Origin of the sequence: Sphingobium phenoxybenzoativorans, from assembly GCF_001757355.1 — a bacterium.
GTDB classification, from domain to species: Bacteria; Pseudomonadota; Alphaproteobacteria; order Sphingomonadales; family Sphingomonadaceae; genus Sphingobium; species Sphingobium phenoxybenzoativorans.
Window position 1 is genome coordinate 1 of record NZ_MINO01000029.1, and the last position, 45,198, is coordinate 45,198.

Here is a 45,198-nt window from a genome sequence, read left to right on the forward strand (position 1 = left end):
GGTCGGCATTGCTGATCTCGATGAAGATGCCGACGGTCTTCAAGGCGATCGAAACCGAACTCTCGGCCGGCAACGTCGCGGTTGTTCAACTTGTCAGCACCGCCGAGGCTATCCTCGACAGGCGGCTGGCTGAAATCTCTCCGCAAGAACGCGCTCATCTCGATCTGGAACTCTCGCCCCGAGCGACCATGATCGACTACCTCAAGAACGCCTTCCCGACACAGCAGATGCATGTCTTCGCCACCAGCGACGGTTCGCTCCGATCAGAGCCGATGCGTGATGAAGCGGGCAATATGGTCGAATGCGCCGAAGCCTTGGCCACGCGCGATGCGCTGATCGAGGAACTCTGCGCCATGCCGCCGGTTCCGGCTGCTCTGGACGCGCTGCTCGCGCATTTCGGTACGAGCCAAGTCGCCGAGGTGACCGGCCGATCGCGTCGCATCGTCATCGGCAGCGACGGTTCCCAGAAGCTTGAACGGCGCGGCGCACGCGCCAATCTCTCCGAGACCCAGGCATTCATGGACGGGCTGAAACCCATTCTTGTCTTCTCCGACGCCGGTGGCACCGGTCGTTCCTATCATGCTGACCTGACCTGCAGGACGGCCGACAAGCGCCGCGTCCATTTCCTGCTGGAACCGGGCTGGCGGGCCGATGTCGCGATCCAGGGTCTGGGGCGCACCCATCGCACCAATCAGAGCATGCCGCCCGTGTTCCGGCCGGTGACGACCGACTGCAAGGGCGAGCGACGCTTCATCTCGACCATCGCGCGCCGTCTCGACAGTCTGGGCGCGCTGACACGCGGGCAGCGCCAGACGGGTGGCCAGAACCTGTTCGATCCTGCGGATAATCTGGAAAGCGACTACGCGCGAGAAGCCCTCACTCAATGGTATCATCTTCTCCATGGCAACAAGCTCTCGAGCGTGAACATGGAGCGCTTCCAGGGCATGACCGGCCTCAAGCTCACCGACGAGGACGGCACACTTCTGGAGAAACTGCCGCCGATCCAGCGCTGGCTCAACCGTATCCTCGCGCTCAGGATCGCGACCCAGAACGCGATCTTCGATGAATATATGGGCCTGATCCAGGCGCGCATTGATGCGGCGCGCGAGGCCGGCACATTCGACGTCGGGGTCGAGACCATCCGCGCCGAACAGATCATCACCCGATCCGAGCAGACGCTGCGCACCGATCCGGTGACCGGGGCCGAAACCAGGTTGCTGCGGCTCGAGCTTCATCTGCGCCCGCGCGTCATGCATTGGAAGCGGCTGATGCAGATCTGGGACGGCACGAGCGAAATCGCTTATCTCTGGAACAGCCGGTCCAAGCGCGTCGCTCTCAAGGTGCCGTCCTGGTCGATCACGGACGAGGAAGGGCGCATCGTGTCCATGTGCCAGCTTGTTCGTCCGACCGGTGGAACCCGCATGCAGGAAATCGCGATGTGGGCCAGCCTCTGGAAAGAGATCGACCGCGACAAATTTCAGCAACTCTGGGAAGCCGAAGCGAACGAGGCGGAAGCCAAGGTCGATATCGAAACCGTCAACGTCGCGACCGGGCTTCTCCTGCCGGTATGGCACCGACTTCCACAAGATGATGTCCGCGTCTGGCGGATCGACGATGGTCAGGGAACTTCGATCCTCGGGCGGCTCATCCCTGCGGCGGCGATGGCGGATCTGCAATCAGCGTTTGGTCTCGACGGCACGATCGCGCTAACCGCTGCCGAACTTGGCGCCGCCGCCCAGAAAGGCACGGGTATCGCAATCCCAGGCCTGGGTGGCGCGACAATGGCAACCGCGCTCGTCAACGGGTCACGTCGGCTCGAAATCCGCAATTACCGGCCGGAGGATCGCGAACGGCTTAAGGCGCACGGCGTGTTCAGCGAGGTCATTCAGTACAAGACCCGGCTGTTCATTCCACTCGACCGGTCGAACGAGGTCATCGAGGCGATCCTGGCGATGACGCGGACCTGACCCATCTGAAGTCTGATCGACACTTGAAAGGCGGTCCGGGAACTCTGCGCGCCCGGACCGCATCGATCAACTTGCCGCGAGCGGGGTTTCCGGCGTGGGCTCAGCCGCTGGAGCCGCTTCAGCGTCCGTCTTTTTCGCCCGAATACGCTTCGGCTTTGGTGCCGCATCCGCGCTCACGACAGGCGCCTTGACCGTAGAGCCCGTGGAGACCTTGCGCTTAGGCTTTTCTGTCGCGGGCTTCGGTGCCGCCTCTGCAGCCTTGACCGGCGGGTGACGCTCCTGAGCGGTCTCTGCTGGGAGCGTGTCGGCAACGGAAGACTCTGTTGCCTCGGCAACCAGGGAGGCAGGCTCGCCCGCGGCTACAGGCGCTGGAGAGGCCTTACGCTTAGGCTTCTTGGCCGCAGGCTTCGGTTCGGCCTCCACCGTCTTGGTTCGCGGGCGACGTGCCGGCGCGGCCTTTGCCGGGGGTGTCTCAGAAACAACAGGCTCGGTCGCCTCGGTAACTGGGGGTGAAGACACTTTCTCGGCAACAGGCGAAGGAGAGTTTTTACGTTTGCCGCCGAGGCCCAGCTTCAGTGCGACTTCCCTCCGGGCCGCCGAATATCCGCGCGCAACCAACGGATAGTCCGCCGGAAGGCCATAACGGCCGCGATATTCCGCAGGGGTCAGCCCGTGCGCTGACAGATGTCGTTTCAGGGCCTTGTAGGGCTTGCCATCAATCAGGCTCAATATGTGATCGGCCGAGGCCAGGCTTTCCTCAATGGAGACCATCGGCTTATATTCCGGCACGGGCACCGGCGTCGTCGGTGCAGCCGCTGACGTTTCGGGCGCCGCCACGGGCGTCTCCTGCGCAACATCTTCAGTCGCAGGAGCGGCGGCTGGTATCGCAACAGGCGCGCCGCCCAGGAGGGCCCGCCGTGTCCCCTCCACGAGCGCCGGCAATTCGCCACTCGGCACCGTGTTGTTCGCGAAATAGGCGCTGAGTAACGTCACGGTCAAAGACATGACGCCCGAATCTTCGGCTTCGGCCATGTAACATCCTTCTTCTTGCTGGAAACACAGGTCTTGAACCAGACGCTCTTGCGCAAGCGTAAACGAACTCGTGCCTTCATTCGGTGCTCAAGTCAAAGGGAGGGGAGGAGGGTGGATGTGGGTGGCGCGGCAATTGGGCTGCCCACTATGTTCATGGAGGCCCCATGGCCGACCACTTCATCCAGGGCTCATTCGCCTTCACCTGCTCGATCGCTGAAGTCGCGCTGATCGAAGAAGCATGGCAGCTTGCCGCCGATCTCATGGGGGATTTTAAGCCCGACCCCATCAGTGACGAATTGAAGGCAGTCTTTCCGCCGACCATTGGCGATAAACCGCTGAGCGGGTTTACCGCCATCTTCGATGACGCGAACTTTCCCGACTTCGGCGCCGACATTCGGGTCGCGAATTCCATCGAAGATCCGAAGACCTGCACGGTTACCATCTACAGCACGATCGATTTTCAGCCCTGGCCGATCGCCGGGGTGATCCAGCGTTGCTGCCAATCGTCGCTGGCGATTGCCCCGGTCGGGTTCGACTGGAGCTTCACCTGTACCAAACCCTATCTCGACAGTTTCGGCGGAGGGTGGTGCGCGGTTTTCCCGGACCGGATCGAAATGGAATTCACGCGGGAAGCGCTTTCAAAGGCGCTTGAGGGAGGCATTTCATGACCCACCGTGATCATTGGGAAGACGATCCCGACCATCCCATCGACGACTGGAAAACCGAGGTCGCTAACGACGATACCGTCTTGGCTATTGCGCATGGATCGACGCCCGGTCGGAAATGCTCGCCTCTGACGACAATCCTCGAACGACCAACGCCGCACCGCGTCGTGACGCCGTTCGAATTCGTGCAACCGATCGACTGGGCAACATCGCCTATATCCACCGTGAAGCGAACCGCCCGATGCGGTGCACACTCGCAAATGGCGTGTCCGCGGCGCTCTTCTACGCCGGCATCACAGTCGATGAAATGACGTGTCGCTTCGCGCTCGACGATTGCGAAACAGCCGACCAGGCGCTCGCGATCGTCAGGCGCTACGGGTCGCTCGATCATGGCTATTGCCACGCCGGACCGCCGCCGGGCTGGGATAGTTCAACGGCATCTCCAACAGCGCTTCATCTGCTCTCAAACCTGCTTGGCGCGATCGATCGCCTGGCGGCCACCACGCCCGAGGTCGCGGGCCAGATCGATGAGGTCGCCGTGAAGCGCGCCCGCGCCTTCATCGCGATGGAATTACCATAGGGGCCCCTGAGGCCTGACAACAGCCGGCCGCAGCACCGGCCGCCACAGCTTCAACACGGAGAAAAACCATGATCGACGTTTCGACGCCGGGCGCGTCCACGCGCCTGTACAGCCAGACCCCGTTCGATGAGCGGGGCAACTTCCATTATGAGGGCGACCTCTATCGAACCGGCGACAATCTCTCGACGCTCGCCGCGCGCATCGACGGTCATCTCAAGACCAAATTTCCCGACACGCGCTTCGCGATCAAGACCGAAAAATTCGCAGGCGGCCGCAAGATCATTGCCGAGATACTCGACACGCCAGCGGACCTTACCGGGCGTGACGCGCAGAACGACTTTTTTATCGCGGTGCGCGACCAGATGGAGCGCTTCGGCTATACGCGCTCCAACCTGCTCCAGGATTACCACACCTGCTCCTTCTACTGCGAGGCACGGGTCGGGCAGGCCTATTGGGCAGCATTGGCCGCGCGTCGGGGAGCAAAGAATCCCGTCGAAGCCAAAGTCTCCCTTGCCGCGTTCAAGAAGCAGGTCAGAGCCGGTGACAGCCTGAAGCTCGTCGATGCGCCAGCCGGACACCGTTCGCTCGGAACGACGAGAGCAATCACACAGGTTCGCTCAGGAGATCTCATTCTCGAGGGCCGCTCCTATCTGAGCTTTCCGCGCGCCTCCGCCTTCGCCTGCGACGGGAAGCTCGTGCGGATTTCGAACGGCTCGGAATATGATCCCGATTCACATCTGCTCTATGAGTGGCTGCGCCGGGACGCCGCCTGAGCCATGGCCTTCATCGTCAAGGGACCGGCGGTCTGCAACAAGCCAGGCTGCGGCAAATGCTGGGACGTCGATCCCGTATTGCTTGTCCCATGCCCGGATTGCCACGCGCCCGCAGGCGCTGGCTGCCGGCGCCCCAGCGGCCACAGCGGCCCGTTCGTCGAACTTCATGCCGCTCGCGACCTCCTCGCAGACCGCGAGGGCAAATATGGCCCATGCCCCCTCGGCATCTGCGGCCGTGCAGTCTGTGACCGTCAGTCGAGCCTGCCGCTGTTCGACTGAGCACAAGCCCACGTTTTGTCTCCTCCATTATCTTGAAAGCGAAAGATGCCCGACACTCTATTCCATCAATTTGCCGACAGCGAAGGTTGGAGCGAGGCCACACAAATCGGCCTTCTCCTGCGCTATATCGGCACGCAGGACGATCTGGCCACCTTCGCCGACTTTCTTGCCCACTGCCGCGACAGCGAACCGGGAGGCGTGACCGACCCGGCGGATCGCTTCATGTGGGAGGTCATCGAAAGGCTCGGCAATCCCGGCCTTGCCCTCAATGCGGCGTTCCAGTCCTTTTGCGCCAACGCCTTCGACCTGTTCACCCCACGCCAGGCCGCCGAACGCTGGTGCTGCTGGTCGATCGGATAGCGAGGTGCCCCATGACGATCGACATCATCGTCGGCCTTCCACACCTGGGCAATGGTACAATCCTCAAGCGCGCCGTCGACATGCGGGTGCCAACGCTGATTTCGGCCAACGCGCTCTCGCGCTGGAGCCGGCGCAAAGGTTGGCCGGAATGGCAGGGCTGGAACCTCGGACAACTCGACAATGCTCGCGGACTGGCCAGCCTCTCACTTGATTCCGCCGGGTTTGTCGCCATGGCACGCTATGGTGGTTTCCCCTGGTCGACCGGCGACTATCTCACGCTCGCGGCGAGTTATCCATTCCACTGGTTCGCCAGCATGGACTATTGTGTCGAGCCCGAAATCGCCTGCGACCGCGAGGAAGTGCTCGATCGGATATCGCGCACGATCCGCGCCAATTTCGATTGCCGGTCGGGCGCGCGCGATCTCGGCATCGAGCACCGCTTGATGCCGGTGATCCAGGGGCGGCGGCCCGAGGATTATGAGCGCTGCCTCGACGGCCTCGCACTCGACTATGGTCGTACGCCCCTGATCGGCGTGGGCAGCATGTGCCGCCGCCATGCCTCGGGTCCGGAGGGGCTGATCGCTGTCTTCGATCATCTTGACCGAATTCTGCCGAAGGGGGTCATGTTGCATGGCTTCGGAATCAAGGGCACCGCTCTCTCCCATCTGAAAGGGATCGAGCATCGGATCGCCTCGATCGACAGCCAGGCTTATGGCCAGGCCGCAAGGCACGATGCCTTCGCGCAAGGGATCCCGAAGACCGACACCCTTGTGGCGCAGCACATGCAGGCATGGACGGCCAGCCAGTTCGCGCGCCTTCGCGGGGCTCCGGTGCTCCGCCAGTCCGAATTATTCCTGCCACAGTCGGATCCAACCCCGGCCGACCCCTGGGAGCAGGCAATTGCTCAGGCGCGCGCTGAAATCCGTTCTCTCGTCGAGGACGGCGACATCGGCCACGAGGACGTGACGACGCTCTGGGTCGAGCAATGGGCGGCCGACATCTACCGGGACAGTATCGCACGCTAGCCCTGAACCGAGGCGCCACGCGCCGGGATGGGAGGGAAGGGGGTGGGGAAGGGTTGGCCGGTTCGAAACGGATCGGGCCGTTCCAACCAGGAGATGTCCCATGGCAACGCTTGCCCAGCATATCGACGCGCCCCAGGTCTCGGGCGCCTACAAGGTCGACATATCCCGCGGTCGCAATATCGGACGGGTCTCGTCCGAATGGTATTCGCGTCCCGACGACGAGAAATTCCTGTCCCTCGACGATCTCTATGAGAGCGTTCGACGCCGCGCTGACCGTGCGCGCACACGCATCGTCGAAAGCCGCGACGTCCGCGTCGAGGCGAGCATGGACAATGCCGAGCGCCTCAGCCTCATCGTTCCCGGCGAAGCCGAGCCGATCGCCCCCACCAACTGGTCGTTCGGTCAATTGTCGAGCCTCGTGGGCGCTCCCGCCTCCTATCTGCGCAACCTTCCCGCCGCGCTCGCCGGCATCAATCTCCAGCATGGCCTCCTTAGCCATCGCGGCGAGCAGGTGAAGCTTCTCAAGACCCATGAGGGTCGCGCTGAATTGCGGGCAGTTACCGGACCCGATTACGGCCGGATCTGGGACCATGAGCTGGTCGCGGCTGTCATGAAGATCGCGGGCAACGGCGTTTCCGATACGCGCTGGAAGGTTCCGGGCGTGCTCGACTGGCGCTCGATGCGCTATAACCCCTATGTCGACGTCACGCACGAGACGACGACCCTCTATGCGTCGGATCGCGACGTTTTCCTGTTCCTCGTCGACGACACGCATCCGATCGAGGCAGGGAAATTGCCGAATGGCGATCCCGATCTCTTCTTTCGCGGATTTTATTGCTGGAACTCAGAAGTCGGCTCCAAGACATTGGGAATTGCGACTTTTTATCTGCGCGCGGTTTGCATGAATCGTAATCTTTGGGGCGTCGAAAATTTCGAGGAGATCTCCATCCGCCACTCGAAATTCGCTGCCAACCGCTTCGCCCATGAAGCAGCGCCCGCACTCGAGACCTTCGCCGACTCCTCGGCCATGAGCTTCATCGAAGGCATCAAGACGGCACGCGGCCGTATCGTCGCACGGTCCGACGAGGATCGCGACTCCTTCCTGCGCAAGAACGGCTTCTCCAAGGCGGACACCGCGAAGATCATCCAGTCGGTGATCGCCGAAGAAGGCCATCCGCCCGCCAGCCTGTTCGATTTTGTCCAGGGCATCACCGCGCATGCACGCGCGAAGTCCAACCAGGACACGCGGCTCGAGATCGAGGGCAAGGCGCGCAAGCTCTTTGCCAAGGCGAACTGAGGAGGACGCCGTGCCGAGCTTCACGATCGAAAGCACCTACCGGCTGCCGATTTTCCGGCACCGGACCTATCAGGCGGCAACCGCCGAAGATGCCTGCCGGCTCGCCGTCCAGGACAACGACTGGGAAGGCCAGAAGGAGGACTATGAAAATAGCGGCGCCACTTACCTGACTGGTATCTGGCCCGGTGTGGATAGCGCCTATGCGGCCCCCTCGCTGGCGTTACCTCCCGGTTTCGCCGAAGGTGATAATCCGCCGCTGGCGAACGGGACGAAACCGGTCACGCCAACAGCGGCTCCGCTCATGCCGCGCTGTCGTCATTGCGGCAGCGCGGACATCTGCCGGGACGCGAACGCCATCTGGGACGAGACCACCCAGCAATGGTCGCTGCTCGCGACCTATGACAGCCAAACCTGCGAGCGATGCGGCGCGGACAGCAACAATCTCGCCCTCTGGGTCCCGGTCGCCGAGGCTGGCTCGGCCACGGCTTTCCTGTGGGAAGTGATCCAGGCGCTGGAAACCACGTCCCTTGCCTGGGAAGCCGAATTCCAGCGCTTCTGCACCGAGAGCCATGGCCAGCTGACCGCTGATGAAGCCGCCGCCCGATGGCGCAGCGCCGCAGGCGCCTGACCATCGAGTCCGGCCCAACGGGCCAACCTTCAACACCCGTCCACCCCGAGGCGGCTTCGACCCAGGTCGGAGCCGCCCTTTTCATATCGAAAGGATCCGATCATGCACGCATCCGCCCAGGTCGAAATGCAGACCTTCACCGTCACCGTTGAATTCTCCAGCGGTGGCGAACCCTACGCGACCGAGACCTATACGGTCGAAGCGACCGACTGGTATCGCGCCCAACGCGACGCGATCGAGATGTCGGTCTCCAGCCCCTACGACAATGCGCGCATCCCCGATCTCACGCGTCGCGTGATCGCGCAATAGGCAGCCCGGCTTACTCCCGCCGCCGATCGCGACGCAGCGGGAGGAGTCGCGACCGCAACCGGAGTTGCCGCTCATGATCATCACCAGAAGCCAACGCTGGCGCGATCGGCGCTGCCGCTGGGTGCCCGGCGCCACCGAGATCGATCCCCGGCGCTTCGCCGTCGATATAATCGATACCGTCAAACAGGCAGCACCTTTCGTACGCCAGCATCACTATGCCGCCTCGATGCCTGTCACGCGCCTGTCGGTCGGTCTCTTCCGAAACGGCGCCGGTGGGCAATCCGACCTGGTCGGCGTTTGCGTCTTCGCCCACCCGGTCAACAATGCCAGCGTCCCGAAATCAGCAGGTCTCCCCGATCCGCGCAGCGCCTGCGACCTCGGGCGCCTCGTGCTGCTCGATGACACAGGCGGTAACGCCGAAACCTGGATGCTCTCGCGCGCCTTCAAACTGCTGCGTCGCGAGAAACCGGAGATCGTGTCGGTCATCTCCTATGCCGATCCGATCCGTCGCACCGACGAACAAGGTCAGGTGTTCATGCCCGGCCATGTCGGCACGCTCTATTGCGTGATGGGCAGCCGCTATACCGGACGCTCGTCAGCGCGCATCGATCTCATACTGCCCAACGGCCAGCCGATTTCGAGCCGGGCGATCTCCAAGATCCGCAACGACGAATGCGGTCAGCGCTATGCAGCCGAACAGCTGGTGGCCGCCGGTGCTCGGGCCCGTCGTTCGGGCGAAGATGCCGCCCACTGGCTCGCCGATCTTGAACGTGTCGGTTTTCTGCGCCGCCGGAAGCACCCGGGCAACCACACCTATTTATTTCCTTTGACGAACGCCGCCCGGATCGCCGCCCGCAAGGTGCCAAGCCTGCCTTACCCCGTGCTCGATCGCGCGGCGACCGGGGGTGACGTCACCGTACTGCCGTTATTGGCTCATGCCGCTTGACCGTAATGATATAAAGGACGTGATCCGTCTGGCGGCGCAATGCGCGACTATTATGATTTTCCGACCGCTTAAATGATAAAGCGCCGACGAAGGAGAACCAAATGCCGTTCCGTGAAGGTCATATTTATCCGCTCAGGAATCCAGAACGGTTTATTGCGGCATTGGGCGAGATCATTTGCCATCGCCGGACGCCCCTTCTCGGCATGGCCCTTGAGCTACCACCCAGCGCATTCAATCACGCGCTTCTCGCATATTATGGACCAATCCCGGCGGATGCAGTCACGCACGACGCCTTCATCACGACCGATCAAGGCGAGGTGCACCCGAATATGGATAAGCCGATTTCCATTCGTCTCGATGATGTCGTGCTGGAGGAAGGCCGGCTCCTTCGTCGCGACTGATCTAACGTCCCTTCATCCGTGATTTCCGCACGCTGATGACGATAATATCGTCGGAACAGCCGGGTTGCGCTTCCGACATGCTGTCGCCCGTTAACGGCCGTAACATGACGGCTTCCGGAACGGACCAAACCATTTCTATCTGTTCCCACTCACCAATTCGGCGCGGATCGCGCCGCCGGCGGTACCTAGCCTGCCTTATTCCATTCTCGATCGCGCCACGCCCGCCGGAGACGTGACGGCGCTCCCGCTGCTCGCCCACACAGCCTGACGCACGCGTATCCAGCCGGAGGGAAGGGGGCAGGGATGGGTGCCGGTCAGGGATCGGCGCAACGGAGAACCCCACCATGCCCGACCATGACGCCCGCGCCCTCCTTGTCGAGGCGCTCGATTTCTTCAACGACCATCCCCGCTTCAGCCTGCGACGCGACCGGCGTCGGACGAGCTACGAGCTTGCCGCGCGGATCGACGCTTTCCTTGCGCCGGACACGGCCGTTTACCCCATCGTGGCTGCCGCCCGCGAACGCTGGGCTACTGCCCATATGTTGCGCATCGACCCCGACGAGCAAACGGTCCAGCGTGATGGCGACGGCTATTGGGTGCGGGCATGGGTGCGCGTTGATGCAGCCGGTCTGGACGAAGCCGGTGCCGCGCAGATCGACCGATACGCCAGCGCGTTTACCGCACTGCCAGAGATCACCCGCCAGGTTTTCATGGCCGATCTACTAGGCGACGAAGATTTTACCGCGATCGCGGCGCGCCTCGGCATCACCACGCACGAGGTCGAGCAGCATATCGCCGACGCGCTCGTCGCCATCAGCCGGGCGCTCGACCGGCGCTGATGACACGCTCCGGTCGGACGCCCCGCCGCGCACTCGACACATCCCAAGGAAAGAATCATGACCCAGACGACAAGGCACGATTTTGCGCGCCTGCTGGCCCGCGCTCGCACTGCGATCGCCGACGCAAACCCGGCAGGACATATCCTGTGCGACGAATTGGCACAGGCCGAACGGCTCGTGGAAAACCACGTAGTTCCCTGGTCGGCGGATATCCACGTCGCGTTCATCGACCATCGTCATGGAGGCGATCTCTATGCCGCCTTCACCCGCGAGGCGTTAATGGCAGAGGTCGCCTCATTCTGCCGAGAATGGTGGTCGGAGATACGCGACACGCGCGATCCCGCGACGCTCCCTGATGAAGACGCAGGGTCGATCTACTTCGACGCGCACGAAGAAGAATATCTCTGGACCGAGCGCATCTCGGTCGACGCGCCGCCGATCGGCTCGCCGAAGGCATTACGCGTCGGTCGCCATCTCGTGATCAGCACCAGCCATATCCGTCCCGCCACCGCCGACCTTCTCGACCAATGGGCGCCGATGGTCCCGGAATCGCGCCCGCTTGGTGTCGCCGAGGCCGGCTATGGCTGGTTCGTCCTCACCGATCCGCTCGACGGCCTGGAACGGGAGATGGTCCCAAACGAGCTTTGGGCCGCCATCGAATTCGCGCGCGCGCAGGGCTGCCGCTGGCTTCTTCTCGACCGCGACGCGGATTGCATCGACGGTCTTGAGACCTTCGAGTGGTGAGGGCCCCTGCGATGACCTGCCGCTCCTCCAGGGCCGAGGTTCGCAATCCGGTCCTCGGCCTTCCCGCCGCACGCCTCCTCCAGGCTATGCCAGCCGATACCCGCACCTTGCTCGCAGTGCTGCTGCTCGACCTTGCCGCCGACGCGCGCCACCGTTCGCGATCGAGCTGGGAGAGCCGCAAGGTGTTTGTCGCTGCCTACTGGGCTACCGTTGCCGTCTATGCCGGACATGTCGCCCGGGTCCTCGGCGGGATCCGGCAACGGGGTGCTTCGCGCAAACCCTTTCGCATCGCCCAAAAAGGCTATGCCGAGCTTGCCGCAGCGAGCTGGAAGGAAGCCTCCGACCTCTATTGCGAGCGCCGCGACCGATTGGGTCTGGGCGCCAGCATGTACCCCGAGGCGCTGCTGTTGGTGGCCGAAACGCCTGTGGGGCGAATCAGCTATAACGGCCGGATCTGGATGCCCGGCGACTGGGAGCCCGGCACGGAGCCCCTCTACGACAACAGGTTGCCTGCCGGACACTGACTGGCGCGCAGTCGCGCCGATCCACCGTGAGGAGACACCGCATGGGCGCAGCTCTTGCGCGCGGCTTGCTTGCCGCGCCTGATGATCCTTTGCCTGCGATCGACGATAGGGTCATAGCCGCCGCGCGGCGCGGAGCCTGGTTCGCCTTCAATCTCTCGGGCGGCAAGGATTCCACCGCCTCGGCCCATGCCGGACTCGCGCTGCTCAACGCCCTGGGCCATCCGCGTGATCGCCGGATCGCGATTCACGCTGACCTCGGCCGGGCGGAATGGCGCTCGACCCCGGCGATGGTCGCAGCAATCGCCGACAGGCTTGGGCTGCCCTTGCTGGTGGTCAGCCGATCGGCAGGCGACATGGTGAGCCGCTGGGAGCAACGCTTCCTGTCGGGCAAGCGCCGCTACGAGGCGCTCGAAACCTACAATCTCATCGGACCCTGGTCCTCGGCATCGCTGCGCTTCTGCACGTCCGAGCTGAAAGTCCAGGTGATCGGCCCTGACCTCGCACGCCGCTATCGGGGCGAAACCATCGTTTCGGTCATCGGCCTGCGCCGCGATGAAAGCCCGAGCCGTCGTGCCACGCCGGTCTCCCGTGCCGACGAACGCTTCGCAAAGCCGGGCAACGCCGCCGGCACGCGCATGCTCAGCTGGCATCCGGCCGTCGACTGGAGTGCCAACGATGTGTTCGGCATTCATAAGCGCCACGGGCTGCCGTTGCACGAAGCCTATGTCCAATACCGGACAACCCGGCTGTCCTGTGCTTTCTGCGTGCTTGCATCGGCGCACGACCTAGCTGCCTCCGCTGCCGCCCCTGGCAACTTCGATCTCTACCGCCATCTGGTGGCGATCGAGGCGGACTCGACCTTCTCCTTTCAGCCTCAACGATGGCTCGCCGATGTTTCGCCTCGATGGCTGTCGGCCGCACGTCTTCACGAGGTCGCGCGTGCCAAACTGCGAGCCCAGGAACGCAGGGCGCTCGAAGCGGCCATGCCCCCGCAGTTGCGCTATGTGAAGGGCTGGCCACCCCGCATGCCGAGCATGGCCGAGGCCTCGCTGATCGCGAAGGCCCGCGCGCCGATCCTGGCCCATCACGGCCTTCCTGACCATTTCCCTGACGCTGCCGCGGTCCAGGCCCGGTTCGCAGACCTCCTCGCCGTGAAGTCCGAACGGTCCCGCTAACGAGCCGGAGGGGAGGACTTTTTTTGAAGGGGCGTCGGGCGAATTTCGCTCGGCGATCTCCCTGCTGCCGAACGCGCAGCCCCAAGCCTCCACCATCAAAGGAACAACCAATGGACGTCATCGTCTCTCGGTCCCGCACCCCGGGCACCGCCTCGACCTACCACTATCGCGCCCTCGTGCCGCTCACCGAGGTCGCGGCCCGGCGGCGCCCGCGCTGCGTCGTCATCCAGGCCCAGATCGGCAATGGCCGGGTGCCCTCGACCCGCATCGCCGACGTCGTAGCGCCCGCTACCTGGTATGAACGTGAGTTGGCCACGCCCCTGGGCCTTGCCGCGCGGCTCAACCTGGTCGCGCGGCGAATCGAGGCGCTCATCATCCACACCGTCTTTCCCGAGATGACCGCTCGGTTGCCCCCCCTGATGCTCGCCCTGGACTTCGATCCCGGCGAGGCCAGCTACCGCGTCGCCGTCGCCGATCTGAACGCAGCCTTCGACCGGTTCGCGCCCGGCATCGACACGCTGATGGCAGCCGATCTCGGACTCTACCAGGGCTGCGACCTGCGCGCCGCCTGACATTGAAAGGACCCGTCATGGCTCAATATTCCCAAGCCAGTCTCGAGACCGCCGCCTGCCTCTGGGAGGCAGTTCTGACCTTACGCACCAGGCCGATCACCGATCCCGATGCGATCGGCTTGGCTCCCGCGATCGGCAAGTCGTTCGATGCGCTAGGAACCGCGGCGCTGCGACTAACGGTGATTGGCTGGGCCGATGCCGTCGAGGCTGCCTGGCGCGAGGTCCAGAACGATTATCCACTCTGCTTCGACTGGGATTTCGTTCCCGACTGGATCATCGACCACATCGACTGGACCGATCCGTTCCATCCCGCCGTGATCCAAAGGGGAGGGGGATGAGGGCTCATGTGGCGGGGAATTGGTCTCCGCCAGACAGGAGTCGCATCCCATGTCCTTTCCCGCCATCATCCGGCCCGAGGTCGGCCAGTCGCTCATCACCAAGGTCTCGCGCCTGTTCAACGGCACGCTCGGCGACGTGCTTCAGTTATGTGGAATTACGAGTCACGCGTTTTCTTGAGGTTTTCTGGGCCTTTTGCCGCAGCTCGGCCGGGGTCGGACCGGACGGGGTAGGTTCATCATCGAGACGCGCCAGCAAACGATCGATAGCAATGCGATCGCCATCGGCGGCTTGTTGCTCTTCGGCAGTGACAGGGATTGCCTTCAGGAAGTGATCGACGTTGTCCTTTGCTTCCAGGAGCTGTCCTCGCGACGATGCTTTTGGAATGTAGAAGTCGCATCGCGCGCATGCCATCCGATGCGGGCACCTGTCGAAGAACTCGAAGCTGCACCAACCATGTCCGAGATCATAGTGAAGCCAGGGGACACCCTCCTGCGGATTTTTCATTTGATCGCGGTCGATCAAAACTTTGACCACGCGAGCGTTGCGCTCGAAATACCCTGCGTCGGTATACGCCTTGGCCAGCTTCGTCGGCGTGATCTTCACGTAATGCTGCGTCGAATGCGGCGACCTATGGCCAAGCCACTCCTGAAGTTCCGAGAGCGTCATCGGTTCTTCACTGTTGAACAGCTGGCTGGCAATGGTGGCCCGTGCGCGATGACTGGTGAGTTTGCCCCGAACATCATGATCGGGGATGCCGGCCTTTCTACATAGAATTGGAATCAGTCGGACATTTATGAAGCCGTTGGCCATCGGGATGGCTCGAAATTGGAACAGGAATTGGACAAGGTCGCCAGTTTTAGGATCAGGGTATGCCGGTTGGACCGGACGTATGGCCTGCCATGCTTCAATCGCCTCGCCGACAGCCGGGTCAACAGGCTTGGTATAGCAATTTCCGGTTTTGTGATCGGGAACGTCCAACAAACAGATCGGCGGGCCCTTGCCGGAATCCATGGGCTGCCAGCGGATGCAACCAAGCCGCAACCGACGGATTTCGTTGTTTCTCAGCGCTGCGAACAGCCACACGACCGCTATCGCGCGTATATATTCCACGTCGAAAAGCAGGCCGCTGCTGTTAGCGCGAGGAACATCGGACTTCTCGAGATTGAGGCCGGCCCAAAGCAGACGCGCCCACAGATCATCGGCAATCACTCGGGGCTTGGGGCCGAGTTTAGCGCGGATACTTTGCGGTATCGCAAAACTGCGGCCCGGATCGAAGGAGCGTTCAATCCAACCCCATTCCTGACAATCATAGAAAAAGCCACGGACCTGGCAAATCAAGCCTGCGATCGTGCTTGCTTTCACCGCTTCACCCGCCCGCGGGTGCGGCGCTGCCGGTGCCACATATTGACCGACGCGCAATTTGGCCATCGCTGATACGAATTCTGCCGCAACTGTGCGCGTCCATTGTGCGGGCGATACGATCTCAGGATGATGGGCAGCCAGCCAGCGCCCAACCTTATAGAGTGTGGTTCGATGACCTCGACGGGTTTCGATAGTTGTCGTTTGCGTCCAGCGTTCAATCCAACCGCACCATTCGTCTGCCACACCGATGTGTATGCTTTCTATTTGTTTCGTTCTCGGCGGCGCACGCTCGAGCGGCTGTTCAAGGATGCCTTGATTGGCCAAGACTTTAGAAATCGCGTAATAATAGCGCCGCTCCACGTTTGATCCCTCGGCGCGATAAAATTCCAGAATCTCCGGATTCAAATCTTCGAGGCGCGGGCTTCGATTCACGAGCAGAACCGATGACACGAACAACTTCATGTATTTCGGATCGATACGATAGCCCCACCGGACGAGAGGCGTCGTAAGCCGCTCGATCGCAGATGCCACCGACGCGCTACCAAAAATTCGGTTAGCCAACGATTTCCTGTGTGTTGAGGCCAACGTCGAATAGCTGGTGAACCAGTTGTGGAGATAGGCGATCGCTGCGATGTCCACACGGACGCCAGTAGCTACCTTCCTCTTATTTCTGTCGAAGAAATCGTGCGTTGTGCGGCCGAGCACTTTTGCCCAATGCTGTTCCTTCCAGCCCCAATATGTACGATTCAACAAGAGGCACTCTCTCAGGAGCACCATCATTGCATCGTTTGGGGCCGCCGCCTCCGATCCAATGATAGCGAGCGCGTCTTCGATTGGTTTCATCAGACGTAGGAGCTGCTCCCGCTCCTGCGTGCGATATTCAAAGCGGCTCCATTGGCCCAGCACGCGCTTTTTCAGCCACGCTTGAATGGCTGAACGCTCTCCCACGGTGAGCTTCGGCGATCGATCATATTCGGCCGTTGCGAGTGGATTCGGCCAATGCCGCGTAGCGGGCTCGGGATCGTCCATTGTCTGCGGATTCATTGGCCGCGCTCCGGGCTGCTTTCGACCAACATGCGCGTTCGCCATGCGTGGATCTGCTCCATGGAGCCGGCCAGTTTTCTGGAGAGATCCCTGCCAGAGAGGTGGATATACTGCTGTGTGGATGCGAGGTTCCGGTGTCCGGCGAGCTGGGCGATCTCATGTATGTCCCAACCTACGCGAGCCAGATCGGTCAGACAAAGATGGCGCAATGTGTGGGTCGAAAACTTATCGAGGTCGGCCGCGACCGCGATGCGCCTGATCACCTTTGACCAGGTCCACAGCGTGATGGGCTTTCCGTAATTTCGACGCGATTCAGAAAGGAAGAGCCTGCCGCGATCACGGCCCACCCGACGTCGATGCTCAAGATAGGCGGAAAACAAAACACCGGCGGTTTCCGAGTAGGGAACAATACGGTCTCTGTTGCTCTTGCTGGTTTCGCCCCGGATCAGGATCAGACGATGTGCCGGATCGATGTCGCGCGTCTCAATGGCGCAAAGTTCCTCGCGTCGCAGCGCGGCATCATATGCGATCGCCAGCATGCATCGATTACGGATAGGTTCACCTTTGGCGCACAGGAGAAACCGCTGCCATTCTTCATCCGAAGGGATCCACGGTAAACGCTTGTGCCGCCGGATCAGACCGCGGTCGCGCTTTGAACTGAACGGCCTGTTCGGGACAAACCGGCCACGTCCAACCGGATTGTTCGTACGGATGCCCTCTTCAACGAGGTAGTCGAAGAACAGACGAATGGCTGTAAGCCGCTGTTGCAGCGTGGCGCTGGAAAGGCCGGATGTAGATTGCGTTGCGTCCTGTACCGACATCCTGGCGCCGGGAAGCATCCGCAGATGACCCACGTAGTTGGCAATGTCGGGCCGGGTTGCAGAGATCGCCGCAACCTCGTTGTCCTCGCACCATCGTAGGAACTGCTCGAGACCGCGGCCATAGGCCTCCACGGTATTGAAAGCCAACCCGAGCATGTGCTGAATATCGAGCCACTCTTTCCCCTGGGGATGCCCGAAGGAAAGCGGAAAAAGTTGCCATCGGATATTCACAGCGGTCATGTGAGTACCCCGTCCGGTCCGACCCCGGCCGAGCTGCGGCAAAAGGCCCAGAAAACCTCAAGAAAACGCGTGACTCGTAGGTCTTAGCTTCTCACGCCAAGCCACGAATTCCAAATAACATAACGAACTTTTCCAGAATAGCCGTCGCGCCGGTGCCCGCGCGATCCATGTCGCGGTTTACAATCTCCCAGCCGGCACCGCACTGTCCATCTACGATGACGGCTCCGGGATCGACGATCCGGCCAACCTCCTGAGCCTCGGCGATTCGGGCTGGCAGGAGGATATTCGGACGCGCGAGGATCCCGCCGGCATGGGGGTATTCAGCCTCGCCGGCCGGGATGTGGTTGTCCGCTCATGGTCGAAGGCGGCGGGACGGGGTTGGGCGGTCCATATCCCGGCTGACGGCTGGGAAGGGGGTGTGCCGCTCGCGATCCAGTCGTGCGGGATCGTGCACGGCACCGAGATCCAGATCATGCTGCCGCCCGCCTGGGATGAGCAGCTTGGGTCGGCGCTGCGCCTCGCGGCCCAATATTTCCCGCTCCCCGTTCATTTCGAGGGCGCGCAGCTTCCGCGCGAGGACTTTCTGGCCGGCGCCGACCAGATCGAGGAATGGGAAGGCTGTCGTATCGGCATCTTCCATGACGGTACCATGGAGGCAGTCCATACCCCCCGGATCAATTTCCACGGCGTGACGGTCGCTTCCAGACTTCCCGCCCTGAGCGAAATCGAAAAGCCTCTTAACTGGCGAGTGCGGGTCGATATCGTCGATGCGCCGGCGCTCCAGCTCGTGCTCCCCGCGCGCAAGGAAATGGTCGAGAACGACGCGCTGTGCCGGCTCAGGGAAGCGGCCGAAATCGCGCTTTACCGCGCCATCTGCCGCGAGAAATCTCATCGGCTCTCCTACGAGGCCTGGGCGCGTGCCCGCGACCTTGGGATTGCTCTTCCCGAAGCCGACCGCTGGCTCAATGCCTGGACGCCGAACATTGCCGACACGTCCAACCGATACCAGGGCGCGGCCATTCGATCGGGCCCTATGATCATCATGTCCGACCACGAACCCGACATCGAGCAAGCGCTTGCCCGCGCACTTGCGAACGAAACACCGCTCGGTGGTCCCCTGGTTCACGAGAACCGCGATTTCGAGGACTATCGCTGGTATGACGAATTGCCGCGTCTCCTGTCCTGCAGTTTCACCGTGCAGCGCGATGGCGTCCTTCATCGCTATGCCGACGATATCGCCCTGCCCGAAGAATTTGAGTCCGGACCGGTCGAGAATATCTCCGCCGAAATCCTTCTGCGGTCCGGCGGCCCGTCGCCGGCAGAACCAACCATCTACCGCGTGCCCACGGACATGCTGGTCTGCAACAATGCCTGCTGGACGCTCGACGAGGCGACCATCCTCTTTGACGGCAAGGCCAATGTGCAGCCGCACGCGCTTGCCGACCTGATGCACGCCAGTTTGTTCTGCTATTCTGACGATTGCGGGCACGATAGCTGGGATACGCAATCGCTCGCGTTCGAGCATGAAGCGCGAAATCTCGCCAACCTGTTGCTGCTGGGTGAGGACGAGGCGCTTCTCGCCCAATTGCGCGACGCGGTCTTCGAGCACGTTCAGTGGCTCATTCCCGACAACCGCAGCCTGACCATCTCCGGCGACAGGACGACGATCTCGCTTTCGCTGGATCAAGCGGCCTGAGCCCGTCGCTCCAGCCGTAACCAAACCATCTCGAAGGAGATCCCTGATGCGCCATGCCACACTCTTTGTCTGCTCGACCGCTCATTTGCCTGTCGCCGAGCGTCGTCACATCGATCACCTCATCGCCGTCGCGCCACGCGGGCCGGACGGACGTGTCGAGGTCGGCCATCTCGATCTGGTGATCGAGCCCTATGCCTACGGCTTTTTCGTCCACACCAGCGTCGTCGGGTGCGGCGGTGAGGCGCCCGACATCAGCCAGGAGTTCTGGGCGATCCTGAGTTCGGCATTCGACAGGGATGCCTCCTGGGTCCTGTTCGACCGCGACGAACCCACCTGCTCCGAACTGCCCATCTTCGCGGACCCCAACCAGCCCGAGGAGCACCAGTCATGACGGACCTCTGCTCGATGCAACCCTGTTCGTCCAAACGCGCAGCACTTGCGTCCTTCGATCATGCCTATGCCGTCGCGCTCCGGATGCGGCACGAGACGGGCCGCCCCCAATTCGTGCTGCGCACCGGTGATCCGCTCCAGCCGTTTCGCGTCTCCAGCACGGGGCCACAGCACCGTCAGGCGCTGATGACGCTCGTCGCCTGATCCGGCGCCTGCACGTGCCGGCAACGGCTCTCTTTAACGAGGACAACCACATGAACGATGGAATATTGCGTCAGTCCGCAAATGAGGCCTGCGACGCGCCACCGCCTGCCATCCAATATCTGGACCTCACCGAAGATGAGTTTGTGGACAGGTTCCAGCCAGTGCCCAATCATCTCCTCGCAACGGCGGGGTTCGACTTCGGCCGGGGCGGATGCCTGTTCGAAGCCTCCGGCCCGGACCTCAAATTCATCCGCTCGCAACCTGCGGCAAATGTCTGGACGATGATCGAGGGCGACGACGGTCTCGAGATCACCGATGGCATGCACGCCGTCAATCGCCTCGGCTATCTCCTGACCGAGCAGCCATGTCCCCCCGATACGATGGTGAGTGTGCCACTCGACTTCTAAGCGGCCACTCCTCCCGTCTCTCGGGGCCTCGGGAGCCAATTGATCGTCGCATTCCGGCCGCCCGGCCTCCGGGATCAGGCGCCAACCGTCACGGCGACGTCCCTTATCGGCTCCCGACCTCCTTCCTGGAGATCAGCCATGTACGATCCGAAGCGACCGCCGACCGCGGCGGCGAACGACGACGCTTGCCTTACTGTCCTATCCGGCGTCCCTGTGATTGCCGCATGGGGCATGGGCGTCGACAGCACCGCGATGATCATCGAATGGGTCGCGCGGGGGCTGCCCCTGTCCGCCGTCCTCACAGCCGACACCGGGGTCGAGCGCGAGGAAACCTATGCCTTTCTGCCGATCTTCCAGCGCTGGATGGACCGGCATCATATCGAGCATCATGTCGTCCGCTATGTGCCGAAGCGCTTCAAGCACTGGCCGCCCTATTTCTCGCTCCTGGAGAACTGCCTCACCAACGCGACACTGCCGTCGATCAGCTTCGGCCGCCACAGTTGCAGCCAGAAATGGAAAATACAGCCCCAAGATCAATGGGTTAATTCATGGGCGCCGGCGCAGAAAATATGGGCTGAAGGTGGCAAGGTTGTCAAGCTCATCGGCTACGACAGCTCGCCCGCCGATAGTCGCCGCTATGCCCATCGCGAAGGCCATATCAGCGACCTGTACGACTATCATTATCCGCTGCGCGCCTGGGGTTGGGATCGAGACGCCTGCATCGCGCGGATCCGTGCCGAAGGCCTGCCCGTGCCGATCAAATCGGCTTGCTGGCTTTGTCTCGCGCAGAAAACGGGCGAGTTGATCACCCTTCCAGGCTGGTGCCTCCGCCTGATCATATTGGTGGAGGCTCGCGCCGCTCCGCGCCTTGTGACGGTCGAGGGTCTGTGGCGCAAGTCGACGCGTGAGCGCCCCGGCTCGATGACCCACTTCATCCGCGAACGCGCTCTGCTGCCTGCTTCCGAAATAGACGCGATCATTGCCGGCGCACCGGTTGATCTGATCGACTTCCAACGGGTCGCGGCCCAGATCCCACTCGCCGAACGACCGACGATGCGGGACTGGATCGATCGGTTCAATGCGGGTGTCGAACGGCTCGCGGCATGACGATACCGTCAATCTGTCTGCGACTGTTGTTGACTGCCAAACGGCTTCACCGAAAAACTCTCTTCATGCGACTTATCGATGACCTGGCCGCCGCGAGGCTCTATTATCACCGGCCACTCCCGACATTGCCGGATATCCTGCTGATCGACATCCCACCTCGCTTTTCGGGCGGAGGTCTGGCACTCGGCCGCTACTACCCCGTGATCCTCGAAAGCCTCGCAGAAATGCACGAATTCGAGGCATTTTTGTGCGAGCCGCGGACGACCCCGGTAGCGCCCGCTCTTCTCGACCGGCGCCCGTCTGCCTTGCGCACCCGTGACATCATCTTCGCTCGCTATGAGCCTCAGATACCGAACTGGCCCTGGCTGCTCATCTGCTTCTGGCCACAATCCTACACCGCCATGGTGCTGCCTTCCGCCGACACCTTCGCGCGGGGCAGCTATACCATCGATGCCTATTCCACCGAGGAAGAACTCACAGACGCTGAGCTTAAGCTTCTCGCTACGCTCGGACCCGAGCAAGCGCGCATCGTTCGCTCGGTGGCAACCCGCCTGGGAAATGCCTGAAAGTCACGCATCAGGCCATGCCAATGCACGCACGCATGTCGAAGATGAAGGGCGGCAAAAGGCTTGATTGTACCGAAGGTGGCCGCGTCAGTGGCGATAACCGAGGTCGGCCGCGATTGGCCGCGCCATATCTGCCCGCCGCTTCATCAAATCGGCAAGCCAGGCCAGATGCGCGGCTGCGTCCGCCAACGGCAGTTGGCAAACTTCATCGAATAGCTCATGCTGATAGGCAAGGTCGCGATCCAGAATATCACGCAGGAGAACACGGGCAGGGCTGTCCTCCTCCTCGATGCCCGCATTCGCCTCTCGGGCAGCATCGAGAAACGCCTCGGCCATCTCCTGGGCCTCGTAATAGCCGCCATCCAGACCTTCGCTCGCCGCGAGGCTCGCCAGCCGGCGGCGAACCAGTGGCAGATCAGGATCGACCGCCGCATCGTCCAGCGGCAAGTTATAATCATAGCTGGCGAGATAATCGCGGATCATGGCATGGCTCCTCAGTGTGCCTGAGAACATAAAATGAACAAGATTGCAAGTCTGAACACGCTTATGCCATGCGGAGGTAATGTCTGTTCTGTCTTTTTCATCCCGCTCGCCCCGGACAGTCTCCATTCCGGAGGCACTCGCCCATGACTGACAGCAAGGCGCCGCTGCGATTGCACGGGATACTGCGCCTCAACGAGCGTGGCCCTTTTCTGGAGGTCGAGGAGGGGCCTCTCTGGCGCCTTCAGACAGACTCGGATCTTCGGACGCATCAGGATCGACGGGTTCGGGTCGAGGCCTGGCAGCGCGGAGCAAGCATCCTCGAATTGCTGTGGATCGGTCCGGCCTGATGGCCGGGTAAGGGGGGAACTATGCCTCAAATCAGCCCGAACCTGTAACCGCCTCTGAAATGGCTTACGGACGGCAAGCGAGCAGGACAGCGCCGGGTTCGTTCGCGCGATATGAACAGGCCTCCTTACCCGCCGCCTCTCTGCCGAAACGTCGGCTGGTCACCGGCCATGAAGAGATCCTGCTCCCATCTCTCAAGCTCGGCAGCGTTGAGCGCCTCGAGCCGGCAAAGTCGGTCGACCTCCTCCCGCCCAAGCGCCTGCCGCGCGCTTGCCTCCCGGACGAAATCCTTCAGCATCATATTCTGGAGGAGGAAAAAGCCCCTGATCCGCTTGCCCGTCTTCATCGCACCACGATGCGCCGAGCGCCGCCGAATCGGTCGATCCGCGTCATTGCGATGTGCATCACGAGATCACGTCTGCCATATTCCAAATTTCCGGTTGGCATGGGTATAACATATGGACAGTGATGGTGTAAGATTGAAATATGATGTCTTATACGTCATAAGCGCAGCATGATCACCTCTCAGCAGATGCGCGCGGCGCGAGCCTTGCTCGGCATCGACCAGAAGCGACTGGCGGAACTGGCAAACGTATCGCTTCCCACGATCCAGCGGATGGAAGCGTCGGACGGACAGGTGCGGGGTGTCGTGGAAACGCTGGTCAAGGTCGTCACAGCGCTTGAACGCGCAGGTGTCGAGCTGATCGGCGAGAATGCGACCAGCCAGACCGGGGGACGCGGTGTGCGCTTGCGCCAGGCTGTCGCCGGCCAACAGTGACTGACCAAGGGACAAGGACAGATGACCGATAGCAACCAAGATTATGTCTATGATGAGGAAAGCGGCGAGTGGTTGCCAGCTTCCGAACTTGCCCAGCGCCAGCACGCCGCCGTTCAGCCAGAAGTCCGGGATGCTGTCGGCAACCTTCTCGCCGACGGCGATCAGGTGACACTCATCAAGGATCTGGACGTCAAAGGCGCTGGTCAGACGCTCAAGCGCGGAACGCTCATCAAGGCGATCCGCCTGACCGGTGACGCACAGAAAATCGATTGCAAGTTCGACGGCATCAAAGGCCTCGTGCTGCGCGCCGAGTTCGTTCGCAAGCGCTGATGGCGCGACGCCGGATACCGATGCCCTCTGCGATCGAAATCCGCGCGCTGGCGGATCGCGAAGGACGTCTCGCGCTGCGCGCCACGCCAAATGCTTCGGCCGACGCAATCCTTTTGCCATCGCAAGCCGGGAGCCTGGAACTTCTTGTACGCACAACGGCCACAGCCGAGGGCGGCAAGGCCAATGAAGCGATCCTGCGCCTTCTCGCCCACGCCCTGGGCCAGCCCGTCTCTTCGATCCAGATCGTTCGCGGCGAGACAGGCCGCACCAAAGTCGTGCGCATCGGGCAGCCGCGCGGATGATCGCGGAATGCTGATCCGCCAGGGCGACGCACGCGACAGTCGGCTGGACCGCAAGCTTGCCTTCGCGCTGGCGTGGGTGGCGGGCGGACTCAATGCGGCGGCGTTTCACGAGGTCGGCTTCTTCTCCGCCAACATGACCGGAAATGTGTCCGCCCTCTCCAGCCTGCTCGCGATGGGACAATGGGGGCATGCTCTTGGCTATCTCGCCATAGTCTTGTCCTTCATCATCGGTTCCTTGGTTTCGACGCTCGCAATCGGCTCAGGCCTGCGGCGCGGGATCGGCACCATCTACGCCCGCGTAATCCTGGTCGAAGCCGCTCTTCTTGCCGCGCTCGGTCTTGCGCGGATGGCGCTCGATCGCTCCGCAGGGGTGCCGATGCTGATCATCGGCCTCGCTTTCCTCATGGGGCAGCAGAACGCCATCGTTACCCATATTTCAAACGCGCGGGTGCGCACCACCCATGTATCGGGCATGGCCACTGACATCGGCATCGGACTCGCCAGGATGCTCGATATCCTTCGCGGTAAGGCTGGCCCCGCGGATCGCGGGGAGATTACAACCCGATTGAGCCTTCACACGGGTACGGTGCTGTCCTTCCTGCTCGGCGGAGTCGCGGGGGTGCTGGCGTGGCGCATCGTCGGCGACCTCTGTTTCGTGATTGCAGGCCTGGTTCTCGCAGCCATTGCGGCAACCTCGATGCGACGTGCCGGCCAGATCGTCCCGCAAAATGATCCGCTCGATTGATCACCATTACTTCATCGCTCGTTACTATGGCGAAATGAGGCCGCCGGCCCGAACAGTCACCGAGGGCCGATGAACCTGCTGCCACAATGGACCGAAAAAGCCGAAAAGCGCGGGCTCGACCCGCTCGGCATGCAGAATAGCGGCGTGCTGCTCTATCAGTCACTGCTCCCGGGCATCAGCAACGTCACGCTGCGCATGCGCTACTATGGCTATTATTGCTGGGTGAGCGAAACCTATGCCCGCCGGGGCGCGACCAGCGACTTCGAAGCCTGGCGCATCTGGGTGCGCCGCGCCGAGGCACTCTACGCCCTCGTGTCAGCACGGACGGGTGAGACCGGCGTCGGCGGTATCGAGTGGGCCAATCGCCGCCTCGCGACCTCGGGACGCGTGATCGACTTTGAAGCCGCCGCCTCGACCGATCCCGCGCAGGAACGGTACCTTCGCCAATCGCTCGGGGTCTTCGGGGGCGCCTATTACAGCCAGATGGCTGAAATGAACCTCTTCACCGAAAACCGCCACGGCATCCAGGTCGCCACCAAGGATCTCGGCCGTCGCGCGGCCTCCCTGTTCGCCGATGCCATCGGACCGGACCTCGCCAGACTCCTGCGACAGAAGATCGTCGACGCTAAGGTAAGCCTGCGTGAACTCGACCGGCTTCAACCCATCGCACCTTCGCAGATCGCGGAAGAAAGCGAGGAGCGGACTTTCTACGAAACACTGCTCTTCGCCCGGTCCGATGACGCGAGCAAGTCAGGGCCGAGCCGCGCGGCATCGCTCGACCTCATCCTCGAAACCGCCTTCACGCAAGAGGAGTGGCCAAGCCCCGAACAGGTCCGCTGGCATCTTTTCGATCCACCCGAGCCGGCCCTTCCTCCCAGCCTCGAAACCCAGCGGCTCGCCTGGGAAGCCTATCAATGCCAGGACATGATGCAGGTAGCATGCGCCGCACTGCTCGCATGGGGCATAAAGATCATCAACGCCGAGGCTCAAGGCAAGTCGCTTACTGAGATCCGCGCTGATATCCTCACCCATCTGGAAACGCTGGATGAGCCCCATCCAGACCTGAGTTGGCGCGCGCTGCGACTCGGCCTCGATCCACGTACCTTCGATTATGCCGAGATGTGGGACGAACTCACCGGCGCACGCGGCGCAGCCGCCGACAAGGCCGTCAGCGCACTCCTGCTGATAGCCGCGCTCCATCAGAGGCTCCTTGACCGTCCCGATCTGGCTGCCGCCGCGGCGCAAGGTCTGCCCGAACGCGGGATGGCGCACTCGCTACGGACAGAAATATCATGGCTCGAAGGCAGGGAAGGGGAGCGCATCGCCACGCTCATCGCCGACTATATGATCGAGCGCGTCATCAGACGGCACAGCCATGTCGCCATGCAAAAACTGCGGCGACAGGGCGATTATACGTTCCTGTTCGAACAGCGCGAGGGACGTTTCGTCTATCTCGCCGCCTACCAGCCGGTCGCCACCACGCCGCGGCTGGCATCCGCAATCCAGTTTCTCGCCGACATCCATCTCCTTGATGATGATGGCCTGACGTCGCTTGGTCTGGCGGCGCGGGATGCTGGCCGATGAAGCTCCCCGATCGTCTGGGTCGCCGCAGCGGCCGCCCTTTCCATAGTGCGATCGCCACCAGCTTCGCCCTGGAGTTCGCTGCGGTCGAGGAAATCCTGCTGCCCCAGCTCATGGCCAGCGGCGCCACGAACCTCCTCCTTCTGACTGACGCGCGCATGACCGCGCTCGCGCTTGCGGACGGCTCAACCCTTCCGGCCGCCCTCGGTCGCGACTATGCACTCTACAGCCCGCCAGCCGCCAACGGCATTTTCCATCCAAAAATCATCCTGCAAATTGGCCGGGAAAGCGCCCGGGCGATCGTCAGTTCCGCCAACCTCACCGCATCAGGCCTTGCCGGTAACGCCGAGGTCGCGGTCGAAATCGAATGCAAGAATACGCCAAGCCCCGAGCAGGACATCATTCGCTCTATCTGGCGCTATCTCGACGCACTCGTGCCCGCCGCCCCTTCTCCGGCGCGCGATGCGCTGCGTTGGACACAAGAGCGTGCGACCTGGCTCGGCGGGCCAGCAGGGGATGCCGTGCACGAACTGGATGGAACTGGCATCGCTTTCCTCCATGGGCCCGGCGACACGGGAATCGCAGACCGGTTCGTGTCGCTGATCCAGGGCGCGAAGGTCCAGAGTCTGACGGTAATCAGTCCCTATTGGGACCATGATCTCGCTGCGCTGGCCGATCTCTCGCAGCGCCTCTCCCCGACCCGGATCATCCTCCCGATCAACCGCAGCCATCATGAATTTCCGGTCGATGCACGCTTTGCCAAAAAGGCGACGATCGTCGATCTTCAGTGGCCATCCCGGCGCTTCACGCACGCCAAGATCATCATCGCCTCGACCATTGATCACGACCATATCCTCTTCGGCAGCGCCAACTGTACCAGTGCCGCCCTCGGATCAGCCGGGATGCCAGGCGCCAATGCCGAAGCCTGCATCTATCGCAGGCTTCCCGCCGGCGCAGCGCGGCAAGCGTTGGGCCTCGAACGCTGGATCGATGCCACGCCGATCAAGCTCTCCGACCTGTCACCGCCGATTGTGACATCCCCGATCCCGCTCGATACCATCGAAGCCCGACAGCCCGGCATCTTCGAACTCGACCAGGGCCAGCTCATCTGGACAACCGCGAAAGCGGATGTGGCAGATGGAGACATCGAGCTGCTCGACCGGTCTGCACGCCTGATCGGGACGATCCCGGTGCGATCCTTCGTCCAGATCGATAATCGGCGGCGCGCACCGGTAGAGCCCGCATTGCACAAGTCCCTCTGCTTCGCTCGACTGGTCACCGGCGATATCGTCTCGACCCTCGCGCACATCACGCATCGCGAGATATTGCGCGCCCGACGTCGGGAGGTAGCGACCGGCAGCGTGGCCCGGGCGCTCGCGCCCTTCACCGATGGCGCTGATTTCGATCTCTGGATGCACCAGGCATTCGAGACCCTTGTGCGCGCAGATTTCGAGGCCGTGACCCAGCCGCGCGCCCTGTCGGCCGCCCGGCCGCAAGAGCGCAAAAGCGTGGACGAGCCGGCGGCCCCCGTTTCATTGAGCTATGAGGAGTTCACCCAGGCGCGCTCCGGCGCCGGCCGCTCGGGCGGCGAGGGCGATAACAGTCTTGCCGGCACATATAGCGACACGATTCGCGACTTCCTCAATCTGCTCTCCGGCCGCGGCCCTCAAGCAGATCAATCCGCCGAAGACGACACAGCTTTCGACGACCTCTCGGACGAAAAGGCCGACACCGACCGTGAGGATGACCCGGCCGATGAAAGCGTTGAACATCGCGATACTGGCAAGCCATCGCTCGCGCCCGCGCCGGTCGACGCCCGGCTCTATGAGCGGCATATTCTTGGCTATACCGAAGGACTCAAAGGCGACGAAGAGGCGCTCGGTCCCAGCGACGTGCTGCGGCTGCGCTACTGGATCCTGTTCCTCCTCTACAAGGCCCGATGCCCTGATCTGCCGAAGGGCCTGGATACATCCAGTGCCCTCCTTGGCTGGCCACGCTTCGTCGTGCGTGTCCTTGTCGCCTTTTTCTGCGGCGGCAAGCCCGCAATACGGCGCGTCATGCTCGCACGCGATTTCGAGGCCATGCCGGTCGATTTCATGGAATGCTGGATCACCATATTATGGAGTCTTGAGGCGATCGAGACGCTGTTGGCGAACCAGCGCAAGGACCGCGAATTCCTGAAATATATTCCCGAGCTGCGCCGCCGCGTGATTTCCCTTCTCGGTCTGAGACCCGATGAACTGAATGGCGATATCGCCGCCGCCATTCGTGCGGGACTCGACGAGTCAATCGGGACCAGGCTCGGCCTTGATCCGATCGCTGTTCGGCTCGATGTGCCCCAGCCATAAAGGGAGCCGGCTGTTCTTGAAGTCCCACGCCCCAAGCGGTGCAAACCATTCGGGCACCGCCTTACCATGGAGCTGGATCACCTGATCGCCGTCGACCGTCTGCGCGGCATAATAGCGGCTGAAAATCCGGCTGGCCCAGCCGATCCCGTCAAAGCCCTGGTCCGATGGCTCCTCAGGCTGCGCCACGAACTCGACACCTCCGATCTCGACACCATCCATCCGTGCGATCGGCTCGCCCACGGTCCAATCCCCGAACAGGAAGAGAATCTGCGCCAGCCTGCGATCCCGAGGATCGGTGAGTTCTGTGTCCCCACTATACATGCGCGCGGCGCCGATCATGAACTCCGCCAACCCCTCCGGGCTCAACTTTCTCGGCATTTTCCGGTCGGCGTCGAGCACCAGGCGGAGCGGTGGCCGCGTCATGATGATCACCTCGCCGAGCCTGCCGAACTCATTCGCCATCACAGCCTCCTGCATAGTCACACGCAGGCCGCCATCGGAACGGCGAAAACGCTCCGGTGGAATGATCGTCCAGATGTTCCAGAGCGACCAGAAGATCGCCAGCCTGAGCGGCGTGCCGACCATGTCGGCATAGCACTGCAGCGAGTTGAGATAAGCCGCCGACATGGAGGTGCGCTGCCTGAGCGGCTTATCGCTACGGACATTCTTGACCTCGACCAGCCATTGCGCGCCGTCGTCGAGAACAACCCGGAAATCCGGCGCACGCGATGCCCCGCTGCCATGAACACGGCCGATGTCCTCGGTCTTCAGCATCCGATAGCGTCCAAGGGTCAGAACCGTCGCCTCGAACAGCCGTTCGATCCGTGAGCCATGGATCAGGGCCGCGTCGGACAACGCCATTTCCAGCCTCGGTCGAGCATCGGTCATGAACCTGTCGATTAGCGTCGGATCGTTGAGGGCGACGCCTTCACGCTGCGCAAAGGCTGCCAGCGACGCCAGCAGATCAAACGCCTTCGGCTGGGTTTGCGCAGGCATGCCCTTGGTCATGGCGTGCTCCCGTTCGAACCTGGTGGCTCGACATCGTGCGGGTTCATATAGTGCCGAAATCCGGTCAGATCCTCATCGCTTGGATTGTCCGCCTCAGGGAAAAACCGGATCGTCTCCGCAATGTCGCGACGGGAGACATAGCCGATAATCGAGCCGCCATTGCTCATCTCATAGTCCATCGACCCGGTATGGCGATTGGGAAGGGCCAGCCCCGGAGCAAAGGCGATGGGCTTCTTGTTGCCCTTCTTGCTGACCTCATGCTTGGCGAGCGCAACCCGGATGAACTCCAGCGTGGTGAACCCCATTTCCGTGCGGCGCAGATCGACTCGCATCTGATCCACCAGTTCCGGGCGTTCCTGCGCATCACGCAACTGCTGCGCGCGAAGCTCCCGGTCATAATGACGGTACCCAAGCTCGCGCTCGAGATGGCTCGCCTTCTGGTCGAACCCACCATTTTCGGCCAGTTTGATGACCTCTTCACAGCGCTGCCGCCACGTGCGCAGCAATTCATAGGCAGCGAAGATCCACATCGGCGAAAGCGCCTGCACCATGGCCATGGTCGATCGTGGCGGATCATCCTCCGCCATCTGTTGCAGGACCTGCTCTTCAAGGCCGTTCAGCAGATTATCGACATGGCAAAGCTGGCTCGCCTGCATCACGAGAAACGGGTTCTCGGCAAAGCCGGCCAGCGACTTCAGCGCCTCGAAAAGATCGCTCCGCCCGATGTCGGACACCCGACGATAGCGTGGCTCTTCGTCCTCCGGTTCGAACATCTCCGGCACGCCGTCATAGGCTCCCATAAGGCGGATTCTTCACCGCCAGGGGAAGGGGATCGGCCAAGCCCCAGAACCGCGTGGTGGCCCGGATATAGCGCTCAAGGTCCGCTTGCCGGATGCGCACATGTTCACTTGCCACCGGCGTTCCGGGGAGGAGATCGTGATAGTCGACAGATTCCTCATCCCAGAGGTGCGGGGCAAGCGCGCGCAGCCTTTCGCAGGATCGCCCCTCTCCATGACGCACGACATTGGCAACCACGAACATCTCCGTCAGAGCCTCTCCAAGAGGCTCAAGCATAAGGTCGATACCGGCGCGCTCGGCACAGCCGGCGAGCAGTGCTTCAAAGCCGTTGAGCTTGCCCATATCGGAACCCCCAGCATCCTGTATCGCGCGCGCCCAGCGGCTCATTTGTCGCTCGAACAAACCGGCGAGGGTAAGGACAAACGCCTTGGCCGCCTCATTGGCAGTATAATTGTCGACCTGCGCCGCCGCCCGATCGAGAAACTGATCAAGGCTATCGGTCTCCCCGGTCTCAAGCTCCGCATGGGACGGCAGCTTGTCCATGACGGGCAAGATCACGCGATCGAAGAACCGCCCGAGATTTGCCTGAAAGATCCTGGGTAACTGCTCCGCCGTCGACATCATCGCAATCCTCTTGCGCGCTTCCTCGCGCGTCCCAAAAGGTGAAGCTTTCTCCCATAGTTGCAAGTCATCAAAACCTCGCCGTGGTGACGGACGATGCGATAGAGTTGCGTGCAATCAGACACAGGGGAATGCGTGAAGAGTGCCAAAGGCGATGCCCACCGAAAATCTTCGCGGAAGCCCTATAATGAGCGCACCGACCTTGAGAAACTCCAGTCCCAGTGGACCAAATTGTCGGGGCTCCATGGGCGCGATGAACCATCCGCAGCGATCGTGCGTTGCGCCACGGCTGCGGAAATCGCCGCCAATTATGCGGTACGCACCGAGTGGGGCAAGAAGACCCAGTTCGATGCAGCCATCGTCGACCAGTTCCTCCGTTGGGCAAATAGTCTCCCACTGAAGGTCGAGCGCCTGTTCGTACCCGTTTTCTTCGCGACCCCCCGGACAAGCCCAACGGCACGCGCCCTGATCAGCTCGGCGGGCAAGATCAACACCGTCCGCAACGCCGTCGTCCACCAAGGTTCCTTCAGCAACAAGGAGGAGGCCGAGGCGGTGATCGCGGTGGCCAAGACCTTCATCAACATGATCGTCGGCCTCTCGATCGACGGCTTTGATATCGACGCACAGGCCGCATCGGTCAGGGCTGCGCCCCCTGCCGAGGGAACGCCAGAATGACCGCCGAGAAGCCCAGGCGGCATCATTATGTGCCGCAATTCTACCTCCGTCGCTTTGCCTGCCCGGACGACGCGAACAAGGTTCGCGTGGTCGAACGACATGGCGATATCCTCGCCATCGACCGCAAATCCATCGATCGCATCGGCTATGAGGACTCCCTCCACGACTATGTCGCGGACGGTGTCGAAAGGTCGATCGAAGGCCCGATCAACCATATGATCGAGACGCCTTTCTCCAACAGTGCGACCTGGAGGAAGATCGTCGAGGGTGCCGGCACCAGTCTCGCCGAGACCGACAAGATCCCGATCTATGGGTTCGCCCGTCACCTCCAACGTCGCAACCTTGAGACCTTGCGCTTCATCGAGGCTGAGTCCGCCCGCTTCGCGGATGGCGCGCTCGACGGCAACTTGAGCGAGGACGAACAGGAGATGCACACATGGATCGCGGCGTCCGCGGACAATGCGCACGCCCTGTTTCGCGAGGGCGCGATGGACATGAATATCCCCGAGGACGCCGACGCCATCAACGTGATGGTCTGCCATTCGCCGATCCCTTTGCGGACATCGACGAACCCCACGCTGATGATCTCGGCGCCGGGCCATCAATCCATCTTCGGCGCCTTCTTCAACGACCTGCGAACCTGGTGGCTCACGCTCGATCGATATTGTGGCGCCTTCATCATCGCCGGTGGCCCACCGGGCTTCAGCAATTCCACCCTGCCGCCTGACGCCGCCCGCATGATCAACCAGCAATATCTGGTCCAGCATGGCAACAGCATGACGGTTCGCTACCTCCTCGCCAACGACCCCTATCTTGATGACGACCTTATGTTGGCCGGCTATGGCTTCGAGCGGTCCACGACCCATGGTGCCCGATGGCGCAAGCTCAGCACGGGGCGATGATCCGGCAACCACGATCCGGCGGATTGCACTAGGTCAAGCCTCCGGTTTGTCGTGAAAGCGGGGCATTCCGGGATTGCACTCCGAGCGATAGACGACAGGATAAGCGTCCCGAGGTCGGGCGGATGCCCGCTGAAGCGGGCACCGGGCTCTATCTCCGCTCCGCTCCGACCAAGCCCCCTTTGGGGTCTTGGCGGCTGACGCCGTAACGATCCCTTCCGCGGGGATGCCGGGCAGGGAGGCATTCTTCCCGAAACGCCAGAATGCCCGGCACGTCCATCGCAATGCAGGCTTCGCCTAAGGAATCGCGCTAGTCGCGCGATGCGGATCGTGGAGCCAGCAGACAAGCCATCACCCCCTTCGCCGCCCTCGCAGGATCCGTGCGTTGCAGGACGGGTTTCGTCCGCAAGAATTGCGTCGGGGCAAAGCTACGCTAGGCGAAAAGGGGCCGGCGATGTTTGTCTGTTTTCAACAGAAGCGCCGGCCCCTTTTCGCCAAGCTTCGCTAGAGCCCCTCCCGTGCTTCTTGCGGACAAGAGCCCCGCCCTGCGCCTTCGGACCTGCGAAGGCGGCTCCGGGTGCGATGACTTGTCAGCCGGTCCACGCTCCCTTCCCATTCAAGCAGAACCGTCCGCTGACGCGGCCGGTGCGTCTTTGTGTCTGTTGGCCGCTGCGCGGCTGTTTCTTGCTCAGGCTCACCAGGTACGATGGATTTCTGTCAAGAAATCAATGCCATGGAAGTAATGGAGGGGAGGGAGTAGGGTTCAGATGTGGCCGGGAAAGAGAAACGAGCCACAGCACAGAGAAAGGATGAAGTCATGAAGATCGGTAGCTTCAAGTTCGACGAGCGCGCCAGCGACATTATCGGCAAGATCGCCACCCGCGAAATGCGCTTTCCTTACCTCATCATGCGCCGCGTCGAGGATCGACAGAGCGACAGTGCCCCCGTCTATGAGATTTACGAGACGAACCGCGCTGGCGACGAAATCCAGATCGGCGTGGTCTGGGAACGCCGCATGAAGTCCAATGACGAGGTGTTCCTGTCCGGCATGGTGGACGATCCGAGCTTCCGCGAGCCGCTGCCCATCGCCCTTTTCGGGGACGAGACGAACGGCTTCGATGTCCAGTGGCGGCGCGAACGCGAGCGCGAGGCGCAGGGCGGCAGCTTTGGCGGGCGCAATGGCGGCGGTCAGCGGTCGGGCAGTTTCGGCGGACGGACCGGCGGCGGTTTCTCCGGCGGCAGCACCGCAGGACCGGACGGCGGATATACCGGCGGCGGACGCAGCCTTGACGATGAGGTGCCCTTCTAAGCGGCACCAAAGGCGGGCCGGGGGAGCGCTGGAACGCTTCCCCGGACCCTGAACCGTCACCCGACCAAAGGAACCCATCCCATGAGCAAGCCAACGGCCTTGCGCAGCGTTAGCAGCTTTGCCGACCTGCCGGAACTCTATGCCGAAGCCATCGCCACGCCCGATTTCGTGGCATCCTTCGGCGACCCCTTGCCCCTCACCATCATCGAGCCGGACGAGGAACCGGCCGAACATTTCATGCCCGATCCGCTCGCGGCACAGGCGGAATGCGGCGGCATCATCGCCGCCATCTTCGACCTGCTAGGCGATACCCGACTGGACCCGCTTGCCCCGGAACTCGCATGGGGCTTCGTAAACAGCTTCCATTTCGTCGCAAACAAGCTGGAAGGCCGCGAGGACAGGCTGGCCGATACCATTCGCGATATGGCCCGCCGTCTGGAACCGGGCGAGGTGTTCAACAAGGAACTGGAAGACACCCAGCTTGAATGCCAGTCGGTCGCGGAACAGCGCGCCGCCATGGAAGCCATGCGCGACTATGCGGCGGCAATGTATCGTGCCTATGCCGGTCGCCCATGGTCGCCCGCAAAGGGTTCGCGCGCGTCCCATGTCACCACCGCCAGCCAGATTTCGGCGCTCGACTTCCTGCGCGCAAGGTCCGAACGGAAGCGTGACCGATACGACCCGCAAGGCCCCGTCGTGGTCGTGTCCGGCCCTTCCGACTGGCACGATTGGCGGATTATCTGGGGACGGCTCGACCAGATCAGAACGCGCATTCCTCACATGGTGCTTGTCACCACCGGGCAGCGCCTTGGGGTGGATGCAGCCGCCGCAGCATGGGCCGCACAGCGGGGCGTGGTCTGCATCGCGTTCGGCCTCTATGGGCGCGGCAACGGCAAAGCCTTCCGGCGCAATCGCAACATTGCCGAGCTTATGCCCGTCGAGGCGTTGCTATGCGAAGGGTCGGGCATCCAGTCCAGCCTCTATGACCTGTTCAACCCGGAGAAGGGCCACCGCGTCCCGACCCATGTTTTCATGCGGGCAGATCAGGCGCCCGATGTCCCGATCAAAAAGAAGCGCCGCGTCATAGCGGCCTGATCGCGAAGCCACCAAGAGAAGGGCCGGGGCGGGCAACCGCTCCCGGCCCCTTGTCGTGCCTTTGGCACGAGCGGGGGAAACCCGAACGGTTTTCCCCGCGCCGCTCCTTTTGCCGGGCGTGCCGCCCGCCAACGTCGCTCCCCTTTCCGCTAAAGATGCACAGCCGTTGAGGCGTCATCACCGCCAGCCGGGGGAACAACCGCGCGCTTGCGAGCCGACCCAGCAGACGGTTCCGCCTGGACGCCTTGTGCCGTCAGCCCCTTGAGCGCGGCAATCGCCACGCCGCCGCCGACCCGAATCGCTTGGCTCAGCACGTCGCGAAATTCGCGCTCGCTTAAGCGTTCGACCGGCAATTCCGTCGCCAGCTTCCCATAATGGGCGCGCAATCCACGCCGCACCGTCTCGGCTTCCCGCGCGAGATTTTGCTGATCGGCCTCGATCTTCGCCAGCCGTTCGCGTTCCGTCATCTTGGGCATTCTTAGACTCCTTGCTCAAGGAGGTCTGCCCGCCGCCCTCGACTATCCACCAAGGACCACCGCCATGCAATGCCTTCCCCGCGATCGGAATGCGATCACGCCCGCAAACGCACCCAACCGGGGAGACCCGCCCACGGTCGAGTCGACGGGCGCAGCGGGCAAGCGCGCTGCGGAGGAGGGACGCACGCCGGAGGCGGATGTAATGCACCCCACGCACGGGTGCTGCGGGCGCGAATCGCCTGGATTTCCGCCACTTTTCGTCGGCACAAAGCGGCTGTCGATCTGGCACTGATCGGCTGCCGGTGGCAGCCATGTCCTGTCGCTTCTTACCCTAAGGGATTGATCTGCCTTGGCACTTAGTGGCTGCCAGCGGCAGTTTCGATAAATTGTTGAGATCGCGGTGTAAATCGGCTATAAAGGCTGCGCTTCACCACGTTGCTGGCGTGTCGGACAAGGAGTCCGCCGCTTGGCACGCATCACAATCCGCATTGACGATGACCTCTATGCGCGCCTTTCTGTCCAGGCGCGCAACGCAGGTCTCGGCGCCGCGACCTATTGTCGCGACATCCTCGAACGCTTCGAAGGCAGTGATCCTTCGGGCTATCATGCCCGCTTCGACGAACTCCACGCGACCGTCATCCAGGCGTTCGCGATCCTCGCTACTTCGGTCGGAGAGCGCTCGCCGGACATTCTCCAGAAGGGACTGGGTGAAGCGCGCCGGCTCCTCCGCGAAAGGGGGCTGCTCGATCCCGAGCAGGACCGGCCGTGAGCATCTTCCGCCATGACACGCTTGGCTCCTGGACGCGTGGCGGCCAGGCCATCGTCCACAATGTCCGCATGACCACCCAGGTCTTCTACCAGACCTTCCTCGCGGGGCTGGTGATCTGGATCGGCGGCATCATCTGGTACGCACTCGAAAAGTCGTCCGAATACGAACGCTTCGTGATGCTCAAGATCACCCAGGCCTATTTCATGGGTGATACGCTGCCCGGTAACGCGACACCGATCCTGTTCAAGACACCGGCCGGCAAACAATATTGGACCACTCCCAAGAGCCTCGTCAGTTCGGGCGTCGCCCATAAGACGCTCGCGGCCTTCGAAACCTATCTCCTCCACGGAGCTTTGCTTGCCGGTCTGTTCGCCCTCGCAATGCTGTTCTGGGCATGGTTCTACTTCACCCGGACGGGGAGGGGGCTCGGCTCCAATCAGTTTCTGCGCGGGGCGCGGTTCGGCACCGTCAAGCAGGTTCGCCGCGCGCTCTGGCGTCAGGCCAAGGGCAGCTTCCAGATTGGCGGCGTCAATGTGCCCGACGCTTTCGAACCGGAGCACATCCTGATCTGCGGTGCTCCTGGAACGGGAAAGACCAACATCATCGTCAAGATGCTCGACGGGATCCGCAAGCGGAAGCGCCGGGCGATCGTCTACGACACCGCCGGCACCTTCGTGGAGAAATTCTACCGGCCCGGCATCGACGCCCTGCTCAACCCGCTCGATGCGCGCGCAGACTCATGGTCGCCCTGGGTCGATGTGCCGCGCGACTATCATTACGACCAGATCGCGGAGTCCACGATCCCCGACAAGACGGGCGATCCTTTCTGGGCGAAGGCTGCGCGGGGCACGCTGGTCGCCGTGCTCCGGAAATTGGCGAAGCAGGAACGTACCCTCGTCTCGATCCTGCTCGACACGCTGCTCCGCTCCAAGCTGAAGGATCTCGCCGCCTTCGCCGCAGGCACCGATGCGGCGGCGTTCATATCGACCGAGGGTGAGCGCACCAGTGCCGGCATCCAGGCGGAGCTCGCCTCCGTGATGCGCAGCTTCTCCTATCTCGACGACACCGCCGACGGGTTCTCGATCCGCGACTGGGTCGCCAATGAGAAGGACGACAGCTGGCTGTTCATCACTGTAAAGGCTGACCAGCTTCCCTCACTCCGACCCCTGATCACGGTGTGGCTCGACATCGCGATCAGCGCGATCATGAGCATGACGCCCGATCGCAACCGGCGCCTCTATTGTGTCATCGATGAGCTGCCGACGCTCCAGAAGCTGCCCTCGCTCGGCGACTTCCTCGCCCGTGCCCGCAAATATGGCGGCTGCGGCATCCTCGGCTTCCAGAGCTACCCCCAGCTCGAGGCGACCTACGGCATTCAGGATGCCGCGGCGATCACCGGCTATTGCTCGACCTGGGTGGCTCTCCGCGCCAACGACACCCCCACCGCCAAGCATGTCAGCGAGAATCTCGGGCAGGTCGAGCAGGTCGAAGCCAATGAGGGCATGTCCTACGGCGTGAACGACATGCGCGATGGTGTGAACCTCTCGCGCATGCAGGTCACCCGGCCGCTGGTCATGCACACCGAGGTCACCAACCTGCCGAACCTCATGGGCTACCTGAGGTTCGGTCGCAGTCTGCCGGTGGTCCGCTTCGAGGACAGCTACAACAAGGTGGCGTCGGTCGCCGAGGCGTTCGAGGAGCGGACAACCACTCCCATCAGGCTGGCTGGGCCGGTCGTCGAATTCCCCCCGGCACCGCTGGCCTCATCCTCGCCGACCAGGCCCAAATCTTCCCCTCCGAAGCGGCGGCGGGCTGGCTCCGAAGAGCAACCTGCCGAGCTTCCGCTCCCGCAACCGCATGAACCGCCGACCGCGCCCGTGGACGCCTCGAGCGAGAGTCCTATGCCACCGCCCGCCGATCCGCCTGGAGGGGGAGAACAGCAGGCTCCACGCCCTCGCCTCGAATTGTTCGGCAAGCCTGCAGGCTTCCGCCTTGAGCAGCACGGTCGTCGTGACGGCGCCCGCAACAAAGCGAGGCCGGCATGATCAATCCCATCCGCCTAAAGGGCAAGCCCGCCAATATCGCTCGCTATTACACGGTCGGCGACTATTACACCAAAGGCGCCGACGAGCATTCCGAATGGGGTGGCAAGATCGCCGCTGAACTCGGCCTGGATGGCAAGGTCGATCCGGTCATGTTCAAGGAACTGCTAGCCGGAAAGGTCGAGGACCAGCAATTGGGCCGGCGCCGGGCCAACGGAGAAATCCAGCACCATCCGGGTTGGGATTTCGCTGTCAACGCCCCCAAGTCGGTGTCGATCATGGCGCTGGTCGCCGGTGATCAGCGGATCGTCGAGGCGCATGAGCAGGCCGTTAGCGTCGCGCTCTCCTATCTCGAGGAACATGCCACGATGCGCCACCGCGTCGATGGCGAGGTCACCGAGAAGACGACCGGGCGGCTGATCTACGCGCGCTTCACCGAGCATGCCTCACGCGAACTCGATCCCCACCTCCACACCCATGTCGTCGTCATGAACATCACCGACGAGCGGGACGGTGAGAAGAAAGTCAGTCTCGAAACCCGCGCCATGTTTGCCGAGCAGATGACAGCTGGTCAGGTCTATCGCAACGAACTCGCGCATCTCCTGCGCGAGCGCGGCTACGATGTCGAGTTCGACCCGCGCAAGGGGCTGTTCGAGATCCGGGGTGTCCCCAAGGCTCTGATCATCGACATGTCGCAGCGCGCCGAGCAGATCGACGCCCATGCGAAGGAGCACGGGCTGACCGGGCAGGCTGCGCGTCAGCATTCCTTCTATGTGACGCGCGGGCCCAAGCAGAAAATGTCCCTCGAAGCTCTCCACGAGAGCTGGGAAGGTCGCCTCGGAAAGCATGCCGAAGCCGTGCATGACACGCGGGCCGATGCCGAGAAAGCGGGCGCGCGCGACATCGAGGTGCCCCAGCCGGTCGCGGCCCGGGCGATGCTCTTCGGGCTCCGGCAGTCGGAAGGGAAGGAAGCCGTCAACAATCTCGGCCGGTTGCTGCAGACGGCTCTGGCCTCCCATGTGGGCGAAGTTCGGCTGTCGGACGTCAGGCCGATCGTCGAGGAGCACCAGGCGCGCGCCAAGCTCCTCGAAACGCGGCATCCGACCGGCGACGAAGTCCACACACGTGGCCGGACGTCACGCAAGACCGCGCGCCTTGAAATGGCCCTTGCGGACCATCTGGCTTTGGCGCTGGGAGACGCGAAGCCGCTCGCCTCGGTCGAGAGCCTGCGTGATGCGGGGATCGCGCACGGACTGAAGCCTGACCAACGGACGGCTCTTCTGCATCTGGGGCTTTCCTCCGACCGGGTGGTCGGCGTCCATGGTGTCGCGGGCTCAGGCAAGTCGACGATCATCGGCGCGCTTCGCGAGGCAGCGGGGGAGGAAGCGACCCTCATCGCGCTCGCTCCCACCTCATCAGCCGCCGGCGAACTCGGCAAGAAGGCGGACATCGAATCGCGCACGGTCGCCAGCCTGCTCGCCTCTGGCGGCGCCAAACTCGACGACGGCCATGTCCTCGTCGTCGATGAGGCCGGGCAGCTCGGCAATCGGCAGGCGGTCCGCCTGCTCGAGATCAGCCGGACCACCGGCGCGCGGCTGATCCTGCTCGGCGACACCCGCCAGACGGGGGCGATCGAGCAGGGCAAGCCCTTCTGGCTGATGCAGCGCCTCGGCCTACCCAAGGCGGAACTGCGGGAGACGGTACGACAGGAGGCTGACAAGATCACCCAGGCGGTCCGCCTGGCGCGGCTCCAGAACTATGATGGATCGCTCGGCGCGCTCGACAAGGTGATCAGCGGCGACAGCGCGGAGAAGCTCGCGGTCGCGCTGGTCGCCGACTGGACGCGGCTACCCCCCGAAACCCGGGACAGGACCAACATCCTCGTCCTCGAAAACGCGACCCGACTGATCGTCAACACCAAAGTGCGCGAAGCCCTGAAGGTGGAGGGCGCCGTCGCCGCCGAGGATGCGCGGCTCTCGATCCTGTCGCCCTCGGGCATGACCGATCAGGAGAAGCATTTTGCGCGCTTCTACTCGCGTGGGCAGGTGGTGGTGTTCTCGCGTGACAATGCCGGCCTCGGCATCGCACGGGATGCCGAATATAAGGTGGTGGGCGTCGGGCGCGATGCTCGTGGCCGGCAGATGGTCAACATCGTCGATGAGCATGGGCGGACCATCCAGTGGGATCCTCGCCTTGGCCGAGCGTCGCAGATCAACGTTTTCAAGGACGAGAAGCGCGACCTCGCCGAGGGCGACCGGATCCAGTGGCGTCTGGTCAACAAGGAACTCGGACTGAAGAATGCCGAGCGCGGAACGGTCGAACGGCTCGACGGCATGATCGCTACGATCCGCTGGGATCGGGACGGGAAGGCGCAGGAGATCGACCTCTCCCGCCACAAGAACTGGGACCATGGCTATGGGGAGACCGTCTACTCAGCGCAGTCCAAGACCTACGATCGAGTCTATGTTCTCGCGCCGGTGAACTCGCCGTTGGTGACCGGTCAGAATTACTACACAGCGATCACCCGCGCCCGGTTCGGTGCGAGTCTCTGGACCGAGGACCGCGAGCGGCTCGTAGAAAAACTGACCCTCCGGTCGGGCGAGAAGACATCCTCACTCCAGGGGTTGGGTCGGATCGAGAAGGACAGCGTGAAAGGGCGCACCGCGCTCCATGGGGAGCGCTGGGATCGGCTGCGCGACGAACAGCGCGTCGAGCGGCAGGCCCGCAAGGACCGTCTCTCGACGGCCCAAACACAGCCGGAAGTGGCCAGGGCTAACGGCCTTTCTTCCTATATCGCGGGGCGGGCGCAATCGGCAGCGAGCTTCCTCGATCGGTGGATTATCTCTCTGCTCGAGCGGAGTTCGGGCAGGGGAGACGACCGCGAGCAGGGGCCGCAGCAGCCGTCCTCAGCCCAACAGCCGCCACCCGAGCCTCAGCACGCCCCCGCTCGGGATCACGGAGGCGGGCATGACCGTTGATCTAAAACCAGCCCGGCGCTTGCTACCGCTCGCGATCCTCCTGGCATCAGCAGGCCATGCAGACGCCAGAGGTACACCGTCGGCCGATCACGAGGCGCGCCTCGGGCAATGCATCCGGCAGGCAGCGGGAGGTCGCGCCTGGCTTGAGAAAACCCTTTGGGGACTGCGCGACCAAGAAGGGGGCTGGATCGGGGCGCAAGTGCCGAACGGCAACGGCACCCATGATCTTGGACCACTCCAGGTCAACAGCTTCTGGGTGCCGAAGCTCTCGAGACTGACCGGGCGACCACCGGAGCAGGTGAGAGGCTGGCTCAAAAGCGATCCGTGCTTCAATGTGCAGGCCGCGCGCTGGATCTTCCTCTCTGCTCTCAGATTATCGAACGACTACTGGAAGGCCATTGGCATCTACCACAGCCCTACCGAATGGCGTCAGCGGAGATATGCGAATAGCGTTGCGATCAAGTTGAGAGTGCGTTTCGGGGATGATGCCTTCGAGTGAGGGCTCCTAACTACTGATCTGTGTGGAAGCGCCCCGGCAGCGGGAGCCTTTCAGGCTGCCAGCCGGAGCGCCTTGCGAGCGAGAAGCGCCGTCACGAACTTATCCCATCTTTTCATTCCGGCACGCTTTTCAGGCATATAATTCCAGCGATCGTAGCTCTTCGAGCTCACGTCCTGAAGCGTGTGATTTTGAAGCCGGTCGCGGATTTCCTTGGAGACGCCAGCCTTACCCGCCAATGTCTTCCAGGTTCGCCTGAGGTCGCGATTGGTCACGTCGGGAATGACGCCGCGCTCTCGCACTCGCCACATAAACGAATAGAGAGTACCATGTGCGACTGGTTTGCTCGGGTCGGTTGCCGAAGGAAAAAACCAGCCGTATTCGTTAGGCGTGATGCTTTCCAGCAGCTCGACCGCGATCGAGGGAAGCGGGATTGCGTGCGCCTTCGTGTTCTTGGTCTTTGACCAATCGAGGATTTGCTCCTTTCGATCATACTGACTGACATGGAGCCGAGCGATCTCCTCGACGCGCTGGCCGGTCAGCATGAGCAAGCGGACCGCTCTGAGATATGGGGGATGCACAGGTGCATCGGGACATTCCAGCCATTTGTAGAGGCGCACGTATTCCTCCTCGGTCAGCCACCTCGTACCAACCACCTTCGGCTCAGTCGGGATGTCTGCAGCCGGATTAAAGGTCAGGCGAAAGCGACGTGGCGAGGCGCTTCGATAATCGTTTTCAGATTTCAAACCCCAGGAGAACGCCGAGCGGATGTAGCTGCGGACATGGTCCGCCATCGATCGCTTTCCTCGATCATAGATGGGTCGGATCACTCCTAACACATCCTCCGGCAGGATTTCCCGAGCTAGCCGATTTCGCCCGAGCGTATCCGCGATCTTGTTCAGCCCCTTTTTGGCTTCCTTCCAAGATGGCTTTCCAGCGTCCTTCAACGCATCCGTATAAGCTTCGAACAGGTCGGCCACCGTCCCGGGTCGGGAGTCGCCTGCGACCTTGATGCTGCTGCCCCGCTGGATCGGAAGCGCATAGTCTCGCTCGAAAATCTTGCGCGCATTTGCCAGCGAAAGCGACGGGTACTCGCCGACCTTCGACTTGATGCGCTTTTTGTCCCTCCACTGGACCGCGTACCAGACCGCTGTAACGCGCTTTGGCATCGGCTTGAGAATCAGCGTCAACCGACCTGTGCCGTGGCCCTCCCCGTCAGGGAGGCTCCTCTCTCTTCGATTGGCTTCGGCAAGTTTAATCGCCTGTCTGATCTCGCCATCTGTCAAAGCTACCACGGGTCATTCCTACGCTGGGGACGGCTCTAAAACTGGGGCCGTAAAGTGGGGGCGGTTAACGTCCATACCCCCAAGAATTGCCACATAACCGTCCCCTGTCAATAGAGATAAAAAACCGCGAAAATGCGCGGTAATGCGCTAGGGTGTGCTGGGGTCAAAATGACCAAGTGGGGTGGTTATGGACCAGGATCAGGGAGCTGGAGCCAAGCTCCATTGCGCGCTTGATGACTTCGCGGGTGTAGATCGCCGCCTGGTCGATCGATCCGTCCGACATTTTTTCATCCCGGATCAACATGTTGCGGCTGTTGAGATGCAGAACCCGGACTCGCTCCACGCCCAGCCAGGCCATATCCGCGCGCAGATAATCGAGCACCGCCTGCCAGCTTCCCAGCACGGGCTGCTCGATGACGCGGTTGCGCAGCAGGCGCAGGGAAGCCGCCTGCGCCACCTTGATCGCCGCCACGCTGGTTTCGCCCATGCCCGGCACCCGCTCCAGCGCCGCCCAATCCGCCGTCAGCACGCCCTCTATGCCGCCAAATTCGCTCAGCAGCAGCCGGGCAAGCGGCTTCGTGTCCCTGCGCGGTATCGCCAGCGCCAGCAGATATTCGATCAGCTCATGGTCCAGCAAAGCGTCGCCGCCGCCTTCGCGAAGCCGCGTGCGCAACCGTTCGCGATGGCCTGCGCCGTCATGCGCGACCCCGCTTTTGCTACTTTCGTCCGGATTGCCCCCCGTCATGATTCCAGGGCTAAGGCCGGGAGAAACGCCCCGCAAGGATATTTCCGTGGCACGGGACGTTGTCGATGCGTTACGGAATGGCATTGCAAGACAGGTACCGGGGTCGGACGCGCGCATGGTCGATGAGGACGGGGACGGTAGGGATGGGGAGAGCGAGGCGACGCATCGCGGCAACCGGACTGCCTGGATCGCCGGCTCGGCCGGCGCTCTGGGCCTTGTCCTGCTTGGGCTTTGGACGCAGCGCGCGCCGATTGCGGAAAATTTCATCGGCCGGGAACTGAACGCCCTCGATGTCCGGGCGCGCTATGATCTCGTGTCCATCGGCCTTCGCACGCACAGGATAGAGAATATCGTGCTGGGCGATCCGGCCCGCCCCGATCTCACCGCAAAATGGGTGGAGGTCGATCTGACGCTCAGCGGCCTGACCCCTGGCGTGGCGGCCGTCCGCGCGGGCGGGGTCCGGCTGCGTGGCCGGATCCATGACGGCGCCTTGTCGCTTGGCGAGCTGGACAAGTTCCGCGATCCCAAATCCACCGCGCCGTTCAGCCTGCCAAACATGGCCGTCGCGCTTCAGGATGTACGGATGCGTCTGGATACGGACGCCGGGCAGCTCGGCATTCATCTCGATGGCCGGGGCAATCTGCAGGACGGGTTTGCGGGCAAGCTCGCCGCGGTCATGCCCAATGCCCGCTTCGGCGGCTGCGGCGTCGGCGGCGCGACCGCCTATGTCGACGTCACGATGCGCGAGGGCCAGCCAAGGCTGTCCGGCCCCGTGCGCGCCCGTGCGCTGGGCTGCT

Annotated in this window: 51 protein-coding genes and 1 pseudogene; 41 read left to right on the top strand and 11 right to left on the bottom strand. The window is 62.6% G+C overall.

Annotated features, from left to right (window positions below; translation table 11 throughout):
• Positions 1-1,967, top strand: a 1,967-nt coding sequence (locus BHQ40_RS14065; RefSeq protein ID WP_171905856.1) for a strawberry notch C-terminal domain-containing protein, incomplete at its 5' end; no start/stop codon positions are given.
• A gap of 66 nt (positions 1,968-2,033) precedes the next feature.
• Here BHQ40_RS14065 and BHQ40_RS14070 read toward each other — a convergent pair.
• Positions 2,034-2,999: a Ros/MucR family transcriptional regulator gene (locus tag BHQ40_RS14070; protein WP_070156500.1), complete on the bottom strand. Its 966-nt coding sequence runs from the start codon at positions 2,997-2,999 to the stop codon at positions 2,034-2,036.
• A 164-nt stretch (positions 3,000-3,163) separates the two neighbouring features.
• Between BHQ40_RS14070 and BHQ40_RS14075 the strand changes: the two genes are divergently transcribed.
• The 18 genes from BHQ40_RS14075 (at position 3,164) to BHQ40_RS26855 (ending at position 14,632) form a co-directional block, all read left to right on the top strand.
• Positions 3,164-3,667, top strand: a complete 504-nt coding sequence (locus BHQ40_RS14075; protein ID WP_070156501.1) for a hypothetical protein — start codon at positions 3,164-3,166, stop codon at positions 3,665-3,667.
• Positions 3,668-3,782: 115 nt separating this feature from the next.
• Positions 3,783-4,244, top strand: coding sequence for a hypothetical protein (locus BHQ40_RS14080; RefSeq protein ID WP_070156502.1), 462 nt, complete (start codon positions 3,783-3,785; stop codon positions 4,242-4,244).
• A gap of 68 nt (positions 4,245-4,312) precedes the next feature.
• Complete coding sequence (locus tag BHQ40_RS14085) at positions 4,313-5,017, top strand: hypothetical protein (RefSeq protein ID WP_070156503.1); 705 nt, start codon at positions 4,313-4,315, stop codon at positions 5,015-5,017.
• 3 nt (positions 5,018-5,020) lie between these two features.
• Positions 5,021-5,296 (top strand): zinc finger domain-containing protein, encoded by a 276-nt coding sequence (locus tag BHQ40_RS14090; protein ID WP_070156504.1) that lies wholly within the window; start codon positions 5,021-5,023, stop codon positions 5,294-5,296.
• 45 nt (positions 5,297-5,341) lie between these two features.
• On the top strand, positions 5,342-5,656 hold the full coding sequence (locus BHQ40_RS14095) for a hypothetical protein (protein WP_070156505.1): 315 nt from the start codon (positions 5,342-5,344) through the stop codon (positions 5,654-5,656).
• 11 nt (positions 5,657-5,667) lie between these two features.
• Complete coding sequence (locus tag BHQ40_RS14100) at positions 5,668-6,681, top strand: deazapurine DNA modification protein DpdA family protein (RefSeq protein ID WP_070156506.1); 1,014 nt, start codon at positions 5,668-5,670, stop codon at positions 6,679-6,681.
• Positions 6,682-6,781: 100 nt separating this feature from the next.
• Positions 6,782-7,978: a DUF932 domain-containing protein gene (locus tag BHQ40_RS14105; protein ID WP_070156507.1), complete on the top strand. Its 1,197-nt coding sequence runs from the start codon at positions 6,782-6,784 to the stop codon at positions 7,976-7,978.
• A 10-nt stretch (positions 7,979-7,988) separates the two neighbouring features.
• Entirely contained in the window at positions 7,989-8,606 is a 618-nt protein-coding gene (locus BHQ40_RS14110) for a hypothetical protein (RefSeq protein ID WP_070156508.1), read from the top strand.
• Positions 8,607-8,708: 102 nt separating this feature from the next.
• On the top strand, positions 8,709-8,915 hold the full coding sequence (locus tag BHQ40_RS14115; protein ID WP_066044522.1) for a hypothetical protein: 207 nt from the start codon (positions 8,709-8,711) through the stop codon (positions 8,913-8,915).
• 73 nt (positions 8,916-8,988) lie between these two features.
• Complete coding sequence (locus BHQ40_RS14120; RefSeq protein WP_070156509.1) at positions 8,989-9,861, top strand: Mom family adenine methylcarbamoylation protein; 873 nt, start codon at positions 8,989-8,991, stop codon at positions 9,859-9,861.
• Positions 9,862-9,962: 101 nt separating this feature from the next.
• Positions 9,963-10,262, top strand: a complete 300-nt coding sequence (locus tag BHQ40_RS14125; protein WP_070156510.1) for a hypothetical protein — start codon at positions 9,963-9,965, stop codon at positions 10,260-10,262.
• Between the two features lie 344 nt (positions 10,263-10,606).
• Positions 10,607-11,101 (top strand): RNA polymerase sigma factor, encoded by a 495-nt coding sequence (locus tag BHQ40_RS14135; protein WP_070156512.1) that lies wholly within the window; start codon positions 10,607-10,609, stop codon positions 11,099-11,101.
• Between the two features lie 57 nt (positions 11,102-11,158).
• Positions 11,159-11,845, top strand: a complete 687-nt coding sequence (locus tag BHQ40_RS14140) for a DUF5983 family protein (RefSeq protein ID WP_070156513.1) — start codon at positions 11,159-11,161, stop codon at positions 11,843-11,845.
• Positions 11,846-11,856: 11 nt separating this feature from the next.
• Positions 11,857-12,369 carry a hypothetical protein gene (locus BHQ40_RS14145; RefSeq protein ID WP_223806385.1) on the top strand — a complete coding sequence of 171 codons (513 nt, stop codon included), beginning with the start codon at positions 11,857-11,859 and terminating at the stop codon, positions 12,367-12,369.
• Between the two features lie 41 nt (positions 12,370-12,410).
• On the top strand, positions 12,411-13,544 hold the full coding sequence (locus tag BHQ40_RS14150) for a phosphoadenosine phosphosulfate reductase domain-containing protein (protein ID WP_070156514.1): 1,134 nt from the start codon (positions 12,411-12,413) through the stop codon (positions 13,542-13,544).
• A gap of 110 nt (positions 13,545-13,654) precedes the next feature.
• Positions 13,655-14,116, top strand: a complete 462-nt coding sequence (locus tag BHQ40_RS14155; protein WP_070156515.1) for a hypothetical protein — start codon at positions 13,655-13,657, stop codon at positions 14,114-14,116.
• A 17-nt stretch (positions 14,117-14,133) separates the two neighbouring features.
• Positions 14,134-14,454, top strand: a complete 321-nt coding sequence (locus BHQ40_RS14160) for a hypothetical protein (RefSeq protein ID WP_070156516.1) — start codon at positions 14,134-14,136, stop codon at positions 14,452-14,454.
• A 49-nt stretch (positions 14,455-14,503) separates the two neighbouring features.
• On the top strand, positions 14,504-14,632 hold the full coding sequence (locus BHQ40_RS26855) for a hypothetical protein (RefSeq protein WP_255420425.1): 129 nt from the start codon (positions 14,504-14,506) through the stop codon (positions 14,630-14,632).
• Here BHQ40_RS26855 and BHQ40_RS14165 read toward each other — a convergent pair.
• Entirely contained in the window at positions 14,600-16,906 is a 2,307-nt protein-coding gene (locus BHQ40_RS14165; RefSeq protein ID WP_139139308.1) for a tyrosine-type recombinase/integrase, read from the bottom strand. The genes BHQ40_RS26855 and BHQ40_RS14165 overlap by 33 nt on opposite strands.
• Entirely contained in the window at positions 16,858-17,922 is a 1,065-nt protein-coding gene (locus BHQ40_RS14170; protein ID WP_070156517.1) for a tyrosine-type recombinase/integrase, read from the bottom strand. Before BHQ40_RS14170 ends, BHQ40_RS14165 begins: the two co-directional genes overlap by 49 nt.
• Positions 17,923-18,232: 310 nt before the next feature.
• On the opposite strand from BHQ40_RS14170, the gene BHQ40_RS14175 reads away from it, so the two are divergent.
• From BHQ40_RS14175 to BHQ40_RS14200, 6 genes are all read left to right on the top strand, one after another.
• Positions 18,233-19,618: a hypothetical protein gene (locus BHQ40_RS14175; protein WP_070156518.1), complete on the top strand. Its 1,386-nt coding sequence runs from the start codon at positions 18,233-18,235 to the stop codon at positions 19,616-19,618.
• A 46-nt stretch (positions 19,619-19,664) separates the two neighbouring features.
• Entirely contained in the window at positions 19,665-20,009 is a 345-nt protein-coding gene (locus tag BHQ40_RS14180) for a DUF5983 family protein (protein ID WP_070156519.1), read from the top strand.
• Positions 20,006-20,212, top strand: a complete 207-nt coding sequence (locus tag BHQ40_RS14185; protein ID WP_223806386.1) for a hypothetical protein — start codon at positions 20,006-20,008, stop codon at positions 20,210-20,212. The genes BHQ40_RS14180 and BHQ40_RS14185 overlap by 4 nt, the downstream gene beginning before the upstream one ends.
• A 50-nt stretch (positions 20,213-20,262) precedes the next feature.
• Positions 20,263-20,619, top strand: coding sequence for a hypothetical protein (locus BHQ40_RS14190; RefSeq protein WP_070156520.1), 357 nt, complete (start codon positions 20,263-20,265; stop codon positions 20,617-20,619).
• Between the two features lie 138 nt (positions 20,620-20,757).
• Entirely contained in the window at positions 20,758-21,726 is a 969-nt protein-coding gene (locus BHQ40_RS14195) for an adenine nucleotide alpha hydrolase family protein (RefSeq protein WP_083276931.1), read from the top strand.
• The gene (locus tag BHQ40_RS14200) at positions 21,723-22,292 is read left to right on the top strand and encodes a hypothetical protein (protein ID WP_253183360.1); all 570 of its coding nucleotides are present in this window, start codon (positions 21,723-21,725) and stop codon (positions 22,290-22,292) included. The genes BHQ40_RS14195 and BHQ40_RS14200 overlap by 4 nt, the downstream gene beginning before the upstream one ends.
• A gap of 87 nt (positions 22,293-22,379) precedes the next feature.
• Here the strand turns inward: BHQ40_RS14200 and BHQ40_RS14205 are convergent, their stop codons facing one another.
• The gene (locus BHQ40_RS14205) at positions 22,380-22,775 is read right to left on the bottom strand and encodes a hypothetical protein (RefSeq protein ID WP_070156522.1); all 396 of its coding nucleotides are present in this window, start codon (positions 22,773-22,775) and stop codon (positions 22,380-22,382) included.
• A 143-nt stretch (positions 22,776-22,918) separates the two neighbouring features.
• Between BHQ40_RS14205 and BHQ40_RS14210 the strand changes: the two genes are divergently transcribed.
• Entirely contained in the window at positions 22,919-23,122 is a 204-nt protein-coding gene (locus BHQ40_RS14210; RefSeq protein ID WP_070156523.1) for a DUF5818 domain-containing protein, read from the top strand.
• A gap of 125 nt (positions 23,123-23,247) precedes the next feature.
• Here the strand turns inward: BHQ40_RS14210 and BHQ40_RS14215 are convergent, their stop codons facing one another.
• Positions 23,248-23,466 carry a hypothetical protein gene (locus BHQ40_RS14215; RefSeq protein WP_070156524.1) on the bottom strand — a complete coding sequence of 73 codons (219 nt, stop codon included), beginning with the start codon at positions 23,464-23,466 and terminating at the stop codon, positions 23,248-23,250.
• 168 nt (positions 23,467-23,634) lie between these two features.
• On the opposite strand from BHQ40_RS14215, the gene BHQ40_RS14220 reads away from it, so the two are divergent.
• From BHQ40_RS14220 to BHQ40_RS14245, 6 genes are all read left to right on the top strand, one after another.
• A complete protein-coding gene (locus tag BHQ40_RS14220; RefSeq protein ID WP_030539266.1) occupies positions 23,635-23,898 on the top strand; it encodes a helix-turn-helix domain-containing protein in 264 nt (87 codons plus the stop codon).
• 21 nt (positions 23,899-23,919) lie between these two features.
• Positions 23,920-24,228, top strand: coding sequence for an alkylphosphonate utilization protein (locus tag BHQ40_RS14225; RefSeq protein WP_070156525.1), 309 nt, complete (start codon positions 23,920-23,922; stop codon positions 24,226-24,228).
• Entirely contained in the window at positions 24,228-24,530 is a 303-nt protein-coding gene (locus tag BHQ40_RS14230; protein ID WP_070156526.1) for a DUF167 domain-containing protein, read from the top strand. Before BHQ40_RS14225 ends, BHQ40_RS14230 begins: the two co-directional genes overlap by 1 nt.
• A gap of 7 nt (positions 24,531-24,537) precedes the next feature.
• On the top strand, positions 24,538-25,275 hold the full coding sequence (locus BHQ40_RS14235) for a YoaK family protein (RefSeq protein WP_070156527.1): 738 nt from the start codon (positions 24,538-24,540) through the stop codon (positions 25,273-25,275).
• Between the two features lie 69 nt (positions 25,276-25,344).
• Complete coding sequence (locus BHQ40_RS14240) at positions 25,345-26,859, top strand: hypothetical protein (RefSeq protein ID WP_070156528.1); 1,515 nt, start codon at positions 25,345-25,347, stop codon at positions 26,857-26,859.
• Positions 26,856-29,204 carry a phospholipase D-like domain-containing protein gene (locus BHQ40_RS14245; RefSeq protein ID WP_070156529.1) on the top strand — a complete coding sequence of 783 codons (2,349 nt, stop codon included), beginning with the start codon at positions 26,856-26,858 and terminating at the stop codon, positions 29,202-29,204. Before BHQ40_RS14240 ends, BHQ40_RS14245 begins: the two co-directional genes overlap by 4 nt.
• Here the strand turns inward: BHQ40_RS14245 and BHQ40_RS14250 are convergent.
• The 3 genes from BHQ40_RS14250 to BHQ40_RS14260 are packed head-to-tail and all read right to left on the bottom strand — an operon-like array spanning position 29,142 to position 31,634.
• On the bottom strand, positions 29,142-30,212 hold the full coding sequence (locus BHQ40_RS14250; RefSeq protein ID WP_070156530.1) for a hypothetical protein: 1,071 nt from the start codon (positions 30,210-30,212) through the stop codon (positions 29,142-29,144). The genes BHQ40_RS14245 and BHQ40_RS14250 overlap by 63 nt on opposite strands.
• Positions 30,209-31,012, bottom strand: coding sequence for a hypothetical protein (locus tag BHQ40_RS14255; protein WP_083276932.1), 804 nt, complete (start codon positions 31,010-31,012; stop codon positions 30,209-30,211). The genes BHQ40_RS14250 and BHQ40_RS14255 overlap by 4 nt, the downstream gene beginning before the upstream one ends.
• Positions 30,999-31,634 carry a ferritin family protein gene (locus BHQ40_RS14260; protein WP_070156531.1) on the bottom strand — a complete coding sequence of 212 codons (636 nt, stop codon included), beginning with the start codon at positions 31,632-31,634 and terminating at the stop codon, positions 30,999-31,001. The genes BHQ40_RS14255 and BHQ40_RS14260 overlap by 14 nt, the downstream gene beginning before the upstream one ends.
• Before the next feature lie 132 nt (positions 31,635-31,766).
• On the opposite strand from BHQ40_RS14260, the gene BHQ40_RS14265 reads away from it, so the two are divergent.
• From BHQ40_RS14265 to BHQ40_RS14280, 4 genes are all read left to right on the top strand, one after another.
• On the top strand, positions 31,767-32,306 hold the full coding sequence (locus BHQ40_RS14265) for a hypothetical protein (protein ID WP_223806387.1): 540 nt from the start codon (positions 31,767-31,769) through the stop codon (positions 32,304-32,306).
• On the top strand, positions 32,303-33,208 hold the full coding sequence (locus tag BHQ40_RS14270; RefSeq protein ID WP_070156532.1) for a DUF4238 domain-containing protein: 906 nt from the start codon (positions 32,303-32,305) through the stop codon (positions 33,206-33,208). Before BHQ40_RS14265 ends, BHQ40_RS14270 begins: the two co-directional genes overlap by 4 nt.
• 814 nt (positions 33,209-34,022) lie before the next feature.
• A complete protein-coding gene (locus BHQ40_RS14275; RefSeq protein ID WP_070156533.1) occupies positions 34,023-34,514 on the top strand; it encodes a DUF736 domain-containing protein in 492 nt (163 codons plus the stop codon).
• An 81-nt stretch (positions 34,515-34,595) separates the two neighbouring features.
• On the top strand, positions 34,596-35,609 hold the full coding sequence (locus tag BHQ40_RS14280; protein ID WP_030539254.1) for a DUF2493 domain-containing protein: 1,014 nt from the start codon (positions 34,596-34,598) through the stop codon (positions 35,607-35,609).
• Between the two features lie 149 nt (positions 35,610-35,758).
• On the opposite strand, the gene BHQ40_RS14285 is transcribed toward BHQ40_RS14280, so the two are convergent.
• A complete protein-coding gene (locus BHQ40_RS14285; protein ID WP_070156534.1) occupies positions 35,759-36,085 on the bottom strand; it encodes a hypothetical protein in 327 nt (108 codons plus the stop codon).
• A 466-nt stretch (positions 36,086-36,551) separates the two neighbouring features.
• Here BHQ40_RS14285 and BHQ40_RS14290 point away from each other — a divergent pair, with 466 nt between their 5' ends.
• From BHQ40_RS14290 to BHQ40_RS14305, 4 genes are read left to right on the top strand one after another with little or no spacing between them, the layout of a single operon-like run.
• Positions 36,552-36,854, top strand: coding sequence for a hypothetical protein (locus tag BHQ40_RS14290; protein ID WP_025291971.1), 303 nt, complete (start codon positions 36,552-36,554; stop codon positions 36,852-36,854).
• Positions 36,851-38,899, top strand: coding sequence for a type IV secretion system DNA-binding domain-containing protein (locus BHQ40_RS14295; RefSeq protein ID WP_070156535.1), 2,049 nt, complete (start codon positions 36,851-36,853; stop codon positions 38,897-38,899). Before BHQ40_RS14290 ends, BHQ40_RS14295 begins: the two co-directional genes overlap by 4 nt.
• Positions 38,896-41,874 (top strand): MobF family relaxase, encoded by a 2,979-nt coding sequence (gene mobF, locus BHQ40_RS14300; protein ID WP_070156536.1) that lies wholly within the window; start codon positions 38,896-38,898, stop codon positions 41,872-41,874. Before BHQ40_RS14295 ends, mobF begins: the two co-directional genes overlap by 4 nt.
• A complete protein-coding gene (locus tag BHQ40_RS14305; RefSeq protein ID WP_223806388.1) occupies positions 41,864-42,373 on the top strand; it encodes a lytic transglycosylase domain-containing protein in 510 nt (169 codons plus the stop codon). Before mobF ends, BHQ40_RS14305 begins: the two co-directional genes overlap by 11 nt.
• Before the next feature lie 50 nt (positions 42,374-42,423).
• Here BHQ40_RS14305 and BHQ40_RS14310 read toward each other — a convergent pair whose 3' ends face one another.
• Both BHQ40_RS14310 and BHQ40_RS14315 read right to left on the bottom strand, forming a co-directional pair.
• Positions 42,424-43,665: a tyrosine-type recombinase/integrase gene (locus tag BHQ40_RS14310; protein ID WP_070156537.1), complete on the bottom strand. Its 1,242-nt coding sequence runs from the start codon at positions 43,663-43,665 to the stop codon at positions 42,424-42,426.
• A gap of 160 nt (positions 43,666-43,825) precedes the next feature.
• Positions 43,826-44,401: pseudogene (locus BHQ40_RS14315) on the bottom strand (JAB domain-containing protein); the annotation flags it as partial.
• 115 nt (positions 44,402-44,516) lie between these two features.
• On the opposite strand from BHQ40_RS14315, the gene BHQ40_RS14320 reads away from it, so the two are divergent.
• Positions 44,517-45,198: intermembrane phospholipid transport protein YdbH family protein (locus BHQ40_RS14320; RefSeq protein WP_435593917.1), on the top strand; the 682-nt coding region annotated here is incomplete at its 3' end.

Excerpts from the sequence above, each read along its gene's own strand:
- BHQ40_RS14070 (WP_070156500.1), bottom strand. The coding sequence starts at position 2,999 with ATGGCCGAAGCCGAAGATTCGGGCGTCATGTCTTTGACCGTGACGTTA.
- BHQ40_RS14075 (WP_070156501.1), top strand. The coding sequence starts at position 3,164 with ATGGCCGACCACTTCATCCAGGGCTCATTCGCCTTCACCTGCTCGATC.
- BHQ40_RS14080 (WP_070156502.1), top strand. The coding sequence starts at position 3,783 with ATGCTCGCCTCTGACGACAATCCTCGAACGACCAACGCCGCACCGCGT.
- BHQ40_RS14085 (WP_070156503.1), top strand. The coding sequence starts at position 4,313 with ATGATCGACGTTTCGACGCCGGGCGCGTCCACGCGCCTGTACAGCCAG.
- BHQ40_RS14090 (WP_070156504.1), top strand. The coding sequence starts at position 5,021 with ATGGCCTTCATCGTCAAGGGACCGGCGGTCTGCAACAAGCCAGGCTGC.
- BHQ40_RS14095 (WP_070156505.1), top strand. The coding sequence starts at position 5,342 with ATGCCCGACACTCTATTCCATCAATTTGCCGACAGCGAAGGTTGGAGC.
- BHQ40_RS14100 (WP_070156506.1), top strand. The coding sequence starts at position 5,668 with ATGACGATCGACATCATCGTCGGCCTTCCACACCTGGGCAATGGTACA.
- BHQ40_RS14105 (WP_070156507.1), top strand. The coding sequence starts at position 6,782 with ATGGCAACGCTTGCCCAGCATATCGACGCGCCCCAGGTCTCGGGCGCC.
- BHQ40_RS14115 (WP_066044522.1), top strand. The coding sequence starts at position 8,709 with ATGCACGCATCCGCCCAGGTCGAAATGCAGACCTTCACCGTCACCGTT.
- BHQ40_RS14120 (WP_070156509.1), top strand. The coding sequence starts at position 8,989 with ATGATCATCACCAGAAGCCAACGCTGGCGCGATCGGCGCTGCCGCTGG.
- BHQ40_RS14125 (WP_070156510.1), top strand. The coding sequence starts at position 9,963 with ATGCCGTTCCGTGAAGGTCATATTTATCCGCTCAGGAATCCAGAACGG.
- BHQ40_RS14135 (WP_070156512.1), top strand. The coding sequence starts at position 10,607 with ATGCCCGACCATGACGCCCGCGCCCTCCTTGTCGAGGCGCTCGATTTC.
- BHQ40_RS14140 (WP_070156513.1), top strand. The coding sequence starts at position 11,159 with ATGACCCAGACGACAAGGCACGATTTTGCGCGCCTGCTGGCCCGCGCT.
- BHQ40_RS14145 (WP_223806385.1), top strand. The coding sequence starts at position 11,857 with ATGACCTGCCGCTCCTCCAGGGCCGAGGTTCGCAATCCGGTCCTCGGC.
- BHQ40_RS14150 (WP_070156514.1), top strand. The coding sequence starts at position 12,411 with ATGGGCGCAGCTCTTGCGCGCGGCTTGCTTGCCGCGCCTGATGATCCT.
- BHQ40_RS14155 (WP_070156515.1), top strand. The coding sequence starts at position 13,655 with ATGGACGTCATCGTCTCTCGGTCCCGCACCCCGGGCACCGCCTCGACC.
- BHQ40_RS14160 (WP_070156516.1), top strand. The coding sequence starts at position 14,134 with ATGGCTCAATATTCCCAAGCCAGTCTCGAGACCGCCGCCTGCCTCTGG.
- BHQ40_RS26855 (WP_255420425.1), top strand. The coding sequence starts at position 14,504 with ATGTCCTTTCCCGCCATCATCCGGCCCGAGGTCGGCCAGTCGCTCATC.
- BHQ40_RS14165 (WP_139139308.1), bottom strand. The coding sequence starts at position 16,906 with ATGGCGAACGCGCATGTTGGTCGAAAGCAGCCCGGAGCGCGGCCAATG.
- BHQ40_RS14170 (WP_070156517.1), bottom strand. The coding sequence starts at position 17,922 with ATGACCGCTGTGAATATCCGATGGCAACTTTTTCCGCTTTCCTTCGGG.
- BHQ40_RS14175 (WP_070156518.1), top strand. The coding sequence starts at position 18,233 with ATGGGGGTATTCAGCCTCGCCGGCCGGGATGTGGTTGTCCGCTCATGG.
- BHQ40_RS14180 (WP_070156519.1), top strand. The coding sequence starts at position 19,665 with ATGCGCCATGCCACACTCTTTGTCTGCTCGACCGCTCATTTGCCTGTC.
- BHQ40_RS14185 (WP_223806386.1), top strand. The coding sequence starts at position 20,006 with ATGACGGACCTCTGCTCGATGCAACCCTGTTCGTCCAAACGCGCAGCA.
- BHQ40_RS14190 (WP_070156520.1), top strand. The coding sequence starts at position 20,263 with ATGAACGATGGAATATTGCGTCAGTCCGCAAATGAGGCCTGCGACGCG.
- BHQ40_RS14195 (WP_083276931.1), top strand. The coding sequence starts at position 20,758 with ATGTACGATCCGAAGCGACCGCCGACCGCGGCGGCGAACGACGACGCT.
- BHQ40_RS14200 (WP_253183360.1), top strand. The coding sequence starts at position 21,723 with ATGACGATACCGTCAATCTGTCTGCGACTGTTGTTGACTGCCAAACGG.
- BHQ40_RS14205 (WP_070156522.1), bottom strand. The coding sequence starts at position 22,775 with ATGATCCGCGATTATCTCGCCAGCTATGATTATAACTTGCCGCTGGAC.
- BHQ40_RS14210 (WP_070156523.1), top strand. The coding sequence starts at position 22,919 with ATGACTGACAGCAAGGCGCCGCTGCGATTGCACGGGATACTGCGCCTC.
- BHQ40_RS14215 (WP_070156524.1), bottom strand. The coding sequence starts at position 23,466 with ATGAAGACGGGCAAGCGGATCAGGGGCTTTTTCCTCCTCCAGAATATG.
- BHQ40_RS14220 (WP_030539266.1), top strand. The coding sequence starts at position 23,635 with ATGATCACCTCTCAGCAGATGCGCGCGGCGCGAGCCTTGCTCGGCATC.
- BHQ40_RS14225 (WP_070156525.1), top strand. The coding sequence starts at position 23,920 with ATGACCGATAGCAACCAAGATTATGTCTATGATGAGGAAAGCGGCGAG.
- BHQ40_RS14230 (WP_070156526.1), top strand. The coding sequence starts at position 24,228 with ATGGCGCGACGCCGGATACCGATGCCCTCTGCGATCGAAATCCGCGCG.
- BHQ40_RS14235 (WP_070156527.1), top strand. The coding sequence starts at position 24,538 with ATGCTGATCCGCCAGGGCGACGCACGCGACAGTCGGCTGGACCGCAAG.
- BHQ40_RS14240 (WP_070156528.1), top strand. The coding sequence starts at position 25,345 with ATGAACCTGCTGCCACAATGGACCGAAAAAGCCGAAAAGCGCGGGCTC.
- BHQ40_RS14245 (WP_070156529.1), top strand. The coding sequence starts at position 26,856 with ATGAAGCTCCCCGATCGTCTGGGTCGCCGCAGCGGCCGCCCTTTCCAT.
- BHQ40_RS14250 (WP_070156530.1), bottom strand. The coding sequence starts at position 30,212 with ATGACCAAGGGCATGCCTGCGCAAACCCAGCCGAAGGCGTTTGATCTG.
- BHQ40_RS14255 (WP_083276932.1), bottom strand. The coding sequence starts at position 31,012 with ATGGGAGCCTATGACGGCGTGCCGGAGATGTTCGAACCGGAGGACGAA.
- BHQ40_RS14260 (WP_070156531.1), bottom strand. The coding sequence starts at position 31,634 with ATGATGTCGACGGCGGAGCAGTTACCCAGGATCTTTCAGGCAAATCTC.
- BHQ40_RS14270 (WP_070156532.1), top strand. The coding sequence starts at position 32,303 with ATGACCGCCGAGAAGCCCAGGCGGCATCATTATGTGCCGCAATTCTAC.
- BHQ40_RS14275 (WP_070156533.1), top strand. The coding sequence starts at position 34,023 with ATGAAGATCGGTAGCTTCAAGTTCGACGAGCGCGCCAGCGACATTATC.
- BHQ40_RS14280 (WP_030539254.1), top strand. The coding sequence starts at position 34,596 with ATGAGCAAGCCAACGGCCTTGCGCAGCGTTAGCAGCTTTGCCGACCTG.
- BHQ40_RS14285 (WP_070156534.1), bottom strand. The coding sequence starts at position 36,085 with ATGCCCAAGATGACGGAACGCGAACGGCTGGCGAAGATCGAGGCCGAT.
- mobF (WP_070156536.1), top strand. The coding sequence starts at position 38,896 with ATGATCAATCCCATCCGCCTAAAGGGCAAGCCCGCCAATATCGCTCGC.
- BHQ40_RS14305 (WP_223806388.1), top strand. The coding sequence starts at position 41,864 with ATGACCGTTGATCTAAAACCAGCCCGGCGCTTGCTACCGCTCGCGATC.